This window comes from Leuconostoc gelidum subsp. gelidum KCTC 3527 (assembly GCF_000166715.1).
GTDB classification, from domain to species: domain Bacteria; phylum Bacillota; class Bacilli; order Lactobacillales; family Lactobacillaceae; genus Leuconostoc; species Leuconostoc gelidum.
This window is the reverse complement of record NZ_AEMI01000020.1, coordinates 115,343-173,013: the sequence shown is the minus strand read 5'-3', so window position 1 is coordinate 173,013 and position 57,671 is coordinate 115,343. Positions and strand designations below refer to the sequence as shown.

Here is a 57,671-nt window from a genome sequence, read left to right as displayed (position 1 = left end):
TGGAAATTGCACAGCAAGAAGCCATTACATTGGTGAGTCAAAAAAATTGGGATAAACAAGTTGATAATCAGACTTTGGTTGATTATTTATCACGCACGATGGCAAACTACCGTCATTTTGATTAAAAATTGACAGAGAATGACACAAATTAGGAGACGCTTTACAAATGGGCAAACCTGCTGACACACCAATGATGGTGCAATATCACGAAATTAAATCGCAATATCCAGACGCTTTTGTTTTTTATCGCTTAGGTGATTTTTATGAATTGTTTGAAGAAGATGCGATACAAGGTGCAAAACTACTAGAGTTAACTTTAACGGCACGCAATAAAAATTCGGAAAATCCAGTACCTATGGCTGGAATACCGCATCATGCTGCAAAAAATTATATTGATATTTTGGTGGATCAGGGACACAAAGTGGCCATTGTAGAACAAATGGAAGACCCAGCTGTTGCTCAGGGGATGGTCAAACGAGATGTTGTGCAACTCATCACGCCTGGCACTAAAATGATTGATGGGGCCGGGTCAGATAAACAAAATAATTATCTAGCCGCTGTATTACCAGGTGATGGGACTTGGGTTTTAGCCTATATTGACTTATCAACAGGTGAGTTGAAAGCGACAACGATGCATCGATTTAGTGATATCATGGATGAATTGAGTTCGTTAGAAGTCAAAGAAGTTGTGTTGAGAAAAAACGATGAACAAACGATTAGACAAGAGCTGGCAATGCAACTTGGTGAACGTGGGTTAGTGATTTCTACCCAAACAGTTACCGGAGAAAATGCGACAGTGAGTTTTTTGACGCAATCGCTTATAAAATCCGATGAAATATCAGCAACCTCAATGCTACTAAATTATATTTTTGATACGCAGCGACGTAATTTAGATCACATCGTGCCAGCGGTGAGTTATGAACGTTTAACCTACTTGAAGTTCAATCAAGATACGCGAACCAATTTAGACTTAATTGAAAATACACGAACAAAAAAACGCGCAGGCTCATTACTAGGTCTCATAGATGAAACGCATACAGCGATGGGTGGTAGATTACTTAAACAGTGGGTGTTAAAACCACTTCGTGATCAACATGACATTGAGTCACGTTTAGACTTGGTGCAGGCTTTTCAGGATGATTTTTTTACGCGTGGCGCTTTACAAGATCATTTGAAATCCGTATATGATTTGGAACGTTTATCAGCTCGAGCAGCTATGGGAACAATGAATGCGCGTGAAATTGTGCAGTTAAAACGCTCATTATTAACTATTCCAGGAATTAAAGCCGTCTTATCTGAAACAACCAGTATTTTAAATGTCACTGGTAACAAACTAGATGATATGGTTGATTTAGCTGGCTTAATTGAAGAAGCAGTGGTTAATGATCCACCAATTAGTGTGCGAGAAGGCGATATTATTAATGACGGCTTTGATGAAAAAATTGATACTTATCGTCGTGTATTACATGACAATCAACAATGGTTAGCACAGTTGGAAGCAGATGAACGTGCAGCAACCGGCATTCATTCGTTAAAAGTCGGCTATAATAAAAATTTTGGTTATTTTATCGAAGTTACCAAGGCAAATATTGTTAAACTTGGAGAAAATCGATATGAACGTTTACAGACGTTAACAAATGCTGAACGGTTTGTCACACCTGAATTAAAAGAACATGAACGTCTGATTATTGAGGCACAGGCCAAACGCACACAACGTGAATATGAATTATTTGTGACAGTGCGTGAACGTGTAAAGGCAAACATTAGTCGCGTACAAAAACTTGCGCAACAAATTGCACACTTAGATGTTTTAGCAGCGTTATCGGATGTTGCAGATAATCGTCGTTTTATACGACCAATATTTACAGACCATAATAGTATTACGATTAAGCAAGGTAGACATCCTGTTGTGGAATCGTTATTGTCGGCTGGAGAATTTGTTGCCAATGATGTTTTACTCGATGAAACAACAAATATGCAGTTGATTACTGGACCAAATATGGCTGGAAAATCAACATATATGCGTGAACTGGCTCTAATTGTCATTTTAGCGCAAATGGGTAGTTTCGTACCCGCAGAGTATGCTGAGCTACCAATTTTTGATCAAATATTTACACGAATTGGGGCCAATGATGATATGGCGATGGGACAATCTACCTTTATGGTTGAAATGGCCGAAGCAAATCATGCTTTGCAGGAAGCGACTGCGCATTCATTAGTTTTGTTTGACGAATTAGGGCGTGGTACGGCAACTTATGATGGCATGGCTTTGGCGCAAGCAATTATTGAATTTTTAGATGCCCATATTCACGCTAAAACATTGTTTTCAACACACTATCATGAACTAACTGTTTTAGCGGATCAACATGCTAGTATTGAAAATGTTCATGTGGGTGCTGTTGAAGATGATGCTGGACATCTTCACTTTTTACATCAAATTCAAAAAGGACCAGCTGATAAATCTTATGGTATTCATGTTGCGGCACTTGCTGGTTTGCCAGATGAAGTGATTACTAATGCTACAAAAATATTAACCGCGTTAGAAAATAAAGAGACAGTGATGACAACACAAGACCAAACAGCGGCTAAGCTGCAACCTGAACGTTCCGGTTTATCCGAGCAAGTTGCTTTGTTCAATGTCGATGTTGTTGATAAAGAGACGAAGTTAATTCTGGATGCGTTAGATGGTTTTGATATTTTGAAAATGACACCAGTTGATGCCATGAATGCCTTGAATGCATTAAAACAACTGAGAAATTAGGAGGCATGCGCTTACGGGCGTGGACAAAATGGGTAAAATACATGAACTCTCAAATTTATTAGCCAACCAAATTGCCGCTGGGGAAGTTATTGAGCGACCGGCGAGCGTGGTAAAAGAATTAGTTGAAAATGCTATTGATTCAGGCGCAACGCAAATTGAAGTCATTGTTGAAGATGCCGGTGAAACGCTTATTCGTGTGGTCGATAATGGGTCAGGTATTGAACCAGAGGATGTACCACTGGCATTTACACGGCACGCAACAAGTAAAATAATGAATCGCCATGATTTGTTTAATATTGTCTCACTTGGTTTTCGTGGTGAGGCTTTGCCATCGATTGCTGCTATTGCTGATGTGACTTTAAATACGACGACTGAATTAGCAACTCAAGGCTTGATGTACCACATTAAAGGTGGTAAACAAGTGAGTGCTACACCAGCTAATGGCCGTCGCGGCACTGTTATTTCAGTGCGGGATTTGTTTTATAATACGCCAGCACGTTTGAAGTATTTGAAACGACCGCAAACAGAATTATCGCGTGTGGTTGATATTATGAATCGGTTGGCTTTGTCATATACGAATATTGCATTTACCGTAATTTCTGATGGTCGAGACTTGCTCAAAACGACAGGAAACGGGAATCAACAGCAAGTAATTGCTGCAATTTATGGCCGTGATACGGCGCAAAAAATGTTATCGATTGCTGGAGAAGATGATGATTTTAATGTGACGGGTTATGTTTCTTTACCTGAGTTGACACGTGGATCACGTGAATATTTGACAATACTAGTCAATGGTCGTTTTATTAAAAATTTTACGGTTTCTAATGCAATTATTCATGGTTATGGATCCAAGTTAATGATTGGTCGCTTTCCGATGGGAGTCATTAATATTAATACAGATCCGCTTTTAATAGATGTTAATGTGCATCCCCAAAAATCAGAAATTCGATTGTCAAAGGAAACCGAATTATCGGAACTATTAGTACAAACAATCAAAGCCCGTCTAGCAGATGAAAATTTGATTCCAGATGCTTATGAAAACTTATATGGTAAAACAAAAAAAACTGAATATAAAGTCGTACAGCCAACTCAGATAGCACCATGGCTGAATACAGACTTAGCAACTGTGAGGCAACCTGACAGTAAAGCTAACACTAACACAGGATCAGATATTACAGGTATCAGTATTACCAAGCGATCACAGTTATTAGCACGTGATGTGAGCACGTTTGTCACTAAATATGAAAATGAAGCGACATTGTCGGTATTTGATACATTAGAAACAGAGCAGGTAACAGAATCAGTTGCGACATACCAGTCACCATTTACTGATATAGCAGTTAAAAGTCAAGAAACACTTGATGTGACACCACAAAGAACCAGTGGCTTTCCAGATCTGTCGTATATTGGACAAATGCATGGGACATTTTTATTTGCGCAAACTGAAGATGGTTTATTTTTGATAGATCAACACGCAGCACAAGAGCGAATTAATTATGAGTATTATCGTCAAAAAATTGGTGAAGTGAGTGATGATAAACAACGGCTTTTAGTGCCAATAACAATTAACTATACGGCTTCAGATATGCTTAAAATTGCTGATCATGAACAGGATCTTTTGCACGTCGGGTTGACCGTGGTGCCATTTGGGCCAACAAGTGTGATTATTCGTGAACATCCGACATGGTTTGAAAACGGGCAAGAAGAAGCTACAATTCGTGAAATGATTGATTGGATATTACGTGATGGCGCGCTAACTGTGGCGGAATTTAGAGAAAAAGCAGCAATTATGATGAGCTGTAAACGTGCTATTCGTGCCAATATGCACCTTTCTGATGCGCAAGCACGAACACTACTTCAAACATTAGCGAATTCCGAAAACCCATATAATTGCCCGCACGGTCGACCAGTCGTAACACAGTTTACGTTAACAGAAATGGAAAAAATGTTTAAACGTATTCAAGATTCTCATGAAAAATGGGAAACATACGATAATCATCCTTACTAAAAGAGTGCCAATCGGCATCGTACATAACAGGAGAAAATAGATGAACAACAACGATATTATTATCCGTCTGCGTTATGCCCTAAACATTCAAAATGCAGACATGATTAAAATTTTTGAATTTGGTGGTGTGACTATTGATGAGACACAACTACATACACTGCTTACTAAGCAAGATGAAGGCAGTAAACGTGATGAAAAAATTGATGTAAAAGATCTTGAATCATTCATGAATGGTTTGATTATTTCACAAAGAGGACAAAAATTTGGGCCTGATTTAAAACCTGTTGCCCCAACTTTTGATATAAACAAAGAAGAAAATATTAATAATGTTGTGATGAAAAAGCTTAAAATCGCCATGTCTTATACGAGTGATGATTACATGAGCTTTTTGAACACAGCAGGCGTAACAATTTCAACTAATGAATTAAGCGCTGTGTTACGTCGACCAGACCATCGTAATTATAAGCCAGCTGGTGATAGATATTTGCGGAATATTCTAAAAGGCATGGCAATGGAATATCGACCAGCTGATGTTAAAAAAACTGCTCGTAAATAATCATTGTAAGCGTTTTCTTAATCGGTTACAATATAGTTGATATAATTTTATTGGAGGATAATATGACTGAACGTACTTTAATGTTGATCAAACCGGATGGTGTCAAGCGTGGCAAGATTGGTGAAATTATACGACGCATTGAAAATAAAGGCTATCAAATTATTGCTATGAAAATGGTAGTACCGACAGAAAAATTGCTTAATTTGCATTATGCTGAGCATGTTGGCAAGTCGTATTATCCCTCTCTGGTTAGCTATATGATGTCCGGACCAGTTGTGGTTATGATTGGTGAAGGAACTAATATTATTTCAGGTTGGCGAACATTAATGGGAGAAACTAATCCAACCAAGGCAGCGCCTGGGACTATTCGTGGTGATTTAGGACGTGAGTGGGAAGAGAAAGCCATGATGAATATCGTGCATGGTTCAGACAGTGTCTTGTCAGCAGAGCGCGAAATCAACCTATGGTTTACTTGAAATGAAAACTTGACTGAGATTAATTTGATCTTAAGTCAAGTTTTTTGTTCATTTTGAGTGGTCTAGCTAAAAGTTTGGTAAAATAGAAGATATAGACTCGGAGCCTAAAAATGAAATTAAATGATATAACAATACTTGAAAATCAATCGCTAGCCCCATATGCACATACGCAAGTTGGGGGTAAGGTTGATTACTTAGCCATACCAAAGACCTATTTAGAGTTACAACAATTATTGAATTGGGCAAAATCCCAAGAACAACCAGTGCATATATTTGGGCGATTGTCTAACCTAGTTGTTCGAAATGGTGGTTTACGTGGTTTGTCAATTTTATTACACGATTTACGTGATATTAAAGTTGATCAACATACAATTACAGCAGATGCAGGCGCAGACCTGATTTTAGTGACGGAACTTGCAATGACACATGGCCTGGCTGGTTTAGAATGGGCTGCTGGTATTCCTGGTTCTGTTGGTGGTGCAGTTTTTATGAATGCAGGTGCTTACGGTGGCCAAACAGAAATGGTGGTTACTACGGTCACGGCAATCATGCCAGATTTTAAAGTACAGACTTTTAACTTAAATGAATTAGAATTTGGCTATCGTCACTCCATTTTTCAAGAAAATGGCGGTGTGATTGTTAGTGTCACATTTACTTTGACACCAGATGTGAAATCAGCTATTCAATTACGAATGGACGTTAATAATTATCGACGAGCCGATAAACAGCCGTTAAATTATCCATCGAATGGTTCGGTTTTTAAACGACCAGAGGGGTATTTTGCCGGCAAGTTGATTATGGATTCAGATCTTCAAGGTGCGCGTATTGGGGGCGTTGAAGTGTCAAAAAAACATGCTGGGTTTATGGTCAATATCGATAATGGCACGGGAAACGATTATGAAGATTTGATTCATCACGTACAGGTAACTGTTAAAAAGAAGTTTAACGTTACATTAGAAACTGAAGTGCGTATCATAGGGGAGAGATGAATTTATGGTGATATTAGAATTAGTGGTTATTTTGATAGTGTCGGTGACAGTATCAAATGTTGTGTCACATTTTATACCTGATGTACCCATTAGCTTGTTTCAAATTGCTATTGGATTAGTACTTTCATTAGCTTTTGGTATATTTATTAAAATAGATTCACATTGGTTTATGCTGCTATTTGTGGCACCATTATTATATAATGATGCTTGGCGATTTCCAAAACACGAATTATGGGAATTGCGTGGTCCTATTTTAGGCAATGCTATTATATTAGTGTTGTTGACAACATTAGTTGGTGGGTTCTTCATACACTTATTAATGCCACAATTAGAAACTTCTGTAGCCTTAGCGTTAGCCGCAGTTGTATCACCAACAGATCCTGTGGCTGTACAGGCAATTGCCAAACGTGTGAAATTACCAAAAACTGTTTTACACATTGTCTCGGGTGAAAGTTTAATTAATGATGCAAGCGGGTTGGTCAGCTTTAATACTGCTATCAAGGCGACAGTTGCCGGTACATTTTTACTAAGTCATGCCATTGGCAATTTTTTTTGGATGACAATCGTTGGCTTAATCATTGGTTTATTACTTGGTAGTCTTTTAAATTGGTTCGGTGATGTTTTTGATCGTGTTGGCTTGAATGATGTAGTGTTTCATACGGTTGTCACGATACTGGCACCATTTTTAATTTATTGGGTAGCAGAAGATATATTTCATGCATCGGGTGTCATTGCGGTCGTTGCTGGTGCAATTATAACAAAAATATTAAGTGATCAACATGTTGACGCGCGCAATCCAGAAATTTCAATTACTGGTATTAGAACATGGGAAATATTTGTCTATTTATTAAACGGTATTATTTTCGTATTATTGGGAATTGAATTGCCACCAGCACTTGCTGCTGTTGTCCAAAGCTCACAAATGAACACAGGACATGCTATTTTTTATGGTATTGTTGTTTGGTTTATCATATTTGCTATTCGAACATTTTGGGCTTATGGTAATCAAGTTGCATTATATCTTAAAACAAAAGAAACGAAACCCTCATTCAATATGGCAGTAACATCAGGGTTAACAGGTGTGCGTGGCGCGGTTACAATGGCTGCTGTTATGACAGTACCAACTATTATTAATGACGGGACTGCTTTTCCACAGCGAGATTTATTAGTGTTTGTAGCGGCTGTTGTTGTTATCGTGAGTTTACTTGTAGCAACTATCATGTTACCAATTATGACCAAAGAACGTTCAGCACATGATTTCACACAACCGGAAATGTTAGATTCAGAAGCTGTGGCAACTGAGACGATCAAACCTGAAATGACGGAATCTCAAGCACGTATTTTTGCTATTCAAGTAGGAATTCAAACATTAAGAGAACAGCAACGTGAAGATAATCGTGCGATTGTATATGAGTTGATTACAAGAAAACAAGGGACGATTGCCCAAATTAGACGTCAGTTAATAGGTAATACGTCAGGTTACACAAGTTCGGATGATTCGGAATTACGTCTTATCGGTCTGCAAGCACAACGAGATCGTTTACAACAATTGTTAGTTCATGAGGATATTTCGCCATTAACATTTTCATCACAATCCAGACGGTTGGAACGACTTGAAAATCTGATAGCCGCTGACGCACATTATCATTTTTCATCACAGTGGGCATTGGTGCTCATGCGTCGCGGATTGCGTAGCATTCGTATCTGGTTTTCAGATGAAACAAGCGCGAAAATTAAAAAAGAAACATCCCTTGCTGTCCGTGAAACTTCTAAAGAAGCTATTAAAGCCCTGTCAGCCTATATGGAAAAATATAGTGGTGATACAGTAACGCATCGGATGGAACGTCAAAATGCTTATAATTTAATTGTGACATATCGTTATCGTATCGAAAATGAGAAACATGTTGATACACCGGAGCAACGTCAACTGGATGATAAAATAAGGATGGAGTTAGAATTGAAAGCATTAAACGCTCAGCGAGAAACTATTCAAAATTTATATGAACAACGACGTATCACACGTCAAGCTGGTATTAATATCAGACAATTTATTAATTTTTCCGAAACAGCAGCGTTAGCTGGAAAAGATGAAGAGTAGTTGTGTAACATACTAATACATTGACGTATGTCAAGCGTATTATTGAAATGACGTAAAGGAGAAAAAATGTTATCGTACCTAACAATTAACAATCTTATGCATGCGGTCGATATTATAATTATTTGGTTTTTAATGTATAAAATTATTCAATTTGTAGAAGGCACACGAGCACTGCAGATTTTATTTGGTGTTGGCACTGTCATTTTAGTCAAGGTAGTTAGTTGGTATCTTGGATTAATGACACTTTCTTGGGTGATGGATCAGTTAATCACGTGGGCGCCAATTGCTTTAGTTGTCATTTTCCAACAAGAAATTAGACGAGGATTAGAAACTTTAGGACGTCGCTTAACTGTGCGACGCGCACGTATTGATAATACTGTTGAACACCAGTTAATTAAGAGTTTAGATGATGCTTTGCAGTACATGTCTAAACGGCGCATTGGCGCATTAATTACAATTCAACGTGAAGACCATTTGGATGAATACATTAAGACAGGAATTAAACTTGATGCCAATGTCACTGGACAATTGTTGATTAATACTTTTATTCCAAATACGCCATTACATGATGGTGCAGTCATTATTAGTAAAGGCCGTATTGCAGTAGCGGCAGCCTATTTGCCACTTTCAGAAAGTACGCGCATACCTAAAGAATTAGGAACGCGGCATCGTGCAGCGGTGGGTATTTCTGAAGCTAGCGATGCGATTACTGTGGTTGTGTCAGAAGAAACTGGCGAAATTTCTATTACGCAAAAAGGTGATTTGCTCAGACATATGGATCAAAAAAGTTACTTAAATTTCTTCGAACATCAGTTTTTACCAGCAGTAGATGATGCCGTTACCAAGATGCATTGGTGGCGAAAAGGAGGACAATTACGATGAAAAAAATAGGTCAGTCAAAAATTGTTAATCTTGCCATCGCATTTGTTATTGCTATTTTATTGTCTTCGTATGTTTTAAGCACACGGTCAACCAAATCATCAAGTAACGGGTCTAATAATTTTTCAACAATCATACCAGAAAAAAAGGCGACTTTAAAAGTGGCTTTGAATGTACAATTTGATAATGATAAATATGTTGTTATAGGGGCACCAACGACAGTACAAGTTGATATTGAAGGTTCAGGTGCTCTAGTTTCTGCGGCCCAAAGTCGTAATGATATTCAAACAAGTATAGATTTAAGAGGTTTAAAATCTGGTAAACATACTGCTACGGTAGCACTCCGTGGTGTAAATGCCTCTTTAACGTCAACAGTTAATCCGCAAAAAGTAACGGTTACTATCGCACGAAAAACATCAGCAACATTGCCAATTAATGTGAGTTACAATAAAAATAATATTGCTAAAGGTTATACGGCAGGTGAACCAACAACAGATCCAAAACATGTGACAATTAGTGGGCCAAAGTCAAACGTTGATGCGGTTACTAGTATTGTTGCACGTCTGAGTTTGCCAAGTGGCGTAAAGGAGTCATTAACACGCACAGCACAGCTTGTAGCCTTAGATAAAAATGGCAATACAGTAGAGGTTAATTTGAGCCGTCAAACTGTTGATGCGACGTTAGTAATTGCTCCGGAGGACTCAAAGCGACTCACCTTAAACGCCAGCGTTAAGAATGGTGAATCTAATAGCTATCAAATCACGTTTGATCCGAAAACAGTGACGGCATATGGGTCATCTGATATACTTAATACTATGGATAATATTAGTGTATCGGTTGATGTTGGTAATATCCGAAACGGAGGGACTGTTAATGTTAGCTTACCTAGCATTGATGGGATTGTACGTTATGATAGGACTAATGTGACGGCCACAGTCTCACAGATAAAAGTCAATAGCAATAATAATAGCGAAAGTAGTATGAGCAACAGTTCAAGTGCGAGCTCATCTGCGTCATCAAGCGCTTCAGCATCTAGTGGTACTGATACAAGTGATGCTAAGACTTCAAGTAGTAACTAGAGAAGGCGAGATAAAAATATGTCAGATATTAAATTAAAATACTTTGGAACAGATGGTGTACGTGGTATTGCTAATGAATCATTAACACCAGAATTAGCATTTCGTTTGGGACGTACAGGTGGCGCAATTTTAACACAGCATGCGGAAAGCCATAAAAAGCCAGTTGTTATTGTTGGTAGAGATACAAGAATTTCTGGTGAAATGTTACAACAAGCGATTGTTGCTGGCTTTTTGTCTGTCGGCATTGATGTTTTGAGTTTAGGCGTTATTACGACACCGGCAGTTGCATTTTTAGTACAGAATTTAGAAGCAGATGCGGGTGTACAAATTACAGCCTCACATAATCCTGCCGCAGATAATGGGATTAAATTTTTTGGTAATGATGGTTTTAAGTTATCAGATGAGCTTGAATATGAGATTGAACAATTATTGGATGCACCTACGGATATATTGCCAAGGCCCAGCGCTGAAGGCATTGGTGTCGTCAATAATTATCCTGAAGGTGCCTTACGGTACATGAGTTTCTTACAAAAAACAATTCCAACAGACCTTGTGGGCATGCGTGTGGCGCTTGATGGTGCTAATGGTGCAACAAGTGGGTTATTGGCACGTTTATTTGCAGATTTAAACGTTGAATTTGTCACTATGGGCACAGAACCAAATGGCTTAAATATTAATGACGGCGTTGGATCAACGCATCCTGAAGCGTTAGCAGAACTTGTTAAAGCAAATGATGTACAAGCTGGTTTATCATTTGATGGCGATGGTGATCGATTGATTGCAGTCGATGAAAACGGTGAAATTGTTGATGGTGATAAAATTATGTTTATCATTGGTAAGTTCATGAATGAGCAGGGAAGACTTAAACATCATACAGTTGTTTCGACAATTATGAGTAACATTGGTTTTTATAAAGCGTTGACTGACAATGACATGATGAGCGTACAAACTGCCGTTGGTGATCGTTATGTTATGGAAGAGATGTCTAAATCGGACTATAATCTTGGTGGTGAACAATCAGGGCATATCATTTTCCGTGACTGGGCCACAACTGGTGACGGGCTATTGACAGCCCTACAATTATTGTATGTTATGAAAGAAACTGGCACTAAATTGTCTGAATTAGCGGAAGCAGTTCAAGTGTATCCTCAAAAATTAGTTAACATTAAAGTTGGCGATAAAGTCGCTATTCAACAAAATCCAGCTGTTGTTAGTAAAATTGCAGAGGTAGAGGCTCAAATGGCCGGGGATGGTCGTGTACTCGTACGCCCCTCAGGTACAGAGTCACTGATTCGAGTAATGGCTGAAGCACCTACAACAGAGCTTGTTGAGCGTTATGTTGAAATGATTGCTGCTGTTGTTCGTGAGCAGGCAATGCAATAAAAATGATTGGAGCGCCAAGTTTATTAAAACTCCGGTGCTTTTTTTGATATAATAGAGTATAAAACTATAATTTAAAAGGGAAAAAAACCGTGTCACAAGACAGCTTTAAAAAATATCTATTAACAGAGTTCAATATTCAATTTAACGATGATGCACTGCTGCAAGAGGCCTTGACGCAACGTAATTATTTGAATGAACACCAGGACGAGTCAGGTCGTGATTATCAGCGACTAGAATTTTTAGGTGATTCTGTTATGCAAGTTTCAGTAGCTGAATACTTGTTCAAACGCTATCCGAATTGGCATGAAGGTCAGCTAACAGAAATGCGTATTGCAATGGTGCAAACTCGTTCTTTTGCGCATTTCTCACGTGTCGTGCACTTAAATGAAGGCATTCGTCTTGGAAAAGGTGAAGAGATGTCAGGTGCACGTGACCGCGATTCATTGTTGGAGGATATATGGGAGGCTTTTATTGGCGCCTTATATTTAGATCAAGGCCTTGAGGCTGTTAGTGTTTTTTTGGATCAAACGTTATTTGCAGCAATCGATACAGATTTTTTTGATCGCTTCATTGATTTTAAAAGTCGCTTGCAAGAAAAACTTCAAAAAAATGGTGCGGTTGATATTTATTATCGTACCGAAAATGAACAACCATTAGCAGGAAATACGCAATTATTTGAGGCTAGTATTTCAGTTGATGATCACGAATTGGCACGTGGTACGGGTAAGTCTATTAAAGATGCTGAAAAGGCTGCTGCGCGTACTGCACTAAAACTATTGGAAGATAAGTAAACTATGAAACTTAAATCCCTTGAAATCAGTGGCTTTAAGTCCTTTGCTGATAAGACGATTATTGAATTTATGCCAGGTATGACAGGCATTGTTGGTCCAAATGGTTCAGGTAAATCTAATATTATTGAGGCAATCCGCTGGGTTATGGGTGAGCAAAGTGCCAAAGATTTGCGTGGCACAAAAATGTCAGATGTTATTTTTGGTGGCACAAATAAACGTAACGCATTAAATCGGTCAGAAGTGTCGATGACATTTGATAATTCGGATCGTTATGTTAAGTCAGAATTTAATGAAATTCGTATTACAAGAAAATTATATCGTTCCGGTGAGAGTACGTATCAAATTAATGGTGTTGATAGTCGATTACGCGATATTCATGAATTATTTATGGATACTGGTCTCGGTCGAGAGAGTTTTTCGATTATATCACAAGGCCGCGTTGAAGGTATTTTTAATGCGAAACCAGAAGAGCGACGCGGGATTATTGAAGAAGTTGCTGGTGTCTATAAGTATAAGCAAAATAAAGAACGTGCACAAAAAGAGTTAACACAAACAAGCGATAATTTAGCGCGAGTTGCTGACATAATTTATGAAATTCAAGGACGTATAGAGCCGCTTGCTGAGCAATCAGCGCAAGCAACCGATTATATTGCACAAAAAGAGCGTTTTGAGACATTAGATACTTTAAGATTGGCGTTGACACATCGAAGTTTAGAAACGCAAATCAGGGATGTAACAACCCAAGTAGAAGTTCAAGATGGTCGCGTTAATCAGATAAAGTCAACATTAGACGTATTACATAAATCGTTATCAGAAAAACGTCAAGAACGTATCAGTATGCAGCTCATGCGAGATAAAGTGCAGCAAGATATTTTGCATGATACGCAATCGCGAGAACGATTGATTGGTGCACAAAATTTAAGTGCACAACAAATTGATACTTTAGAGCAAAGTATCGCACAAAAAAATAGTCAATTAACTGATTTGGAAAAGCGATTAGCAGAATTAGAACGTCAAATTAACCAACTAGTGGATGACAAGAAAAAATTTCATAAACAACATCATGATTTGCAGCAACAAATGGCGTCATTTGATAATGTCGTACAAGTAAAAATGCAAAAAAATTTGCAACAAAAAATTGATAATCATCGTCATGTATATATACAAACAATGCAAGAGATTGCGGCATTACGAAATGGTTTACAATCTGATCTAAAATTGCAACAACGTTTAATCAATCGCCAGCAGGTGTTATCAAAACAGCTTTTGGATGAAAAAGAGACATTATTAACTTTGAAATCAAAAGCAACCTTGGATCTACCAGAACATGGCGATATCATAAATATTGATCGTTTAAAACGTCATGTAGATGATTTGAAAAAGCAAAGTGAACAAAATACGAAACAATACCAAGATCAGGAAAAACAATGGTACAATGCTTTAAATGATTTAAATAAGTCGCGCAGTCAACGAGATGCACTATCAGCGTTAGATGAATATGCCGGATTTTATCAAGGTGTTCGTGTCGTGATGCAATCACAAGTGAGAGAGCAGTTTTTAGGCATTAAAGGTGTTGTTGCTGAACTTATGACGGTACCAACAAACTATACGCAGGCAGTTGAAACAGTTCTAGGTGGTGCATTACAGCACGTTGTTGTGAATACAACAACGACTGCTAAAGCAGTTATTCGTTACTTAACGCAAAAACGTGCCGGACGTGTCACTATTTTACCAATTGATACGATTAAGCCAAGACAGTTAACTGGCATTGAACGCATTAAAATGAGCGATGGCTTTATTGGTGTTGCAGCAGATTTAGTAGAAATGCCTGCTGAGATGCATGCTATCAAGTCAAATTTGTTAGGTAGTACAGTAATCGCTGAAGATCTTGATGCTGCAACCAAAATTGCACGTATGGGTAATTACCGTTTCCGTGTCGTAAGTTTAGGTGGCCAAGTTGTTAATGCAGGTGGCTCAATGACTGGTGGTGCAAACCAAAAATCAGGAACAACGATTTTGAGCCGTCAGACGGAGTTAAATCAATTAAATGAGCGTTTGACTCTCTTGACACAAACAGCTAAAAAACTAGAAAAATTAATACAAGATCAACGTCTTCAAGGTGATGAATTACGATCAGAATTACAGATATCACAAACACGACTTGCTAATGCTAAAAATGAAACAGCACAAATAGATTATGATTTAGCACGGCGAGAGGATGCCGTCAAGCAACAAACACGTGTTTTGCAGGCATTGCAAATGGAGAGTGATGATTTGGCAAAACAACTAGTTGACGTGGATACGCAGTTACATGTTAACCAAAAAAGTCTTGATTTAGCACAAAATGCACAAAACGATCAAGAAGTTGAAGCAGCCAAATTAGATCAACAACTAGCTGATATTTCAATTCAGTCGCAAGTCAGCAGTGAGCAAAAAGCCACAGTGCAAACGAATTATGCTACAGTGCAAGCAAAGATGGACAGCTTAGTCACTCAAATAAACTTGTTACTAGCACAAAAAGATGACATACAACGACAAAGAGATGACGTTGAAAATGCCTTAAAAGCGTCAAATGGGCAGTTAACTGCAGCAAAAAATAGTGCTAACAATATTGAAAAAGTGGATACGATAACGCAACGGCTTGAAGTCATACAAGCCAAATTTGATGACTATACCAAACAGTTAAATAGCTTAACTGACTTGGTTGTCACAATAGAAAGCCAGTTTGCGGCACAACAAGAAACACTACGTGTTAATAATAGTACACAAAATCAAGTTGTCGGACAATTAACGCGTTTAGAATCACAACTTGATAATGTGCAAGCACAGTTATTGACACAATATGATATTGTAGATATAACAGATATTGTAGCCAGTCATGATATTAATGAATTACCAAATATCGAATCACAATTAGTCTTGTTAAAGCGGAGTCTAGATGAAATTGGTTCAGTTAATATGGATGCAATTTCAGAATATGAAGAAGTGAAAACCCGTTTTGAATTTCTAACAAGACAACGTGATGATTTAAAAATGGCTCGTGAGACATTATTACAAACAATTGATGAAATGGATAAAGAGGTTCAAATTCGTTTTAAACAAACCTTTGATGCCGTGGCAGCAAGATTTTCAAATATTTATACGCAAATGTTTGGTGGTGGTCGTGCTGAAATTTGCTTGACAGATCCAAAACATCTTCTGACGACAGGGATTGATATTACGGCACAACCACCTGGCAAAAAATTTCAACAAATGAGTCTGCTATCTGGTGGTGAAAAAGCACTTACTGCTATTACGTTATTGTTTGCAATATTACATGTGCGTCCTGTACCCTTTGTTGTATTGGATGAAGCAGAGGCAGCATTAGACGAAGCAAACGTTGATCGTTTTGCTAAATATTTATATCATTTTGCAGGGGATACCCAATTTATTGTTATCACGCATCGCAAAGGGACTATGGTGAAAGCTAATTTATTGTACGGCGTAACGATGCAAGAAGCAGGGGTTTCTAAGATGATTGCAGTTGATTTGGATAAAGCCACAGAAAGTGTAGGGTAAGATGGGATTATTTGATATTTTTCGTAAAAAAAAGACTGAAGAAAATAGTGAAAAGTCTAAAGATTCGGTTGAATCACTGTCAAATCAGGACAATTCTGCAGTGCTTGAGATGCCAGAAGAGATACAAGAGCCAGAAGTAGAACAGAATCTAGATAAAACTGAAGAATCGGTTCCTGATCATGTTTCCGAAAGTGTTGCAATACAAGAACCACAGATAAGCGTTGAACCAGAGGCCATAGAGCAGCAAATTTATACTAAAGGTTTAGAAAAATCTCGGACTGGGTTTGCTGCCCGATTTAACAAATTTTTAGCAAATTTTCGCTCTGTAGATGAAGATTTTTTTGAAGATTTAGAAGAAACCTTGGTTGGTGCTGATGTTGGTTTTGATATGGCAATTAAGATTTCAGATGACTTGCGTGAAGAAGTTAAACTTGAAAATGCACATCGTCCAGAAGATGTACGTGATGTAATCATTAAAAAAATGGTTGATATGTATGAAGCTGATGGTGTTAATGAAGATGCCACCATGCACTTTAATGTCAATGGCACAACGGTAATCTTATTAGTTGGTGTTAATGGTGTTGGAAAAACGACCACAATTGGTAAGTTGTCCACAAAGTATCAACAACAAGGAAAGTCTGTTTTACTTGCAGCAGCTGACACTTTCCGCGCTGGAGCAACAAAACAACTGCAAGAATGGGGCTTACGAGCTGGTGTGCCGGTAGTATCTGGGAAAGAAAAAGCAGATCCGGCATCGGTTGTCTTTGAAGCAGTGGCTAAAGCACGTGATGAACATTATGATATTTTGTTTGTCGATACAGCAGGTCGTTTACAAAATAATGTTAATTTGATGCAAGAATTAGAAAAAATGAAGCGTATTATTAAACGTGAAATACCAGGTGCACCACATGAAGTACTGTTAGTGCTTGATGCTACAACTGGTCAAAATGCATTACAACAGGCAAAACTATTTAAAAATTCATCTGATGTGACCGGAATCGTTTTGACAAAGATGGATGGGACAGCAAAAGGTGGAATTGTATTTGCTATTAGAAATGACATGCAATTACCAGTAAAGTGGGTTGGATTTGGTGAAAAGGCAAGTGATTTACGAGAATTTAAGCCTGAAGAATTCATATACGGTATGTTTAAGGATTTAATGGCATGAATTTTAAGGAAAAAAATCACATTAATGGCTTGTTTGGATTTTATGGTGAATTATTAACGATTAAACAACAAGATTATTTACGGTATTATTTCGAAGATGACTATTCAATTGTTGAAATCGCAGAAGTCGAAACAGTTAGTCGTCAGGCAGTTTCTGACAATATTAAACGTGGCATTGATCAATTGTTGAAATATGAACATGTTTTGCATTTGCAAGAAAAATTTGAGACACGTTCAGCAATTGAGACGCAAGTTCAAGATTATATTGCAGTATATTATAATAAAGATAATGAGTTAAAAAAACTTGTGTCGCAACTTATGGCACATGAAATAGAAGATTAATTATACGCTAAAAAAGGAGAAAGGTGACTGGCACCACGATAATTTGTATATTGGAATTGTACGATGTATCTGGCCTGGTTGCTTTAATATCATAATTATGGCATTTGAAAATTTAACTGAGCGTCTTTCCAAGGCGATGAAGAATCTCACTGGTCGCGGGCGAGTGAGTGAAGAAGACTTACGTGCAACAATGCGTGAAATTCGTTTAGCATTATTAGAGGCCGATGTTAACTATGACACAGTCAAAAAATTCGTTGCTAATGTGCGTGAAAAAGCAAGTGGCGCCGATATTTTGGAAGGGTTAAACCCTGCGCAACAAGTCGTTAAAATCGTTAATGATGAATTAACGATAACCATGGGTGAAGAAGCAGTGCCACTGAATAAGTCACCTAAAATTCCGACAATCATTATGATGGCAGGACTTCAGGGTGCTGGAAAAACAACGACAGTTGCTAAGTTAGCCTATAAACTAAAAAAAGAAGAAAATGCGCGACCACTTTTGATTGCAGCCGATGTTTATCGACCAGCAGCAATTGATCAGTTAGAAATATTAGGTCGTGATTTAGAAATTCCAGTATTTCAGCTTGGAACTGCCGTTAATCCACGCGAAATTGTTCGCCAAGGATTAGCAAAAGCTGCCGAAAATAAAAATGACTATGTCTTTATTGATACGGCAGGCCGTTTACAAATTGATGATGTATTAATGCAAGAACTTAAAGATGTGGCTGAAATTGCACAGCCAGACGAAATTTTGCTGACAGTTGATGCAATGACTGGACAAAATGCTGCCGAAACCGCCAAAGGTTTCTCAGCAGCATTAGATTTAACGGGTGTTGTCTTAACAAAACTAGATGGTGATACACGAGGTGGCGCCGCACTTTCAATTCGTGATGTGACCGGGAAACCTATTAAATTTGTTGGACAAGGTGAGAAACCAACAGATTTAGATGTATTCTATCCAGATCGTATGGCTTCACGTATTTTAGGCATGGGCGATGTGCTAACATTGATCGAAAAAGCGCAACGCGATTTTGATGAAGAAGCACAAGCTAAGCAACTTGAAAAAATGCGTCAAAACACCTTTGACTTCAACGACTTCGTAGCCCAGTTGAAACAAGTGCAAAGCATGGGCCCAATGGAAGATTTGTTAAAAATGATTCCAGGTATGGCGAACAATCCTGCTTTGGCAAATGTCAATATTGATGCCAAACAGTTTTCTCATCTGGAAGCAATCGTGAATTCGATGACACCGGCTGAGCGTGAAGATCCGGACTTAATCAATCCATCCCGTCGTCGTCGATTAGCATCTGGTGCAGGACGTCCTATTGTTGAAGTGAACCGTATGATTAAGCAATTTGATCAAATGCGTAAAATGATGAATCAAGCAACGAATGGTAATTTTGGCGGCATTGACAAAATGATGGGTGGTTCTGGTATGGATATGTCTTCAATGATGGGCGGCGGTATGCCATCTGGAAACTTTGGTCAAAAAGTTCAAAATTTTGCTATTAAACAAGCAGCACGACGCTTACAAAAAGCCAAAAAGAAGCGTGGTAAAAAATAATGCAACGGTTGGAACTTGTATTACCAGTACTCATATTTGTTGTTATGTTAGGCGCAAATATACTAAATGCACCAAATCTATCGATACCAATAGTGTTACTGGCGGTCGTTTCAGCAGCAGTACCGGGCATCATTATTTTCGGATTGATTAAATTTTTAGAATGGTGGATAAAGCGTTAACTATATGCGTGACATACTATACTGTGTTGTTGTACATGAATTGGTTTGAAATCAAAGGAGAAATATGTCGATTAAATTGATTGCATCAGATTTGGATGCGACTTTTCTAAAAAATGATAAAACATTTAACGAAGTACTATTTCAAGAAGTACTTGATAAATTGCATGCACAAGGTGGTCAGTTTGTTGTTGCAACTGGTAATCATGTTCAAAAAGTACGCGATTACTTTAAAAACTTTTCTGGTCAGTATCAGTTGATTGCTAATAATGGGGCAGAAGTTATTTTAGATGGTGAACTGACCCACGTTTGGTCAGTTTCTGCAGATGTACCAGCAGTTGTTGATAATTTGGCTAATAAATATAAAGCAGAATTACAGTTAGGTGTATCTTTTGTTGCTGCAAACAAAGCCTTTATGATTGTTAAAAACCCTAATGATGAACATCTTGATTTTGCCAAAAAATATTTTGAAAATCTGACATTGATTGATTCTGTTACTGAAATTAATGAACCTATTTTAAAAGTATCATTGGTTTTGCCGCGTTTAGAATATGAATTTATGCGTGAAATTAAATTATTACTTGGCAATAAAGTACATGTGACAACTTCAGGTTATGGGGCAATTGATATTGTAAATCCAAATGTCAACAAGGCCAATGCTTTAACCTATATTGCGGAAACATTAAATGTCAAGCCATCTGAAATTATGGCTTTTGGTGATGGTTTAAATGATTTAGAAATGTTAGAATATGTCGGGCAACCTTTTGCTATGACGAATTCTGATGAAGAGCTTTTTCAACATGATTTTGCACGTAGTGTGACGGATAATGATAACGATGGTGTTTTGAAGACAATTCTTGGAAAATTATAACACGCAAATTTTGGTGTTTTTTTTTTGACTAAAAATTAAAAAGACTTGTAATTTATTGCCATTCGTTATATACTTACTATTAGTAAGAGAAAAGGAAGAATTAAAATATGACAAAATATGGTGTTTTAGTAGGTTCTATTAGAAAGAATTCGTATTCAAAAGGTGTAGCAGAAGCACTAGTTGCTGGTTTACCGGAAGATGCCGAGGTAACATACATTAATATTAGTGAGTTACCATTGTATAGTCAGGACTATGACGCGCAGTCACCTGAATCTTATGGTGTCTTTCGCTCAGAGGTTGCTAAACAAGACGCATTTATTTTCGTAACACCAGAACATAATCGTAGTATTTCAGCTGCTTTGAAAAATGCATTAGATGTTGGTTCACGTCCTTGGGGTGAAAGTGTTTGGGCTGGAAAACCGGCATTAGTGGCGTCACAATCAATATCAGGTATATCTGGCGTTCTGGCACACCATGTATTACGACAATCATTAGTATTTTTGGATATGCCAACAATGCAGCAACCTGAATTGTATATTGGAAACGTTCAGTCTCTTGCAGATGATGCAGGTCATATAACAAATTCTGATACAAAAGCATTTCTTGGTGATGCCGCCAAGAAATTTGTATCATTTGCTAGTAAGTTTGAATAAGAAACATCAGATAAACTAACCCTTTTAAATTTTGCATGGCAGTGTGATTAAAGTATAAAAGAATAGATGACAATTGCACAGTTGCTAATGCTGAATAATGGTATATAAACTTTGATAATGGAGAAATCCTATATCAAAGTTTTTTAATTTAATCATTTTTAAGTGATAAAGATGATTATTGCCGTAAGTATGTGGCAAATAACTAAATGGAAATGTAAGCGCTTTCTTGATAAAATGTAGATAATAAAAGGAGGAATAAAAGATGAGTAACAGTTTATCAAAAGAATTTCTTTGGGGCGGTGCGGTTGCCGCGCATCAATTAGAAGGCGGTTGGCAAGAGGGGGGCAAGGGCATTAGTGTTGCGGATGTTATGACTGTTGGTAGTCCAGGACAAGAACGTGCCATTACAAATGGTATTATGCCAGATGAATATTATCCTAATCATGAAGCAATTGATTTTTACCATCATTACAAAGAAGATATTGCTTTATTCAAAGAAATGGGCTTTAAATGTTTCAGAACATCAATTGCTTGGACTAGAATATATCCTACTGGAGAAGAGAGTGAACCAAATGAAGCAGGATTGAAGTTTTATGACGATTTATTTGATGAATTGCTAAAAAATGATATTGAACCAATTATCACGCTTTCACATTTTGAGCTACCTTATAATCTCGTGACTAAGTATGGTGGTTTTCGAAACCGTAAATTAATTGATTTGTTTGTTAAATTTGCTGTGACATGCTTTAAACGTTATCAAAACAAAGTCAAATATTGGATGACATTTAATGAAATAAATAATCAGGCAAATTATGATAGTGATTTCTTGGTGTTTACTAATTCTGGTTTGCGCTTTAAACCAGGCGAAAATAGAGAGGAAGGTATGTATCAGTCAGCTCATAATGAGTTAGTAGCTAGTGCTCGTGTTGTTAAATTAGGACATGAAATTAACCCCAATTTTCAAATTGGCTGCATGATTGCTATGGGACCTGTTTATCCAGCAACTATGAATCCAGATGATGTTTTGGCCGCTCAAAAAGCAATGGAAAAAAATTATTTCTTTGCTGATGTTCATGTTAATGGCTTTTATCCAGAGTTTTTGAAAAAATATTGGTCACGCAAGGGATTTGATATTAACATCACGCCGCAAGATGAAGCAGATCTGAAGGCTGGAACTGTTGATTACATTGGATTTAGTTATTATATGTCACATGCTGTCAAGAAAAATAGTGAGACCACGTTTGATGATATGACACCCCAAAATAGTCAAGTGAGAAATAACTATTTGGAGGCCAGCGATTGGGGATGGCAAATTGACCCTAAAGGTTTACGTTATGCATTAAATTGGTTTACTGATAAATATCATTTACCTTTATTCATTGTTGAAAATGGTTTTGGCGCATATGATAAAGTTGAGGCAGATGGAACGATACACGATCCATATCGTATTGATTATTTGCGCGAGCATATTCGTCAAATGATACTTGCTGTTGTAGAAGATGGTGTTGATTTGATTGGTTACACACCTTGGGGGTGCATTGACCTAGTGTCGGCCGGAACTGGAGAAATGGATAAACGTTATGGCTTTATCTATGTGGATAAAAATAATAAAGATGAAGGGACTTTAAAGCGTAGTAAGAAAGATTCATTTTATTGGTTTAAAGATGTCATTACGTCAAATGGTGAAAACCTTAAATAGAAAGGGAAATTTATTATGAAGAAAGCATTGATTATTTGCGCAGCAGGTATGTCATCATCAATGATGGCAAAAAAAACAACTGATTATTTTAAAGAGCAACATAAAGATATCGAAATGGATGCTATCACTGCTACAGAGGGAGAGGATGCTATTCGTGCAGGCGACTTTGATTTGTATCTAGTTAGCCCCCAGACAAGCATGTATCTTGATGGTTTTCAAAAAATAGGGCAAGAGGTCGGAAAACCAGTCGTTTCTATTCCGTTTAATGCTTATATTCCTATTCCAATGGGTATCGAAAAAATGGCCAAATTGGTTGAGGAAAGTATTTAAAAGAAGCAAATATCGTTGGCAATGTGAGGTGTGAAGATGAGGCAAAAAGAAAGCGATTTATTACGCTATTTATTAGATAATCAGAATCGTTTTGTGACCGGTGATGAATTAGCTGGTGTTTTGTCACTATCACCAAGAACTATTCGAAATTACATCAAAATATTGAAAATAAAATTAAACTTACATGGCGCAACATTTGAAGCTAAACCTAGTTTTGGTTATCGACTACACATCTCTCATCCAGTCACATTTGATTTATTTTTAAATAAAGATTATCAATTATCACAATGGCAGACAGATGATTCTGATGAGACTGACATTTCTGACCGTCAAAAATATATTCTTAACAAACTTGTCATTGAAAATCGAACTTTTTTAATAGATGATGTAGCTGAACGATTATTTGTGACGCGGTCAACATTGTCAAAAGATTTATCAATTATTAGGAAAAACTTAATACCATATGCACTTACAATTGAAAACAAACCTAACAAGGGTGTTTTTATTACAGGATTGGAGCGCAATAGACGACATTTTATTTTAGATTATTTTTTCACGCATAGTGATAATTCGTTTCAACATTACATGGAAAACAAATCATTTTTTAAAACAATTAGTTTTGATCAAATTACAATTATTGTACTTGATGAATGTCGCGAATCTGGCATTCATTTAACGGATTTTACCATTCAAAACATTGTTTTATATATTGCACTTAGTGTACAACGTATGGCGGGCGGATTTGAATTACAATCAATAACACTCGAAAATACACCTGAGATAGACAATGTTTACGCTGTAGCCAAAAAAATTATTAAGCGTATTGAAAAAAATTATCATTTGCAAATGCCGGAAAGTGAAATAGCATATTTAACAATTCAATTGATGGCTAAAGGCAAAAATCCTAATATAACGAGTGATGAAACTTTGCAAAAGGATCTTGACCTTGTTTTACAACAGATTGAAAGAGATACTGGGTTACCAGTATCTCAGGATTATGAATTACGAAAGAATCTTATTGAACATTTGAGGCCCATGATTATCAGGCTTGAGCAAGGGTTACAACTTAAAAATCCACTGCTACAAGAAATAAAAACAAATTATCCATCGTATTTTTTAGATGTTAAACGCTATGTTAAACTATCAACCTACTTGTCTCGATTTGACATCAATGATGATGAAATAGCCTATTTAACGTTGCATTTAATGGCAACATCAGAAAAATATAGAGATTTGAATAAACCGAGAGTTTTGATTATTTGTGCAACAGGATATGGCTCGGCGCAATTGCTCAATAATCGGTTGGAGAAGGAATTTGGGAAACATTTAAATATTGTTGGTGTTAAAGGTTATTATGAAGTTGATGATGTGGCATTAAAAGGTGTTGATCTTATCATTAGCGCAATTGATTTATCGACACAGGTATTTAAAATACCTGTCATTCAAGTTAGCGTTTTTTTGACCGAAGTTGATATTAAAAATTTGAAACATTTCTTGGATCATATACGCGTTAATCCAGAACAGCTGAGTATGACAACAGAGAAAGCAAATACAAGTCAGGTGTTAAGTTATTTTGACCAATTTACCGACAGCTCACGTTTTAAAATTTGGGATGAACCAACGTATCGCAAAGATGTTTTAGATCAATTGAGTGATATGATTACTACCGATGAACCATCAGATTTCAAACAAGAGTTGCTGGATCAAATAGCGCATCGTGAGCTTCTCAGTGCCATAACCTTTAGCGATGTCATCGCGGTACCTCATCCGGCAAGAGCAATGAGCAGAGTACCTAAAATCGCCATTGGTGTCATACCATCTGGCTTAAAATGGTCTACTGACTATCCTAGTATCAAACTTGTTTTTCTTTTATCTCCGTCCTATTTGAATAACCAAGGTTTGACAGAAACGACACAGACTATCGTTTACTTAGCAGAAAATCCGGAAAAACAGGCTGAATTAATTTTGGCTAAAGATTTTTCTGAATTTCGAAAAAAATTTATGCTTTTGATGAAAGGAGGTAAAAATACATGAATTCTGAAGAAATTCAAGTCATTGCATTTGAAATTATTTTACACAGTGGTAATTCACGTACAAACATACATGAAGCATTTGAAGCCATGCGACGTAAAGATTTTAAATTATCCGAGCAGAAGTTAAAAGATTCTAACGCAGAATTATTATTAGCACATAAGGCACAAACTAATCTACTCCAAACCTATGCTGCTGGGACTAAAATTGATATGGAAATTATTTTAGTCCATGCACAAGATCACCTCATGACAACAATGACTTTACGTGAAATGGCTATTGAGATGCAAAATCTATACAGGGAGGTAAAAAATATTGAAGACAGTAGCAAGCCAGAGAAGGCAAACACCACAATCGAAAGATAAAATATTAGCGAATGCAATTGAAAAAAATCGTCAAGATATGAGCCTCAAAAGTATGCAATTTAATCGCTTTATGATGGTCCGTTATGCCACTGCATTCTTTTTCTTTGTTAATTTATATTGGGCATTACTGATGCGCCATACTTGGGTCGTTGTCATACCATTAGTCATTATGGTGATCGCTTCACTTGCTATTGTTGAACAGATTAAATTATTTGGAACACACACGAATCAATTAGTTTATTCAAAACTATTCTTTAGAACACAAGCAATTTTAAATGTTGTTTTAATGATTAGTACTATGACACCGTTATTTGCATCATTATTTCAATTTGTAAATAATACGAGTAACAATCGATATACTGTTCTATTTTTGTTGTTACTTGGCACTGGTTTAATTCTTGTAGTTAACAGAAGGTTGAATTTAATTGCAAGTAACCATGATAAATACTATTCGCGCTTGGTAGCATACCAAGCCATTCTTAAAGATAATAAGGAGATGAAGTAGTTATGGAAAATGGACGTTTGTTTAATATCTTACAAAAAGTGTTGCTGAAGCCAATGACCAAAATAGCGCAATACAGAATTGTTCGCGCAATTATGGCGGCAGGAATGGCTTCTATTCCATTTACAATTGTTGGATCAATGATATTAGTTTTGAATATATTACCTACTGTGTTTCATCCTTTAACCGGTTTTTTCAATGCAACATTCTTTAAATTTAGTGATCTTTACATGATTGCTAACACAGCAACGATGGGTATTTTGGCGATGTACTTCAGTTTAGCCATTGGATTTGAATTAACCCGTATTATTCAAACAGAAGATAAATTAAAAGTTGCACCGCTAAACGGTGCGTTCTTGTCATTGTTTGCTTTCTTCATGTGTTTGCCTGAACTAGTAATGAAGGGCGGTAAAATTGTTTTACTGAACTCTATTACTGATAATGAAAAAGTGATCAATGGATTTAGAATGACCAGCACCATTGATAGAATTGGCACAAGTGGTATTTTCACGGCTATTATTATGGCAATTTTGGCAGTGTGGTTGTATACTTTCTGTGTCAAGCACAATTGGACGATCAAAATGCCCGATGCTGTACCTGAAGGCGTATCTCGATCTTTTACTGCTTTAATTCCAACGTTTGTGATTGCTTTTGTGGTACTAGCTATCAATGGTGGATTGGTACTCCTTGGGACTGACATTTTTAAAATGATTGCCATTCCATTTAGTTTTGTCACGAGCATGACAAACACTTGGCTAGGTATTATGGTAATTGAATTCTTGATCCATGCGCTTTGGATTGTTGGTATTCATGGTGCTAATATTATTTCTGCATTTATTACACCTATTTTCTTAGCCAATATGGTATCAAATTCGCACGGTGCAAACATACCATTTGCTGGAGAGTTTAATAATTCGTTTGCAATTTTAGGTGGCTCAGGTGCGACATTAGGGTTGTGTATCTTTATTGCTTTGCTTGCACGCTCTGAGCAACTAAAAGTATTAGGTCGCGCCTCAATTGTACCGTCGCTGTTTAACATTAATGAACCATTAATATTTGGTTTGCCTATTGTCTATAATCCTTATCTGGCTATTCCATTTTTCTTGGCACCAATGGTTACAGCATCAGTAGCTTACGCGGCAATTAATTTCCACTTTATTCGACCTATTGTTATTCAGGCACCGTGGCCATCACCAGCCGGAATAGGTGCTTTCATTAGTACTGTTGATTGGCGGGCGTCAGTATTAGCCATACTTTGTGTTATCATTGCCTTTCTAATCTACCTACCTTTCATCAAAATATATGATACAAAATTGTATCATGATGAACAAGGAATACCTACGAAAAGTTAAAATAAATTCGTTGTATGACAATAGTTTTGTTGTATTTGTTACAATGTTTTAAGGGAGTAACAACAATGATAAAAAAAGATGGTCATACACATACACAATTCTCACATCATGGATCTCATGAACCATTAGATGATTATATTGAGCGGGCAATTTCATTAGGATTCACAGAATACGTGGTAACCGAGCACGCACCATTACCCACAATGTTTTTAGAGCATTTCACAGGGCCAAGTGAGGCACGTCACGGTTCGGCAATGTTGATCACAGAATTAGCAGCGTACCAAAAAGAAGTTAAACGTGTTCAGTTAAAATATGCTGATCAAATTGCTATCAAAAGTGGTTTTGAGCTCGACTATTTAGAAAACTATGAAACAGAATTACGGCAATTTATAATCATGCAAGCAGACTGGTTAGATGAATTAGTTATATCAGTTCACTTTTTGCCAAACCATGATAAGTTAGTTGCACCAATTGATTTTGATCCAGATACGTTAGCAAAGTACTTTCCTGAGATTCATAGTTTGCCACAAACGGTATTTAAAAACTATTTTAATACAGTGCAAAAAAGTGTACGTTTTGCGGCAACTTTACCAAATGACATTGTGGTTAGAATTGGACATATGACGTTAATTCGAAAGTACCAAAAATATTTTAATCTACCGAGGTTTGATGTTGATAACCAATTACGAATTGATGATCTGTTAATGCAAATTAAAAATAATCATTTTCAACTTGATTATAATGCAGCTGGACTCAGCAAACCTTATAATGGTGAAACTTATCCAACACTTGATATTGTCAAAAAAGCAAATGATCTAGGGATTGAATTAGTTTATGGTTCTGATGCACACGAGGTGAGTGCTGTCGGCCAATTTTATAATATGACTGTATCTGATATTTTAAAAAAAGAAAAGTAAGTGTTGACATATAATATTATGGGTGTATGATTAGTTTAATCTAATAAATAATTTCTAAAGTCGGAAAAGTAATTGAAATCACGTTGTACAGAAAGTGCTTAAGCTAACGCATTGAGATGAGCGCCTACGTATTTAATGAAACACACCGATGAGAGAAATGATTAAAAGTCATTTCGGAAACTCCCGATACCGAGTACACCTGTTTTTAATGGGTGAATGAGTAGATAGGCGTAAGTTTATCTAAAATCAAGGTGGGAACACGCGTAAACGTCCTTGCAAACTATGATTATAGTTTGCAAGGACGTTTTTTTATTGGAAAAATATGATAATTAGGAGAAATTGATGGGCGATAAAATCTTAGCAGCAGGGTCACATGATGAATTTGGTGAAGCTCTGGTACAAAAACAACAAATAACGCATTTGATCAGCAAAACATTAAATAAAAAAGCGTTTGTGGCCATTAATACACCATTGATTGAACGAGAAAGTGTTTTTGAACAATATCAACATGATAATGTGTTTCATTTGCGTGATCAAATTGGTGAAAATCTTGTGTTGCGACCAGATCTAACTTTACCTGTTGCGCGGTTTTTAGCGTCTAAATCACAACAAGCACGTGTTCAAAAATTTTACTATATTGGTGATGTTTTTCGACGTACTGATTACCTATCTGGAGAATACAATCAGGAGACACAGGCCGGTATTGAATTAATTGGTGATAGCAGTTTTGAGGCTGAAATACAGGCATTGGACATTATGTTAGATTTTGCGCAACAATTTGAGATTGCAGATGTTCAAGTTGTGATTAGCGATACAAGATTAATTGATCGTGTATTAGGCACGCTAGATATATCAAGTAAACAGCAAAAATTACTTAAACAAGCGATTGAAAGTAAAAACATGACAGCTTTTGAAAAAGTTCGAATAACAATAAAAGAGTTTCCGGCACACCTAAAAAGATGGCCCTTGGCATTTGGTGAAGATGGTGAAACTGTGATGTGGCAGTTACAAGATTTACCGGAAGTAAATGATCTTGTTGATTGTTGGCTGCAATTAGCGACGTTCATTCATGAACATTACCCTGATGTGGCTGTTACTGTTGATCTTGCAGCGGCATCCCCACAGCCTTATTATACGGGCACAATTATACGTGGATTTGTACCAAGTTTGGGACGTTATCTCTTTAGTGGTGGTCGTTATGACCGCCTATTAGAAAGTTTTCAAACAGAAAGCTTACCGGCAGTAGGGATGGGCTTTAATATTGATACAATTATGGCTGAATGGCAACGCGAGGCGGCAGATCATAACCCTGATGAACCAATTGTTGTCGTGCTGGCCAAAGGGCGCGTTGAAAAGGATACGCGCCCGTTATTAAAATCAGCTGGTATTGACACAACGCCTTTAGAAAATCAAGATCGAAAGTTAGTGTTTGATAGTCCAGATGGTATTTATCGCTTTATTTTAGTAAAAGCTGATGATGTTGTTAAGTACCTTGATCGTGGCATTGGTGATGTTGGCATTGTCGGTTCAGATACAATTGCTGAACAAATTCAAAATCACTATGATGTTTTGAACCTACAAACGGGACAAGCGGCATTTGTGCTAGCAGCGCCCCCAAATTTTAAGATTGATGGGATACAACGTAAACGTATTGCAACTAAATATCCTAAAATGGCCAGCCATTATTTTTCACAACATGGAGAAGATGTTGAATTAGTTAAATTGTCAGGTTCGGTCGAGTTAGGGCCGTTAACTGGTTTGTCAGATGCGATTATCGATATTACGCAAACCGGTGACACTTTACGTGAAAATAATCTTGTTATCTATGACACAGTTGGGGAAGTAGCAACACATCTCCTTGTACGACCGGGCGCTTTATTACAATTCCAATCAGAATTAAAACAAGTGATTGAAAACTTAATCATGTTATTAAATCAGAAAAAGTGAGGAAAGAATGATGCAAATTATTAAAAATGAGTCAATCGATCAAATCAAAGCACGTATACGTCAACAAACATCAAAAACAAGTGATCCACTTGTTGAATCACGAGTGACAAACATTATTAAGACCGTACGCGAAAAAGGAGACATTGCTTTAAGAGCATATGCCGAAGAATTTGATCATGTCTCGCTGGACGAATTGAAAGTGAGTGCAGAACAAATTGATTTAGCAGTTAAAAATGTTGATCCTGCAGTGATAAGAGCATTAGAAAAAGCAGCCGTAAATATTCGCTCATTTCATCAATTAGAATTGCAACAGTCTTTTGAAGATTCACCACGTTCTGGTGTGACAAGAGGCACAAAAGTCACGCCATTGTCGGCAGTAGGAATTTATGTGCCAGGGGGAACAGCAGCATATCCATCATCTGTTTTGATGAATGCATTACCAGCTAAAATTGCTGGTGTGAAAAACATTATTATGGTAACACCACCACAAAAAAATGGCTTAAATGATGCTGTATTAGTTGCAGCGAGAATTGCTGGTATTGATAGTATTTATCAAGTTGGCGGCGCACAAGCAATTGCAGCGTTAGCTTACGGAACCGAATCAATACCACAGGTAGATAAAATTACGGGACCAGGAAATGCTTATGTTGCGACAGCTAAGCGTGCCGTTTTTGGCCAAGTGGCTATTGATATGATTGCTGGACCATCAGAAATTGGTATTTTGGCTGACGAATCAGCGCGAGCTAAAGATGTAGCTGCTGATTTGTTGTCACAGGCTGAACACGATAGTAATGCGCGCGCCATTTTAATTACTAACTCAGAAAAACTAGCCCAGGCAGTTTCTGACGAAGTGAATGTCCAGTTAAGTACTTTGCCAAGGGCAGCTATTGCTCGCGATGCGATTGATAATAATGGCTTCATTTACTTAGTTGATACAATTGATAATATGATTGATTTAATGAATGCAGTTGCGCCAGAACATTTGGAAATTCAGCTTGAAAATGCATATGATTACATCAATAAAATACAAAATGCAGGTTCAGTATTTTTAGGTAAATACGCTTCTGAGCCATTAGGTGATTATCTAGCTGGACCAAATCATATTTTGCCAACTGGTGGCACAGCGCGATTTAGTTCTGCATTGGGTGTTTGGGATTTTCAAAAACGTATTCAATATTTGTATTATTCAAAAGATGCATTATTAGATGACATTAATGATGTCACAGTGTTAGCACGTGAAGAAGGTCTGGAAGGACACGCTCGCGCAATTGAAATTCGTCAGTCATAAGTAACTTAATATTAATGTATAGAGATGGATAGAATAGAAAAGGATGAATTCACGATGTCAAGAATAGCAAACATCACTAGAAATACATTTGAGACACAAATCAAATTAACGTTAGCGATCGATGAACAAACGTCAATTTCAGTGAATACGGGCATTGGGTATATTGACCATATGCTCACACTATTTGCCAAACATGGCCGTTTTGGTTTGCAAGTAACAGTTAATGGTGACTTGAACGTTGATTCACATCATACAACTGAAGATATTGGCATTGCATTAGGTGAGGCATTTACGCAAGCTCTAGGTGACAAATCAGGTATTGAACGTTATGGTGCACAATTGATACCGATGGATGAAACTTTGTCACGTGCGGTAGTAGATTTATCTGGACGTGCCTACTTAGTTTTTCAAGCAGAACTGTCAGCACCATTGTTAGGGTCATTTGAAACAGAAGTGGTTGAAGATTTTTGGCAAGGATTTGCAGACCAAGCACGTGCCAATGTGCATATCGAAGTGCTTTATGGTCGTAATACACATCATAAAATTGAGAGCATTTTCAAAGCAATGGGGCGTGCAATGCGCCAAGCAGTGACAATTAATCCTGAAATTAAAGGTGTTAATTCAACCAAAGGGGTGATTTAATGTCAAAAGAAAATCCGGTTATTGTGGTAATTGATTATGGCGCTGGTAATATTTTCAATGTCATGAAAGCAATAAAGTATGTGGGATTGTCAGCAAAATTAACAAGAGATCCTTCCGAAATTTTAGCAGCAGATGGTCTTGTTATTCCTGGTGTTGGCGCTTATAAAACGGCCATGGACAAAATCAATGAGAACCAACTTGTAGTCCCAATTCAAAAAGCAGCAAACAATGGTACACCAATTTTAGGGGTTTGTTTAGGTATGCAGTTATTATTTGATTCATCAACAGAATTTGGTGAAACAATGGGATTTGGACTTATTCCAGGTGAAGTAGTGAAATTACCACAAAATACTGGTTTTAAAGTGCCGCAAATGGGATGGAATCAAAACAGCGTTGCGATTGAGAATACTTTAACGCAAGGCATTAAAAATGAGTTTACTTACTTTGTCCATTCATATTATGTAAAAACGGATACGAAATATATTGCGGCTAGTGTTGATTATGGTGTACAAGTGCCAAGTATTGTTATAAAAGATAATATTATTGGGGCGCAATTTCATCCAGAAAAATCTGGTGAAGTTGGATTGCGTGTTTGGCAAGCCTTTGCAAATATGGTATCAGATAAGGCGGTGAACGTGTGATATTACCTGCAATTGATTTACTAGGTGGTCAGTCCGTCCGCTTATTACAAGGCAATTACAATGCCGTCACAGTAGTCGACTCAGATCCCATTGCACAAGCAAAAAAAATTGATAAGGCCGGTCTACATGCTTTACATGTTGTTGATTTAGATGGTGCAAAATCCGGTTTAGCAGCTAACCTCAAGACGATCCTATCCATACGGCAAAACTTTACTGGTTTTCTAGAAGTTGGTGGGGGTATTCGAACGCTAGACCAAGTTGAACAATACTACAATGCCGGAATAAATCGTGTTATTCTTGGATCAGTTGCTTTAAAAAATCCCACTTTGGTACGCCAAGCAGTTGAAAAATATGGTGAATTGATTGCTGTTGGTATCGACGGCAAAGATGGAAAAATTGCAACAGAGGGATGGCTTGAACAGTCAAATATTAATTTTGAAACATTATTGTCTGCCATGATAACGATTGGCGTGAAACATTTTATTGTGACTGATGTGGCTCGTGATGGCATGCTTCAAGGACCAAACATTGACCTATTAGCTAAACTACAACAACACTTTGTGACGGCTAATATTATAGCTAGTGGCGGTATCGCGCAAATGAGTGATTTAGTTGCTTTAAATCAAGCCGGTATACAAGATATTATTGTTGGCAAGGCTTTAGCTTCAGGCAGCATATCGCTGACACAGTTGGCTGAATTGGAGGAATAGTATGGCATTAGCAAAACGTATTGTACCGGCACTTGATGTTAAAAACGGTCGTGTTGTGAAAGGCATTAATTTTCTCAACTTGCAAGATGTTGGTGACCCAGTTGATACGGCAATTGCTTATCAAAATTCTGGTGCAGATGAACTTGTCTTTTTAGATATTTCGGCAACTTTGGAAGGACGAACAACAATGATAGAGATGCTTGAGCGTGTTTCGTCTGCTGTTTTTATTCCTTTAACGGCTGGTGGTGGGGTAACTGATTTAGCAAGCATACGCGCTATAATTCAAGCAGGTGCTGACAAAGTGTTTTTGAATTCAGCAGCTGTTGCTAATCCTGATATTATTCGTCAAGGTGCAGAAACTTTTGGTTCACAGGCTATTGTTGGGGCAATTGATTCTAAATGGGATGAAAATTTAAAGATGCACCGGGTCTATGTTTCTGGGGGAACGAAAGCCACAAATCTAGAAACAATTAGTTGGGCAAAAAAAATGGTACACTACGGTGCTGGTGAGTTATTAGTAACAAGCATGAATACTGATGGTACGCAAAATGGCTACGATATCGCATTGTATCAAGCACTCACTCAAGCAGTTAATGTACCGATTGTTGCTAGTGGTGGCGCGGGGAAAAAATCTGATTTTGTTACCGTATTTAAATCTGGGCATGTAGATGCTGCGCTTGCCGCTTCTGTATTTCATTATGGCAAGATAGCACTACCAGATTTAAAGGAAAGTTTACATCGTGAAGGGTTGGTTATGAGGCTATGACAATTGAGCAAACACCTGATTTTAATAAACCTTATCAAAACAATCTCGTGCCAGCCATTATAACTGATGTCACAACTGGGGCTATTTTGATGTTGGGATATATGAATGAAGCGAGTTATGAATTGACAAAATCAACGGGTGAAACTTGGTTTTGGTCACGAGAACGTGCTGAATTATGGCACAAAGGGGAAACCAGCGGTCATACACAGCAAGTTGTCTCTATGACTTTGGATTGTGATTTGGACACAGTACTTATTCAAGTGATACCAAATAGTGTAGCATGTCACACAGGTAGGTACTCATGTTTTTTTAACCCTGTGATTGATATTGATTTTAAAACTGACAACTCAACGCTATTGTCAAATTAATGAACAACGATAGATAGCGTTGTTAAGGGAGAAATAATTATGACGCAACAATCAATTGAATCACTTTATGAGCAAGCACTGAATCGCAAAAGTAAGCCAGAAGAAAGCTCGTACACAAATTACCTTTACAATAAAGGGCTAGACAAAATTCTAAAAAAAATTGGTGAAGAATCAACAGAGGTAATTCTTGGTGCAAAAAACACGAATGATGAACTAATTTATGAAACTGCTGATTTATTGTTTCATTTAATGGTATTATTAGTTGAAAAGGATGTCTCACTTGACGACATCAAAGATGAACTGGGTTCTCGTGAAGGTCAGGAATCACGTTTGCATGAGCGCAAAGATTGGAGAGTTTGAATAATGAAAGAATCAATTAAGAATATGAAGGCTTATCAGGCTGAATTACCTGCGGAGGCTGTTAAAGCTAAATATGGTTTATCACACTTAGCACGTTTGTCAGCTAATGAATCAGTATATGGGCCATCACCAAAAGTGTACCAAGCAATTAGAGCAACAGCTGATGATATTTTGGGATACTATCCAGATGGTCAAGCTACAGTCTTGCGAGAAGCAGTTGCTAAACATGATCACGTGGCGCCTGAAAGTTTGGTATTTGGTGTCGGCGCTGATGAATTGATTCAATTATTGACACGGACAGTATTAACGCCAGGATCAAATATTATTATCCCAGATCCAACATTTGGTGAATATGCCATGCATGCACAAATAGAGCAAGCCGATACAAAAAAAATACCAGTGAAACTAGAAACGGGTCAAGTTGATTTTGATGCGATGCTAGCAGCAGTAAATGAGAAGACTTCAATGGTATGGCTAGCTAACCCGAATAATCCAACGGGTGTGTTTGAAAAGCGGTCGGACATTTTAGCTTTCTTGGAAAAGTTACCAAAGACAGTTATATTGGTCGTCGATGAAGCCTATTATGATTTTGTTGATGAGCCAGATGCAACGGTTGCGATAGATGTCAAAAATTATACTAATCTTGTTGTGTTGCGTACTTTATCAAAAGCCTACGGTTTAGCAAATTTACGAGTTGGTTATGGTATTATGCAAGAACCGTTGTATGGTGTGATGCAAGCAGTGCGGTTGCCTTATAATCTAAATACTTATCAAATTGTTGGCGCTACTGCAGCGGTTGAGGATCAAAATTATTTGAACCAAGTGGTCACAAAGACACAAGTTGAAAGAAAGCAGTTTCAAACATTTTTACGTGACAATAACTTGACTTTTTATGACTCACAAACTAATTTTATTTGGATTAAAGTTGGTGATACGAAAAAAGTTGGTGAATATCTATTATCTCAGGGTTACCAAGTCAATGATCATTTAAATTCAGAATGGATTCGAATTGCTTTGGGGACAGCAGAAGATAACGTAGGGATGCGAAAAGCCATTTTAACCATTATGAAATAGTTAATTAAAGGACAATATCGTCCTTTTTATTTTGAGTATGATGTGATATAGGGTGGTGAGGATAACAATAACATTTTGATTATTTTACGCTATCTAACTACTTTGTAATATGGTAAAATGAATAAGTAAAAGACGTTTTCAATAAAAATGTTCGTTTTTTACTAAAAAATAAAACGTATACTCACAGAGGGACACTCACGGATAGGCGCAAACAAGCCACTGTTGATTCTTTGAATCGCAGGACTTTCTCCGATAAACCTATCCCGTCTGAAAGCAGCTGAGGATGTACTAGGAGAAAAATATGTCTGGTGTAATTGTTGTTGGTTCGCAATGGGGCGATGAAGGTAAAGGAAAGATAGTTGACTTTTTTTCGGAAAATGCAGATGCAGTTGTCCGATATCAGGGTGGCAATAATGCTGGACATACAATCTGGCATGGTGATACTAAGTTTGAACTATCAGCACTGCCATCTGGTATTTTGACTAAAGGTCAGTTGGCGATTTTAGGTAATGGCGTTGTCGTTAACCCTGAAGCATTGCTTGCAGAAATCGATAAAGTTGAATCAAAAGGTATTTCGATTGAAAACTTGCGTATTTCCAATCGTGCACATGTGATTATGCCATACCATATTGCATTGGATAAAGCAGCTGAGTCAGCATCAAATAATCGTATTGGTACGACTAAAAAGGGTATCGGTCCAGCCTATACAGATAAAATTTCTCGTGTAGGTATTCGTATAGCTGATTTAATTGATCCAGAGGTTTTTTCAAAACTGCTTAAAGAATATTTACCATTTAAAAATGATCAGTTGACAAAATTGTACGGTGAAGAAGCATTAGATTATGATGATATTTACGACACTTATGTTGAATATGGTCGCTTATTAGCGCCTTATGTGACGGATACTTCCTATTTGTTAGGGCAACTAATGGCTGATAAAAAACGTGTTGTTTTTGAAGGCGCACAAGGGATTATGTTAGATGTTGATCATGGCACGTATCCCTATGTCACAAGTTCAAATCCAACAGCTGGTGGTGTGATGAACGGTGCAGGTGTGGGACCTAAACAAATACAAGATGTTGTCGGTGTGATTAAGGCCTATACATCACGTGTTGGTGAAGGACCGTTTCCAACGGAGTTGCATGATAATATTGCGGCACATATTCGCGAAGTTGGCCATGAATACGGTGTTGTGACTAAACGCCCACGACGTATTGGGTGGTTAGATGCAGTGGCATTGCGTCATGCCGTTCAAGTATCTGGTTTGACTAAATTAGCAATTAATTCGTTAGATGTGTTGTCTGGCTTGAAAGAATTGAAAATTGCGACATCATACACGTATAAGGGTGAAGAAATTCATCATTTTCCGGCATCAGACACTTGGTTTGATGGATTAGATGTTAATTGTGAAACATTGCCTGGTTGGGATGAAGACATTACCAAAGTGCAGTCTTTTGATGCTTTACCAATTAATGCTCAAAATTATTTAAAACGGATCTCGGAATTGCTTGAAGTTGAATTATTAAGTTTTGCTGTTGGTCCGAAACCAGAAGAAACGCATCTTTTGAGTGAAGTTTGGCAGTAGACTGTTAGTATAAGGGATGAGTAGAGACATGGAAATACAAACTGCCGATTTACTTTTTGTGCCAAATCAACATCATGATATGGACGAAGCAATTGCTGCATCAACTGGTAATTATGTTCATGTGGCTATTGCCATGGATAGCACGCACGTGATTCATGCAAGTCCGCGCTATGGCGTTGTGATACAAACACTGACTGTGTTCTTAGAAGAATCTAATCACGTGGATGTCTATCGACCAAAAGTTGAAAATAGCGATGGCGTTGTTGCGCGTGCCCGCCGGTTTGAAAATCGACCTTATAATTTTTCATTTTATAAAGATGATCCAGGGGTTTATTGTTCTCAGTTAGTGGCGGATGTATTCAAGGGTGTGATTGATTTTGATGAGGAAATCATGCAGTTTGGGGATGGCGAACACCAAATATCAGACTTCTGGTCTGCTTATTATTTGAAATTAGGTGTTGACGTACCACTAAATCAACTGGGAACAAATCCTAACAAAATGGCAACGTCAGAACACTTGAAATTAATCGGTAAACTATAGACACTAACAATTTTAGTTACAAAAATCGTATGATATTCAGTGAAATCCACTCAATATCATACGATTTTTTAGTGATCATATGTGCTGAAAAAATAAAAAACAATCAATCTAAATTACAAATGATTAATTGTCGTGTTGCAAAGTCAGTAGTCGTTCACGTAAAGCATCATCATAAGCTGTTATATAGAGACCATATTTACCACGTTTGATTAATACATTTAATACGTTAGCAATAAATTCTTGATATTGTTCTGATGTGAATTGTAAATCTTGACGTTTTTTGAAAATTTCTTTGTGCGAGTATTTTTCTGGGATAATCGTCATGCTGTCCGTTTTGGCATCATAACCAAAGGATGGGCCAATAATCATGCCAACATAATTCAAATCAAAACCCTGCAACGTATAAATTGTGCCAACCTGTGTGATAGAAGATTCTCTTTTAGCCCAGTGTGTGCGTTGCGGATCCCATTCATCCCAAGGTAATGAAAAAGAATCCATTTCGACATTGTGTCGACCATTAATTCGAGGAAATCCCGATGTTGCTACAACACGGCTTAAACCAAATTTTTTATTTTTAACCTTTATTTTTTCGTAAAGGGCGCCGGCAGTGGAAAAAACTTCGAATTCAAAATGACTATTGTTAGGAAACGGTGCAATTGGTTTTTGTGCGGTTAGCTTATCCATCCAATCAACTTGTGCATCGCTGGCAATCATGCGATATTGAAAATCCATATTAAACTGCTGATAGGGATGGGTACCAATTGTATCTAATAATAGCTCTTGTGACCAGTACATTTTTGATTGAAAAACTTGATTAAAATCGTACACTACTACAACAATTTTGGCTAAATGTATTAAATCAGTCAGCTGATTTTTACCACGATAGTGAGCGTAGGGCTCAGATTTTGAATATAATAAGTGTGCTTCATCAACAAAAATAACATCATATTTGTGATTATTTTTTTGTGCATCATTAATGAGTGAAGTTGGTCGCCGAATATCACGTGGGTTGAGTCCAGAAAAATCTTTTGCCATATCTTGGTAGGCTTTATAAAGTTCTGGATGATTAACAACTAATGCTGTTTTATAGTGTTTATCTGTCATGTATTGTCGAACAAGTTGCATCAAAACAACGGATTTGCCAGTACCTGCAGCGCCTTGAATGATAGCGACAGCATGTTGCACAGCATGTTGCCGTTTTGCAATACTGTCATTAATGTAGGCATTCATGTCAGCAATGACACTTTGTTGGTCATCGGATAATTTGTCAATTAAAAATTGTTCTTTTAAAACTTCGTTCATTAGTAGATCACCTCATTAATAATTATTATACTATATTGCCATGCGTTTATTGGTTAAATTAAAAAGCAGCTTACCAAGAGAGTACCGGTGAGCTGCCACATAAAAAATCGGGTTATTTTTATTTCAAAGCCACGTTTATGCCTTGATGTATTCTTTTTGAGAAATAATGATATCATCTGTATCAACATCAATATCTGCATATAGATCTGTTACTTCAGGATGTGCTAGATAATAATCAGCTAAGTGATCTGCAATTTTATCTTGTAAAACACGACGTAGTGGTCGCGCGCCAAGAGCGGGGTTATAACCAAGTGCTACCAATTTTAACTTTGCCGCGTCACTCACACTAACATGTAAATTATTATCAGCTAAATTATTGTTCATATCTGCTAACATGAGATCGACGATTGTTAAGAGATTTGTCTTTGATAATTGTTCAAATTCAATAATATCGTCAAAACGATTTAAAAATTCGGGTCGGAAATAATTTTCTAAACGTTGTAATAATTTGTTTTGTGCGTCTAGCTGATTAAATCCCATTGGAACGTTACCAGTATCAGTTGAACCAGCATTTGAAGTCATAATGATAACAGTATCTTTGAAGCTGACAACATGACCTTGTGCATCAGTCAAGCGACCGTCGTCTAAAATTTGTAAGAACATATTCGTCACATCAGGATGCGCTTTTTCAACCTCATCAATTAAAATCAGTGAATAAGGATGACGTCTTACTTGCTCAGTTAGTTGACCAGCTTCTTCGTAGCCAACATAGCCAGCTGGGGCACCGATCATTTTGGAAATAGCGTGTTTTTCCATGTATTCAGACATGTCGAAACGAATTAAGGCGTCTTTACTGCCAAACATTTCTTGTGCTAGTTGCTTAGCTAATTCAGTTTTTCCGACACCAGTAGGACCAACGAATAAGAATGAGCCAATTGGACGACCTGATTTCGTCAGACCAATGCGATTACGGCGAATGGCTTTGGCAACTGTCTGAACGGCAATGTCTTGTCCAATAACATGTTGAGCCAATTGGTTGTCTAGTTCTTGTAACTGATTGGCTTCATTATCTTTTAAATCGCCAACTGGTATATCTGTTTTATCTTCAATGATTTTAAGAATATCTTTTTCGGTCACAGATTGTGGTTTGAACATCTCTGGGTGCGCTTCAACTTGAGCTTTTTGAGATTCGAGCTGATTGGTTTGATCACGCCAGTAGCTTGCTTTTTCAAAATCTTCTTTGTCAATTGCGTCTTGCTTCAATTGATCGGCAGCATCTATTTTTGTTTGAATTGCTTTTGGATCGGCAATTGTCATGGTCAAATTTTTACGAGAGCCAGCTTCATCAATTAAATCAATTGCTTTATCTGGTAAAAATCGTTCAGGGACATAACGATCCGATAATTCAACAGCAGCAGTTATGGCATCATTGGTAAAAGTGACATGATGGTATGCCTCGTAACGTTGTTGAATACCCTTCAATATTTGAATTGTAGCCTCTTTTGATGGTTCTTCAATTTGAACAGGTTGAAAACGGCGTGCGATTGCGCCATCTTTTTCTATTTTACGATATTCATTTAAGGTCGTGGCACCAATGAGTTGGAATTCGCCACGAGCTAAGGCTGGCTTTAAGATATTGCCGGCGTCCATACCGCCTTCCGCATTACCAGCGCCCATAATCTCGTGAACTTCATCAATGAATAAAATCACATCATCATTGTCGGCTACTTCTTTCATTAATTGCCGCATACGCGCTTCAAATTGTCCGCGCATAGCAGTGCCTTGAACCATAGCAGACATGGCTAAACGAATGACGTCTTTAGAACGTAATTTCTCAGGCACTTTGTTTTCAACAATTGCTTGCGCTAAACCTTCAACTACCGCTGTTTTACCGACACCAGGTTCGCCAATGAGAACAGGGTTATTTTTTGTTCGACGGTTAAGTATTTCAATCGTACGCGCAACTTCTAAATCACGGCCAATTACTGGATCAAGCTTACCATCACGTGCTTGTTGTGTAAGGTTAATTCCATATTCTTCTAGTAAGGTAGGTCTTTTTTTAGTTTTATCTTTTTTATTCTGTTGTTGGTTAATATTAGCTTGATTGTCAGGTTGTGCAGACTGCATTTGTTCGTTCATTGCACGCATCATTTCATCAAAATTAATATTGCCAAATCCAAATGGGTCTTGTGATGCCATAATATTAAGTCGTGTGAGATATTGCACTAAGTAAACAAGTCGTTTGTCAGTGATTTCACACGTTTCCTTTCTATAATATAATCTTAGTATAACACCTTAATATTAAATTACAATTAAAATTAGCACTCTTTTGTTTTGAGTGCTAAAAGAAAATATTGTATACTATATTGTGAGGTGACTAAATGGATTATGAACAATTATTAATCGACTTACGTGATGGTAAAATTGATGAAATTGCTATCACACCAGAAACATTTCCTGCATTTCAAAAAATTTGGCGAGATTTCACATCGCAAAACCGTATTCGAGGCGTTGCGGGAAAGCAAGGTAACATTAAATATGTCCGTGCAAATTAATCGGCAGCGAAACGCTTTTTTATGCTACAATATTATAAGTTAAGCATAAAATAAGGTGTGCACATTTTTTGATAATAGAAAGCACAAAAGGGGCAGCATAGTGGCATTTTCATTTGGACAACGAAACGTCGGTATCGATCTTGGTACGGCCAACACATATGTATATATTGAAGGACGTGGTATTGTTTTGCGTGAACCGTCTGTTGTTGCGCGAAATACACAAACAAACGAAGTAGTTGCTGTGGGTTCAGAAGCAAAAGATATGCTTGGCAGAACGCCAGCAAGTATTGCAGCTATTCGGCCAATGCGAGATGGTGTCATTGCAGATTATGATACCACAGTAGCAATGATTCGTTACTATTTGCAAAAAGCACTAGGTGGTCGTATTGGTAAGCCATATGTTACTATTGGTGTGCCTTCAGGTGTAACCGCTGTAGAGCGGCGCGCTGTTATTGATGCTGCCCGTGTCGCAGGTGCTCGTGATGCGTACGTTATTGAAGAACCTTTTGCTGCAGCTGTTGGTGCAGGGTTACCCGTTATGGATCCAACAGGTTCTATGGTTGTGGATATGGGTGGTGGTACAACAGATGTTGCTACTATTTCGTTGGGTGGCATTGTTTCGAGTCGTTCAATTCGGATAGCCGGAGATAAACTGGATGAAGCAATTGCTAACTTCGTACGTAATAAATATAATGTGACCATTGGGGAACCAACAGCAGAACGTTTGAAAATTGAAATTGGTGCAGCTTCATTAGAATTAGCAAGAACATTACCTAATGCATCAGTACGAGGACGAGATTTGTTGACTGGTTTACCAAAAACAATTGATGTAACAGCTGAAGATGTGGCGACATCTATCCAAGAGCCAGTCCAAGAAATTGTTGTTGCAATTCGCGAAACTTTGGAATCTACACAACCTGAATTAGCTGCGGATGTTATTGATCATGGCATGGTATTAACTGGTGGTGGCGCAATGCTGCGTGATATGGATAAAATAATTCAAGAAGCGACAAAGGTACCAGTCTTAATTGCTAATGAACCACTTGATGCTGTGGCAATTGGCACAGGTGAGGCGTTGAAGTCTATTGACGTGATGCGACAAAGTTAAATAGTAAATGAGATAAATTGAACACCAGCGTAGCGCTTGCGCTACGCTTTTATTTTTGAAACAAGGGGATACAAAATGCGTAAAATATTTTCGTCGCGCGCTGTTGTAACAATTATTATTTCGCTCATTGTGATTGTGGGGCTGATAGCGGGATCCAATTGGTGGGCAAAACGAACAAACACGCCACCTTTTTTTCAGCGTTTTGGCAATGATTTAGCTGGTGGTGTGAGTCGTATTATTTCAGTACCAACTACAGCCATTGGCCGTTCAGCTAATAGTATTGGTAATTTATTAGATACGTTTGAAGAGAATCGTGAATTAAAATCAAAAATTGATGAATTCGCACAAGATAAGGTGAGACTTCAAACAGTCGAAGAAGAAAATAAAACACTTAAAAATCAATTGAAGCTCAAAGCAACTTTGACAGATTATAAAACAGTATCCGCGGTCACTATTAGTCGATCACCAACGACATGGCAGTCTCAGTTGGTTATTAACAAAGGACTAAAATCAGGTCTTAAAAAAGGTATGCCAGTATTGTCTGGCGCTGGCATTATTGGTCGAATTAGCGAGGTAAATACAACTAATTCGAAGGTGGCGCTAATATCTGATACAAGTGAAGATGCGAATCGATTTGCGATTACAATAAAGGGCGGTAATGGGGATGTTAATGGCATTGTGACGAACTTTAACCGTGAAAAAAATCAGTTAATAATGAGCCAAGTAACATCAGAAAATCAGATTAAAGCTGGTGATTTAGTTGAAACATCGGGATTGGGTGGTGTTATTCCTGCCGGACTTTATGTTGGAAAAGTGTCAAGTGTGACCCGAGATGACTATGGGTTGTCTAAGCGTATTAATATTGAGCCAGCGGCTGATTTGGGCAATGTTACAACAGTCGTTGTTGCCGTATCACAGATCGGAGCGCAATAATGGCATTTTGGCAGTTAACACGATTACGAGTTGTATATCCGGCGCTTTTATTTTTTTTATTATTTGTTGATGGTTCACTAATGGCTGGTATGGGTGGTATTTTGACTGCCTTTCCATGGTATATCCTACCAACGCTCACATTGGTTTGGCTCTTTTATGCTGTTCAATTTGAGGTAGATAAAGACATGCCTTTTTGGCTATATGTTATACTCATTGGCATATTATTTGACATGTATTATACAGGAATTTTCGGTACTTATACGCTGGCATTTATCGCAGCAGTTGCTGTGATGAAACAGCTGCACAAAATATTAGATGAGCGTTTGCTGAGTGGCATATCCATATTCTTGATTGGATTAATTGTTTATCTCGTTGTTACCTATGGTGCTGGATTTATCATTGGTATTGCAAATGTTAGTTTGGTCACTTTTTTTGCATTTGAAGTATTGCCAACTGCTGTTTTGAATATTATTGTAGTGACAATTTGTTACTATCCCACCTGGTCATTATTTCAGTTTTTAAAATAAATATTGACAATAATAATAAAAAGGCTATAATAAGAATTATATTAAAAAACGTTGAGCAGAAGAGTAGTTTAACATTTTCTTCAGAGAGTTTGCGGGTAATGTGAGCAAACGATTATGTTAAATGAAACACATTTGCGAGTGTGTGATTGAATGAAGTAGATCATGTCGGAATTGCCCGTTACCGCATACAGTCTTTTGACTTAGTAAGGCATAATCAGTGATGATTGTGTGATAAGAGGTGGCACCGCGTAAAAACGCCTCTGAATACAATTGTATTCAGAGGGCGTTTTTGTGTTCACTATAAAAGACTGACAGAGTAGTTTTGTGTGAACAAAATTAAAATCTGAGGTGGTATCACGCTGACGCGTCCTCTTGCAAAATATTTTGCAAGAGTTTTTTTAATTAAAGGGAACGTTATTAATAATGACGTTTAAAGAAGGAGTAACTGATGAACTATTTTCTAGAATTATTACCGAGTTTGTTGTCAGGTTTAAAAATGACATTGGGGGTATTCTTTTTCACAATTATTGGGTCTATTCCATTGGGAATCATTGTATCCCTTGGTATGAAATCTGAATATTTTACGATTCGTTGGCTAATTAATGGGTACATCTGGATTATGCGGGGGACACCATTATTGCTACAATTAATTTTTGTTTATTATGGATTAGGTATGATGGGTATTTCTTTTCCAAGATTCGAAGCAGCTATTATTGCTTTTATTATTAACTACGCGGCCTATTTGGCTGAAATATTCCGTGGTGGGTTGCAATCTGTCCCTCGTGGCCAATACGATGCGGCCAAGGTGTTGGGTTTTACAAAAATACAAACATTTTTTAAGATTGTGCTACCCCAAGTAATTAAAATTGTCGTACCGTCCTTTGGCAATGAAGTCATTAACCTGGTTAAAGATACGTCATTAGTTTACGTTATTGGGTTAGGCGATATCTTACGTGCAGGTAATATCGCAGCCAGTCGTGATGTGACATTAATTCCTTATTTACTCGTTGGATTAATTTATCTTATCATGACGGCGATTGTGACTGTATTATTGCGACGCACCGAAAAACGTTTAAACATTTGGAGATAAGCAATGTTAGAAATTAAAAAATTAACTAAAACATATAATAATAATACTATTTTTAGGGACTTAGATTTAACTGTCTCTGATGGTGAGGTACTTAGCATTGTTGGTCCCTCTGGTATCGGAAAGACGACTTTGATTAAAATATTAGCTGGTTTAGAGACCGCAGATGCCGGTAAAGTGACTCTAAATAGTGAACAGTTACCAGTTGATGGAACACGTACAGACGCTAAAGTTGGTTTGATTTTTCAGGATTTTAATCTTTTCCCAAATTATACGGTGTTAGACAATATTATTCTGGCGCCCATTAATGTTAATAAAATTGATAAAGCAGCAGCCAAAGATCAAGCTCGCAGTATTCTTGACACATTAGGCATGTTGAACAAGGCGGAATTGTATCCCTTCCAATTGTCAGGTGGACAAAAGCAGCGTGCGGCAATTGCGCGAGCGTTAGCGATGGATCCACAAATTTTAGCGTATGATGAACCAACAAGTGGTCTAGATGAAGCATCAACTAAGCAAGTTGCTGAAATTGTTAAAACCCTGAAACATCGTGGTGTGACACAACTTATTATTACACACGATCAATTTTTCGCGGAAATAGTATCAGATCGAGTCTTTGATTTTTCAAAGGAGGTAGCACGCTGATGGTGAGCATGAAGAAAAAAATAGTTGTGAATTCAATTATTGGTTTGTTGTTTGTCGGTATAGTTGTTTGGCTTGTAATTGGATTAAGTGCAGGTGCTAAGCATAATTCTCAAGCTAACCAAGAAACATCAAAAACTGATGAATGGCAACGTATTAAACAAGATAAACAGATTACAATTTGTTTGGATGATACTTTTGTACCAATGGGATTTAGAGACAAAGATGGTAAAATTGTTGGTTTTGATGTTGATTTGGCCAATGCTGTTTTTAAAACGATGGGGATCACCGTTAAGTGGCAGCCAATTGATTGGTCAATGAAGGAAACGGAACTAAACACTGGTAATATTGATGCAATTTGGAATGGTTACACTAAAACAGCTGCTCGTGAGAAGCAGGTTGCTTTTTCTAATACTTATCATAATGCCACACAAGTTTTGGTTACGTTAAAGAAAAATAATATTAATTCTTTTTCCGATATGCAAGACAAAGTTCTTGGTGATCAAACTGCTTCTAGTGGTGATGAAAGTTTTAATCAACATCCAAAGGTACTCAAGCAGTATGTTAAAGATCAAAAAGTTGTTGGTTATGATACTTTTGATAAAGCATTTAATGATTTGAATGCTGGTCGAATTGATGGGCTACTAATTGATGAAGATTATGCACGCTATTACGTTGCACATCAAACTAACCCTAAGAACTATACAGTTACAGTTGGCGGCTTCTCAGTTGATGAAACAGCAGTTGGTTTCCGTAAATCGGATAATCAATTAAGACAAGCTGTCAATCAAACGCTATCTCAGTTTAAAAAAGATGGCCGAATGAAACACATTGAAAATAAATGGTTTTCAAACTAAAATAGTTAATTTATTAGTAAAAAAATCATGAGTATGTCATAAATCATAAAGAGCACAAAGCAGGTTAGTTATATTACTAATCTGCTTTGTGCTCTTTATTCAAGTTATTTATCAATGCTATTTGTCATACAATTGTAAAAAATGGTAAACTAGTATTATAACAAACTGAAAGAGGAACGGCATGCTAAGAGATTCATTGTGGATAATTATCGTAACGCTCCTAGTTATTAACACTTTTGGTGCGATTATTACTGTTTTTAGTCAAAAAAGGGACATTGCTACTATTTGGGCGTGGTTACTTGTCTTACTGACATTGCCTGTTGTTGGATTTTTTATTTTTTTCTTGATGGGTAGTCGTATTTCAAATAAAAAAATTTTCCGTTTAAGAACACAGGATATGCGTGGATTAGAACAGATAGCATATAATCAACGGCAACAACTCGAAAAAATCGAAGAACTATTGCCAGTTCCTGATTCCGCTTCTGAATTAGTACGTTTATTTTTGACATCTGATGATGCTGTGTTGACACGTGGTAATGAAATTCAAATTTTTACGAATGGTTTTGATAAATTTAACGCACTATTTGAAGATATTGAACAAGCGACGCATCATATTCATTTGGAATATTTTACAATTTATGACGATAAAATTGGCAACCAATTAATTGATTTATTGACCAAAAAGGCACAAGAAGGAATTGAAGTCAGAATTGTTTTTGATCAATTTGGTTCACATGGGCAACACCGAGATATGTACAAACGATTACGTGATGCTGGGGGAATAGTGGTACCGTTTTTGATGCGACGTTTTCAACTTTTAACACTACGTTTTAATTTTAGAAATCACCGTAAAATAGCCATTATTGATGGCACCGTAGGCTATATTGGCGGTTTCAATGTTGGAGATCAATATCTTGGTTATTTTAAAAAATTTGGGCATTGGCGAGATACACATATTCGTATTCATGGTGATGCGGTATTATCTATGCAAAGTCGATTCTTGATGGATTGGAATGCTACGGCTGAGGCGCAAGAAGTCCTTTCCGAAACGATTGACTACTTTCCAGAGATCGTTCAATTACCAGGTCGGGCTATGGTTCAAATAGTATCAAGTGGGCCAGATAATGACATGAAACAAATTAAGCAAGGATTTATGCGGATGTTTGCTTCAGCGCGGACAGAAATAACGATTCAAACACCATATTTTATTCCGGATGCTGCCATTTTAGAAACGCTTGAAATAGCTGTTATGTCAGGAGTTCGTGTGCGTTTGATGATTCCAAATCGTCCCGATCATCCAATCGTGTACCGCGCAACGCAATACTATGCTAAAGAGCTGATTGAACTGGGTGCAGAAGTGTATCGATATGATGGTGGCTTTTTGCACAGTAAGGTTGTTAGTATTGATCATGAAATCGGAACGGTTGGTTCAGCCAATATGGATATTAGGTCGTTTGTCTTAAACTTTGAAACAAATGCTTTTGTCTATGATCCAGAGTTCGCAGCACGTTTAGAGTATCTGTTTGAACAAGACATTAAAGATGCAACACGATTAACAATTGAGGATTTTGAGCAACAGTCATTTTGGTTAACGTTCCTTCAGAAATTTAGCCGACTATTTTCGCCAATATTATAAAAACTATGAAAAAAATTAAAATTAAAAGCGGTGTGAACCTTGTAGTTCTGCCCACAACACAATTTAAAACAATGCATATTGCTGTCGATTTTGCTGCACCCCTATTAGATATTGATAAGGTTTCAGCGCGCTCGTTGTTGACTTATTTAACGGCTGTTAGTTCAAATAAGTATCCCAGCCAACAAATGGTTGCCCAAAAAGCGATTGACTTATACGGTGCACAGTATCAAACAGATGTCATGCGTTTTGGACAGACACATCATGTGCGTTACACACTTCAAATTCCGGCACCAACCTACATTGGTGCAGAAAATAGTTTATTACACGACGCATTTGATTTTTTGCGTGACATGATTTTTGATCCGTTGATCATGGACGATTATTTTGATTTGCCAATTTTTACAAAAGAAAAGCAAAGTTTAATGAATGAATTAGATAGTTTAACAGATGACAAACAACGTTATGCAATGTCTAAATTACGTGAATTAACTTATGATTTGCCTGCAATGACAATATCATCATCGGGACGTACCAGTGATGTTGAGGCACTTACTTCAAAGGGCGTCTACCAGGTTTATCAGGATATGATAAACAATGATACAATCAATATCGTTGTTTATGGAGATATTGATGAAGCACGTGTTGTGTCGGAATTAACGACTTGGCCTCTTTTAGCGCGGCAAGAACAGTCGTTGAAACCTTTCTATCGGCAAGAATTGTTCTCAGTAACAAACGAATTAACGGATGTACAGGCAGATATTAACCAAGCAATTATGACAATTAGCTATCGATTAGCAATTGCACCTGAAGATCCAAGACGATTTGTAGCCTTGGTCATGAACGCACTCTTTGGTGGTTCACCATTGTCTAAATTATTTACAATCATTCGTGAAAAAGAGTCATTAGCATATAGTATTTATTCGCGGTGGCAACATGATACAGGATTTATTACTGTTGCGGCCGGCCTGGATGCTGATAAAGTTGCACAGACGGATACCATGATTCAAGCACAAATAACAGCCATTCAAGTAGGTGATTTTTCTGACGAAACGTTGTCAGCTATTAAAGCTAGCTTGATAAACGATTATTTAAGTCAACAAGATTCACCAGCCAGTGAAATAGGGCTTGTATTTTCAAGATTATTAACAAATCGGGAAACAACAGTTACTGCTTGGATTGCTGCGGTGAATGCTGTAACATCAGCTGATGTTGCGAAAATGGCACGTGAAGTAGTCATACAAAGTCGTTTTACTTTGATGCCTGAGGGATTATCATGATTGAAAAAAAATATAAACGACTGAAAGAAAAAGTTATAACGGAAACATTGTCTAATGGTTTAAAGGTTGTGATGATTCCAAAAAAGTCATATCATAAAACATTTGCTGTAATTACGACACCATTTGGGGCTTTAGACCAACGTTTTCAAATTAACAATGATAAGCCAGTGAATATTCCAGCTGGGACAGCTCACTTTTTGGAACATAAATTATTTGAAAAAGAAAAAAGTGATGCGTTTACACGTTTTGGTGAACTTGGGGCTGATGCTAATGCTTTTACAAATGCCTATCAGACAAGCTATCTGTTTTCAACAACCCAAAATTTAAATTTGGCACTCATACATTTATTAGATTTCGTGCAAACACCTTATTTTAGTGACAAAACGATTGCTAAAGAGCAGGGCATTATCGGGCAAGAAATTCAAATGTATGATGATGATCCAAATTGGAGTGTCTACATGGGACTCATGGGACTCATGTATCCTAGTGCGCCGTTATCAGAAGATATTGCGGGGACAAAAGAATCGATTTTGAAAATCACACCGGCATTATTATATGATATTCATCGTGCCTTTTATCAATCAGACCAATTAACATTACAAATTGTTGGCAATTTTGACCCTGACGAAATTCTGCGAATTGTTAGGGATAATCAAACAACAAAAACGCTTGAAAAAGTTAACGTGAAAACTTTTCAAGCGCCAATTAATCAGCCTAAAATAATACAGGAAACTAAAAAATTTGATGTGTCGCGTCCTAAAATTGGCTTTGGCATTCGATTACCGACAAATGCTAGGACAGGAAAAGAGGCGACTAAGTTTGTGCTAGCTGTTGATATCTTATCTGATATTTTGTTTGGAGAACAGACAGATTGGTATCAAAACCTGTATAATAAAGGTATCATTGATACCGAATTTGAAACATCATTTGATTTGTTACGAAATTATCAATTTATTACTTTTTTTGCAGAAACAACTGAATACGAATCATTAACAGTTGCGATTAACAATCAATTGGCTGAATATAAAAAAAATCTTGATGGTAAAGAATTAGTCTTTGAATCTTTACGTCGCGCAACATTAGGAGAAGGTATACAACGTTTAAATTCATTAGAAAGTATTGCTTTGCGTGGTGATGATGTACTTTTTGGTACCAATTTATTTGATAAAATTATGTTACTACAAGATTTAACATATAATGATATACTAGACACCGCTGAAGAGCTATATAAAAACGCGAAACTACAACGGTTTGTTCTGCAGAAATGACATTGGAAAAACTATGAGCGAAATTTTAACAAATCAAATAGGTGAGCAGTTGAAGGCTGCTCGTCTCAAAAAAAACTTATCACTGGATGATGTGCAAACCTCAACTAAAATTCAAGAGAGATACCTTGAAGCCATTGAAAACAATAATCTCGGCATTTTACCAGGCGATTTTTATGTGCGTGCGTTTATTCGTCAATATGCACTTGCTGTTGATTTAAATCCTGAAGATTTATTAGGCGAGGCAGGCCCAGCCTCAATCTCACGAAGTAAGGACTTAAATCGCGCTCACCGTGATAATGATGGGGTTGTCCGTGCCGGAATTGATACAACGCGCTCAGCGAAGTCACAAATCTCAAGTATGTTGCCAACGATTTGGATAGGCATCATAGTCTTCTTAGTGTTGGTTGGTATTTGGTTCGTTTTAACACATTTAAACACTGGTAGCCAACAATCAAATGACGGTGGCGATGTGTCGGTTTCAACTTCTACCGTCCCTAACAGCACTAGTTCATCTGAATCAAATGCATCATCATCATCAAGAAAAAAGACGACCAAAAAAACTGGTGATACTAAAATGAAGCTTGGGACACCTGAACAAAATGTTGCGCAACAGACGACAATCTATAACTTATCAAAACAAAGTGCAAGGCAGCATACAATCAAAATTAATGCACAAAATACAGGAACGAATGTTCAAGTTACAGCCGATGGCAATGTGATATTAAACGAAGTGGTAACAGCTGATAAAACAATTACTGTTCCCGAGGGAACAAGTGTTGTGAATGTACAATTTACCAATGTAGCAAATGCAGTCATGACATTTGATAGTCAAAGAGTTAATGTCATTAGCACAGCAACACCTTTCTGGAATGTGCTGATGAACTTAAATAATTAGGAGGAAATTATGAATCTACCGAATAAATTAACAGTCTTCCGTATTATTTTAATTCCTATTTTTATTTTAATATTAACGATTCCTTATGATTGGGAAACTATTACGACTATGACTGTCGTTTTACCAGTTAATTGGTTAGTGGCTGCAATTGTTTTTGCAGTAGCCTCTGTAACAGATTTTTTGGATGGTAAAATTGCACGAAGTCGGCATTTAGTCACTAATTTTGGTAAGTTTGCTGATCCATTAGCTGATAAACTATTGGTGATTACAGCACTGATATTTTTAACAAGTTTTCATGTTGTACCTGCATGGATGACTGCAGTCATAGTTATTCGAGAATTGGCCATTACAGGGTTAAGAACACTGATAGTTGAGAATAATGGTCAAGTTTTGGCTGCTCAAATGCCGGGAAAAATAAAAACATTTTCACAGATGTTTGCTATTTTTTTCTTGTATATTAAAAATGTACCATTCATTTATTTTGGTTTCCCAGTAGGAGACATATTATTATGGATAGCAGTCATATTTACAATATATTCAGGCATTGATTATTTTTGGAAAAATCGTTATGTGTTTGCAGATGGTATGTAAAAGCGCAATGGGCGCTTTTTTCGTATCATAAATACAGAAGCGAACAGTGTCGAACAATTGTTCGTTTAATGCTTGCTTTTGGCTACAAAAGCAGGTAAACTAATGAGGAAAGATAAAAGGAGTTAACCACAGATATGGTCACAAAAAAAACGACTAAAAAAGATGATAAAGAAAATCAAGCAAAGGGTCGCAAAGCAGCACTAGATGAAGCGCTGAAGAAAATTGAAAAAAACTTCGGCAAAGGTTCAGTTATGTTTTTGGGCGAAAACACATTGACGCAGATTGAAACTTATCCATCAGGATCAGTAAAGTTAGATGTTGCGCTTGGTGTTGGTGGGTATCCAAAGGGCCGAATTATTGAAGTGTATGGTCCGGAGTCATCTGGTAAAACAACCATTGCATTACATGCGGTTGCTGAAGTACAAAAAGCAGGTGGGACGGCAGCATATATTGATGCAGAAAATGCACTGGATGTTAAATATGCTGAAGCACTAGGTGTCAAAAAAGATGAACTGTTATTGTCGCAACCTGATACAGGGGAACAAGGCTTAGAGATTGCTGATGCATTGGTACAATCAGGTGCTGTCGATATTGTCGTTATTGATTCCGTTGCAGCATTGGTACCACGTGCAGAAATTGAAGGTGAGATGGGTGATTCACACGTGGGGCTACAAGCACGTTTGATGAGTCAAGCATTACGTAAATTAGCAGGCACTTTAAATCGAACTGGGACAATTGCTATTTTCATTAATCAAATTCGAGAGAAAATTGGTGTGATGTTTGGTAATCCTGAAACAACACCAGGAGGTCGTGCATTAAAATTTTATTCGACAATTCGTTTAGAAGTACGGCGTTCAACTCAAATTAAAGACGGCACTGATGTCACTGGAAACTTAACCAAAGTGAAAGTAGTCAAGAATAAAGTAGCGCCACCATTTAAGGTCGCTGAAGTAGATATTATGTATGGTAAAGGTATTTCTCAAACAGGGGAAATTCTCGATCTTGGTGCTGAACAGGAAATTATTCGAAAAGCAGGTGCTTTTTACTATTATAATGATATTAAAATTGGACAAGGTCGTGAAAAAGCGAAAGAATTTTTGGATGCGCCGGAAAATGCGGAGATGCGTCAGGAAATTTATGTCAAAGTACGTGATGCATTTGGTATAGGAGACGGCGAAACAGGTGTTAATGAGACGAATGATGATAGTTCAACGGATAGTGAACCAGAAGCATTGAATTTGGCTACAGATGATGATTTAACGGACGAACCAATTGTATAAATAATGTAAAGAATAAATAGAAACGCTAGGGCGTTTCTATTTATTTTGTTACAATGCAAGTAAATAAACATTTGGAGAGGAATGCACTGGGCGAAAGTCAAGTGTATTAATATCATGACAAAAATTTTAGTAGTAGATGACGAACCAGCAATTTCAACATTGTTGAAATATAATTTAGAACAAAATGGGTATCAAGTGACAATAGCAACGGATGGTCAATCAGCATATGAACTTATTGGTGAACAAACCTTTGATGCCATTTTACTTGATTTAATGTTACCAGTTATGGACGGCATGACAGTGTTGAAAAATTTACGTCAAGATAAAATATCTACCCCTGTATTGTTAGTTACAGCTAAAGGTGATGAGTTTGATCGTGTGTTTGGACTGGAATTAGGTGCAGATGATTATATCACCAAACCATTTAGTCTACGAGAAGTATTGGCGCGATTAAAAGCTGTTCTGCGACGATCCCAAACTGAACGCTCAGCTTCAGATAAACCAGATGTTATTGAAATACAAGATATTGTGATTGATGATAACAAAAAAGTTGTGACTAAATCTGGCAAAAATTTAACTTTGACGCCACGAGAATACGAATTGTTATTGTATTTTTCGCAAAGAGTTGGTCGTGTGATTGATCGTGAAACAATTTTAACGGCAGTATGGGGTTATGAGTTTGTTGGTGAAAGTCGAATGGTAGATATGCATATTAGTAATTTACGAGAGAAAGTCGAAAACAATCCAAAATCACCACAAATATTAAAAACTGTGCGAGGCTTTGGCTACACAATGGTCAATTAGCAATGTAAATATCTGTTTACATTGCTTTACATAACGATGACAATTTTAGGTTGCTTTCTTTGACACAAGGTGCGTAATATATGATTTGTAAACAAGGAAAGGCTACCAAGAGCCTCTACTACAAACCGAGTTTACATTACATATGCTTCCACGCGAAGCCTAAACAAAGGGAGAAGTGTTCATGAACAAAACGATTATTGGCGTTGTCGGTGGTGTGGTTATTATTGCAGCGGGCCTAGCTATTTATGCCAACTCTAATTCACATACAGATAAAACCACTACGGATTCAACGACAAAAAAGTTAAGTGGTAAAGTGCTATCGCTTGGATCAACAGCGCTACAACCATTGGCCGAACAAGTTGGTACATCTTTTCAAGAAAAAAATCCTGGTGTGACAATCACTGTTCAAGGCGGTGGGTCTGGTGCGGGCTTGAGTCAAGTAGCTAATGGTTCTGTTCAAATTGGGAACTCTGATGTATTCGCGGAAGAAAAAGATGGTGTTGATGCTTCAAAGTTAAAGGATCATCAAGTAGCTGTTGTTGGTATTGCGCCTGTGGTCAATTCTGATGTACAAGTATCAAACATTTCTAAGACACAATTGCGTGATATCTTTACTGGCAAAATTACTAATTGGAAAGAAGTTGGTGGTAAGGATGAAAAAATTGTTATCATTAACCGTGCAACCGGATCTGGCACACGTTCGGTATTTGAAAAGAACGTGTTAGATGGTCAAAATGCCGTACAATCAACCGAACAAGATTCGAACGGTACTGTTCAAAAGATTGTATCCACAACACCCGGTGCCATTTCTTATTTAGCTTTTGCCTACTTAGATGCATCGGGAATCAAGGCGTTAGATGTTGACAAAGTAACACCGAACAAGAAAAATGTTGAAGATAATTCATGGCCAATCTGGGCATATGAACATATGTATACCAAAGGCACTGAAACAGAAGCAACAAAAGCATTTTTGAAGTATTTTGCCACAAAAGAAGTACAAAAAACTATTGTACCAAAACTGGGGTATATTGGTCTGACTGATATGAAAGTAACTCGCGATGCAACTGGTAAAGTTGAAAACAAGTAAAATAATTAGCATAGTTTTAATTCCGCGAAAGCGGTTTTTTTTTGTTATGATAGTTATATTGGAGTGACATATGACAAAAAAAATAATTAAATGCTTGTCCTTTTTAGTTCCTAACTTGATAATGAGTGTGATACTTGGAAATATGATGTCTTTTGATCGTCAGCAGTGGATGATTACGATTGTTTGTCTGTTGATTGCTACAGCGAGTGGCATATGGGTAGCGCGATTTTGGGAAGCAGGTCAGCAGACAGAATTGCAAGTCATGCAAAACCGCATGTTGGCTACAATTCAAGGACAAGAACCTAGGGGTGTGTTAACAGAGCCAAATTCTCCGTATTATGATTTGATTCATCAATTTAATACTTTACAAAACTATATTAAACAGACGCAGCAAACTGCACAACGTGATGTGACGAACTATCAATCACTACTTGCAAGTTTACCAGTAGGTGTAATTAATGTGAATCGACGACATGTAATTGATGTTTTTAACGCAACTGCTGCAGATTTATTAGGTATACAACAACCTAAAATACCGATTGCAGAAAGTTTAGTGATTAAACAATTCACACTGTCAGAATTAATTACGCAAACTTTTAATACGCAACATAACCAACAATCTATTTTGAATTTACAGATAAATGGCGAGGTGAAACAATATGAAGTTAGCACACTTTATCACCAAGGTGATCTGAAGCATGCTGAAGTGATGATTATTATATATGATTTAACTTCTGTTTTACAGGTTGAACGCATGCAATCTGATTTTTTAGCCAACGCCTCACATGAACTTAAAACACCACTAACTGCGATCACTGGTTTTGTAGAAACATTACAAGGACCCGCAGGTGAAGATCCAAATACACGGCAGCAATTTTTAAAAATTGTTGCTGACGAATCAGACCGTCTATCATCGCTTGTTATTGATATTTTGTCATTATCACGTGTGAAACAAAAAAATGATGCAGTAGATACAAAACTGACTATAAAAATTTTAGTTGATGAACAATGGCAACATATTAAAACAATGGCAGCGACGAAACATATTACGCTTAAGAATAATGTGTCACAAAATTTTGTTGTCCACGGATTAAAAACTGACTTGGAGACAATTCTACAAAATTTGATTATAAATGCTGTGAAGTATAACAAGCAAGGTGGTGATGTTAGTGTGACAGTATATAAAGATCATCAGCATTGGCAAATTAATGTTAAAGATTCCGGCATTGGTATTCCTAAAAACCAGCAATCGCGCATTTTTGAACGTTTTTATCGAGGTGATGAATCTCGACAAAGAACAATTGCTAGCGGTACAGGTCTAGGCTTAGCCATTGTTAATGAGCTTGTTAGTAA

The 57,671-nt window shown here is 37.2% G+C and carries 54 protein-coding genes and 1 other annotated feature (2 of these 55 running past the window's edge); of the genes, 52 read left to right on the top strand and 2 right to left on the bottom strand.

The window, feature by feature from the left end:
• The 36 genes from recG to EUI_RS0106615 all read left to right on the top strand — a co-directional run.
• Positions 1-125: the end of an ATP-dependent DNA helicase RecG gene (gene recG / locus EUI_RS0106790; RefSeq protein ID WP_010017001.1), read on the top strand. 1,906 nt of this gene lie to the left of the window's left edge; the window shows 125 of its 2,031 coding nt (coding positions 1,907-2,031); the start codon falls outside the window, past its left edge; its stop codon occupies positions 123-125.
• 41 nt (positions 126-166) lie between these two features.
• Positions 167-2,761 (top strand): DNA mismatch repair protein MutS, encoded by a 2,595-nt coding sequence (gene mutS / locus EUI_RS0106785; protein WP_010017000.1) that lies wholly within the window; start codon positions 167-169, stop codon positions 2,759-2,761.
• Between the two features lie 28 nt (positions 2,762-2,789).
• Positions 2,790-4,769 (top strand): DNA mismatch repair endonuclease MutL, encoded by a 1,980-nt coding sequence (gene mutL / locus EUI_RS0106780; RefSeq protein WP_029508539.1) that lies wholly within the window; start codon positions 2,790-2,792, stop codon positions 4,767-4,769.
• 40 nt (positions 4,770-4,809) lie between these two features.
• Positions 4,810-5,325: a YehS family protein gene (locus EUI_RS0106775; RefSeq protein ID WP_010016998.1), complete on the top strand. Its 516-nt coding sequence runs from the start codon at positions 4,810-4,812 to the stop codon at positions 5,323-5,325.
• 62 nt (positions 5,326-5,387) lie between these two features.
• Complete coding sequence (ndk, locus tag EUI_RS0106770; RefSeq protein WP_010016997.1) at positions 5,388-5,801, top strand: nucleoside-diphosphate kinase; 414 nt, start codon at positions 5,388-5,390, stop codon at positions 5,799-5,801.
• A 110-nt stretch (positions 5,802-5,911) separates the two neighbouring features.
• Positions 5,912-6,790: a UDP-N-acetylmuramate dehydrogenase gene (gene murB / locus EUI_RS0106765; protein ID WP_010016996.1), complete on the top strand. Its 879-nt coding sequence runs from the start codon at positions 5,912-5,914 to the stop codon at positions 6,788-6,790.
• A gap of 4 nt (positions 6,791-6,794) precedes the next feature.
• A complete protein-coding gene (locus tag EUI_RS0106760; protein ID WP_010016995.1) occupies positions 6,795-8,888 on the top strand; it encodes a Na+/H+ antiporter in 2,094 nt (697 codons plus the stop codon).
• A gap of 66 nt (positions 8,889-8,954) precedes the next feature.
• Positions 8,955-9,770 (top strand): diadenylate cyclase CdaA, encoded by an 816-nt coding sequence (gene cdaA / locus EUI_RS0106755; RefSeq protein WP_010016994.1) that lies wholly within the window; start codon positions 8,955-8,957, stop codon positions 9,768-9,770.
• Positions 9,767-10,846 (top strand): CdaR family protein, encoded by a 1,080-nt coding sequence (locus EUI_RS0106750; RefSeq protein ID WP_010016993.1) that lies wholly within the window; start codon positions 9,767-9,769, stop codon positions 10,844-10,846. Before cdaA ends, EUI_RS0106750 begins: the two co-directional genes overlap by 4 nt.
• A gap of 18 nt (positions 10,847-10,864) precedes the next feature.
• Positions 10,865-12,229: a phosphoglucosamine mutase gene (gene glmM / locus EUI_RS0106745; RefSeq protein ID WP_010016992.1), complete on the top strand. Its 1,365-nt coding sequence runs from the start codon at positions 10,865-10,867 to the stop codon at positions 12,227-12,229.
• Between the two features lie 89 nt (positions 12,230-12,318).
• Positions 12,319-13,020 (top strand): ribonuclease III, encoded by a 702-nt coding sequence (rnc, locus tag EUI_RS0106740; RefSeq protein ID WP_010016990.1) that lies wholly within the window; start codon positions 12,319-12,321, stop codon positions 13,018-13,020.
• A 3-nt stretch (positions 13,021-13,023) separates the two neighbouring features.
• On the top strand, positions 13,024-16,578 hold the full coding sequence (gene smc / locus EUI_RS0106735) for a chromosome segregation protein SMC (protein WP_010016989.1): 3,555 nt from the start codon (positions 13,024-13,026) through the stop codon (positions 16,576-16,578).
• Position 16,579: 1 nt separating this feature from the next.
• Complete coding sequence (gene ftsY, locus EUI_RS0106730) at positions 16,580-17,746, top strand: signal recognition particle-docking protein FtsY (protein ID WP_010016988.1); 1,167 nt, start codon at positions 16,580-16,582, stop codon at positions 17,744-17,746.
• Positions 17,743-18,087 carry a YlxM family DNA-binding protein gene (ylxM, locus tag EUI_RS0106725; protein WP_010016987.1) on the top strand — a complete coding sequence of 115 codons (345 nt, stop codon included), beginning with the start codon at positions 17,743-17,745 and terminating at the stop codon, positions 18,085-18,087. Before ftsY ends, ylxM begins: the two co-directional genes overlap by 4 nt.
• A 97-nt stretch (positions 18,088-18,184) precedes the next feature.
• Positions 18,185-19,651, top strand: coding sequence for a signal recognition particle protein (gene ffh, locus EUI_RS0106720; protein ID WP_010016985.1), 1,467 nt, complete (start codon positions 18,185-18,187; stop codon positions 19,649-19,651).
• Positions 19,651-19,830, top strand: a complete 180-nt coding sequence (locus EUI_RS0106715; RefSeq protein ID WP_010016984.1) for a hypothetical protein — start codon at positions 19,651-19,653, stop codon at positions 19,828-19,830. The genes ffh and EUI_RS0106715 overlap by 1 nt, the downstream gene beginning before the upstream one ends.
• Positions 19,831-19,894: 64 nt before the next feature.
• Positions 19,895-20,698 (top strand): Cof-type HAD-IIB family hydrolase, encoded by an 804-nt coding sequence (locus EUI_RS0106710; RefSeq protein WP_010016983.1) that lies wholly within the window; start codon positions 19,895-19,897, stop codon positions 20,696-20,698.
• Between the two features lie 107 nt (positions 20,699-20,805).
• Positions 20,806-21,351, top strand: a complete 546-nt coding sequence (locus EUI_RS0106705; protein WP_010016982.1) for an NADPH-dependent FMN reductase — start codon at positions 20,806-20,808, stop codon at positions 21,349-21,351.
• 262 nt (positions 21,352-21,613) lie between these two features.
• Positions 21,614-23,050: a 6-phospho-beta-glucosidase gene (locus EUI_RS0106700; RefSeq protein WP_010016981.1), complete on the top strand. Its 1,437-nt coding sequence runs from the start codon at positions 21,614-21,616 to the stop codon at positions 23,048-23,050.
• 15 nt (positions 23,051-23,065) lie between these two features.
• Entirely contained in the window at positions 23,066-23,380 is a 315-nt protein-coding gene (locus tag EUI_RS0106695; RefSeq protein ID WP_010016977.1) for a PTS cellobiose transporter subunit IIB, read from the top strand.
• A gap of 36 nt (positions 23,381-23,416) precedes the next feature.
• Positions 23,417-25,414, top strand: a complete 1,998-nt coding sequence (locus EUI_RS0106690; RefSeq protein WP_010016975.1) for a BglG family transcription antiterminator — start codon at positions 23,417-23,419, stop codon at positions 25,412-25,414.
• Complete coding sequence (locus EUI_RS0106685) at positions 25,411-25,776, top strand: PTS cellobiose transporter subunit IIA (RefSeq protein ID WP_010016974.1); 366 nt, start codon at positions 25,411-25,413, stop codon at positions 25,774-25,776. The genes EUI_RS0106690 and EUI_RS0106685 overlap by 4 nt, the downstream gene beginning before the upstream one ends.
• Complete coding sequence (locus EUI_RS0106680; RefSeq protein ID WP_029508538.1) at positions 25,727-26,281, top strand: hypothetical protein; 555 nt, start codon at positions 25,727-25,729, stop codon at positions 26,279-26,281. The genes EUI_RS0106685 and EUI_RS0106680 overlap by 50 nt, the downstream gene beginning before the upstream one ends.
• A 17-nt stretch (positions 26,282-26,298) precedes the next feature.
• Positions 26,299-27,630, top strand: coding sequence for a PTS cellobiose transporter subunit IIC (gene celB / locus EUI_RS0106675; RefSeq protein WP_029508537.1), 1,332 nt, complete (start codon positions 26,299-26,301; stop codon positions 27,628-27,630).
• A gap of 65 nt (positions 27,631-27,695) precedes the next feature.
• Positions 27,696-28,547, top strand: coding sequence for a histidinol-phosphatase HisJ (gene hisJ, locus EUI_RS0106670; RefSeq protein ID WP_010016970.1), 852 nt, complete (start codon positions 27,696-27,698; stop codon positions 28,545-28,547).
• Between the two features lie 342 nt (positions 28,548-28,889).
• Positions 28,890-30,494, top strand: a complete 1,605-nt coding sequence (gene hisG / locus EUI_RS10405; protein WP_010016969.1) for an ATP phosphoribosyltransferase — start codon at positions 28,890-28,892, stop codon at positions 30,492-30,494.
• A 10-nt stretch (positions 30,495-30,504) separates the two neighbouring features.
• Complete coding sequence (gene hisD, locus EUI_RS0106660) at positions 30,505-31,782, top strand: histidinol dehydrogenase (RefSeq protein ID WP_010016967.1); 1,278 nt, start codon at positions 30,505-30,507, stop codon at positions 31,780-31,782.
• A 54-nt stretch (positions 31,783-31,836) separates the two neighbouring features.
• On the top strand, positions 31,837-32,424 hold the full coding sequence (hisB, locus tag EUI_RS0106655) for an imidazoleglycerol-phosphate dehydratase HisB (RefSeq protein WP_010016965.1): 588 nt from the start codon (positions 31,837-31,839) through the stop codon (positions 32,422-32,424).
• Positions 32,424-33,065, top strand: a complete 642-nt coding sequence (gene hisH, locus EUI_RS0106650; protein ID WP_010016964.1) for an imidazole glycerol phosphate synthase subunit HisH — start codon at positions 32,424-32,426, stop codon at positions 33,063-33,065. Before hisB ends, hisH begins: the two co-directional genes overlap by 1 nt.
• Positions 33,062-33,775 (top strand): 1-(5-phosphoribosyl)-5-[(5-phosphoribosylamino)methylideneamino]imidazole-4-carboxamide isomerase, encoded by a 714-nt coding sequence (hisA, locus tag EUI_RS0106645; protein WP_010016963.1) that lies wholly within the window; start codon positions 33,062-33,064, stop codon positions 33,773-33,775. The genes hisH and hisA overlap by 4 nt, the downstream gene beginning before the upstream one ends.
• Before the next feature lies 1 nt (position 33,776).
• Complete coding sequence (gene hisF, locus EUI_RS0106640) at positions 33,777-34,541, top strand: imidazole glycerol phosphate synthase subunit HisF (protein WP_010016961.1); 765 nt, start codon at positions 33,777-33,779, stop codon at positions 34,539-34,541.
• Complete coding sequence (hisI, locus tag EUI_RS0106635; RefSeq protein ID WP_010016959.1) at positions 34,538-34,909, top strand: phosphoribosyl-AMP cyclohydrolase; 372 nt, start codon at positions 34,538-34,540, stop codon at positions 34,907-34,909. The genes hisF and hisI overlap by 4 nt, the downstream gene beginning before the upstream one ends.
• Before the next feature lie 39 nt (positions 34,910-34,948).
• A complete protein-coding gene (gene hisE / locus EUI_RS0106630) occupies positions 34,949-35,269 on the top strand; it encodes a phosphoribosyl-ATP diphosphatase (protein WP_010016958.1) in 321 nt (106 codons plus the stop codon).
• Between the two features lie 3 nt (positions 35,270-35,272).
• Complete coding sequence (hisC, locus tag EUI_RS0106625) at positions 35,273-36,343, top strand: histidinol-phosphate transaminase (protein ID WP_010016957.1); 1,071 nt, start codon at positions 35,273-35,275, stop codon at positions 36,341-36,343.
• 301 nt (positions 36,344-36,644) lie between these two features.
• The gene (locus EUI_RS0106620) at positions 36,645-37,928 is read left to right on the top strand and encodes an adenylosuccinate synthase (protein ID WP_010016955.1); all 1,284 of its coding nucleotides are present in this window, start codon (positions 36,645-36,647) and stop codon (positions 37,926-37,928) included.
• A 28-nt stretch (positions 37,929-37,956) separates the two neighbouring features.
• Positions 37,957-38,469 carry a YiiX/YebB-like N1pC/P60 family cysteine hydrolase gene (locus EUI_RS0106615; RefSeq protein ID WP_010016952.1) on the top strand — a complete coding sequence of 171 codons (513 nt, stop codon included), beginning with the start codon at positions 37,957-37,959 and terminating at the stop codon, positions 38,467-38,469.
• A gap of 123 nt (positions 38,470-38,592) precedes the next feature.
• Here the strand turns inward: EUI_RS0106615 and EUI_RS0106610 are convergent, their stop codons facing one another.
• Together EUI_RS0106610 and EUI_RS0106605 are read right to left on the bottom strand one after the other, a co-directional pair.
• Positions 38,593-39,771, bottom strand: coding sequence for a DUF2075 domain-containing protein (locus tag EUI_RS0106610; RefSeq protein ID WP_010016951.1), 1,179 nt, complete (start codon positions 39,769-39,771; stop codon positions 38,593-38,595).
• Between the two features lie 135 nt (positions 39,772-39,906).
• The gene (locus EUI_RS0106605) at positions 39,907-41,970 is read right to left on the bottom strand and encodes an ATP-dependent Clp protease ATP-binding subunit (protein ID WP_010016950.1); all 2,064 of its coding nucleotides are present in this window, start codon (positions 41,968-41,970) and stop codon (positions 39,907-39,909) included.
• Between the two features lie 182 nt (positions 41,971-42,152).
• On the opposite strand from EUI_RS0106605, the gene EUI_RS10645 reads away from it, so the two are divergent.
• The 16 genes from EUI_RS10645 to EUI_RS0106525 all read left to right on the top strand — a co-directional run.
• Entirely contained in the window at positions 42,153-42,326 is a 174-nt protein-coding gene (locus EUI_RS10645) for a hypothetical protein (protein ID WP_010016949.1), read from the top strand.
• Positions 42,327-42,426: 100 nt separating this feature from the next.
• Positions 42,427-43,434 carry a rod shape-determining protein gene (locus EUI_RS0106595; RefSeq protein ID WP_010016948.1) on the top strand — a complete coding sequence of 336 codons (1,008 nt, stop codon included), beginning with the start codon at positions 42,427-42,429 and terminating at the stop codon, positions 43,432-43,434.
• Between the two features lie 75 nt (positions 43,435-43,509).
• The gene (gene mreC, locus EUI_RS0106590; RefSeq protein WP_010016945.1) at positions 43,510-44,367 is read left to right on the top strand and encodes a rod shape-determining protein MreC; all 858 of its coding nucleotides are present in this window, start codon (positions 43,510-43,512) and stop codon (positions 44,365-44,367) included.
• Positions 44,367-44,894, top strand: coding sequence for a rod shape-determining protein MreD (gene mreD, locus EUI_RS0106585; RefSeq protein ID WP_010016944.1), 528 nt, complete (start codon positions 44,367-44,369; stop codon positions 44,892-44,894). Before mreC ends, mreD begins: the two co-directional genes overlap by 1 nt.
• 42 nt (positions 44,895-44,936) lie before the next feature.
• Positions 44,937-45,269, top strand: a binding site (T-box leader).
• 73 nt (positions 45,270-45,342) lie between these two features.
• Positions 45,343-45,984 (top strand): amino acid ABC transporter permease, encoded by a 642-nt coding sequence (locus tag EUI_RS0106580; protein WP_010016943.1) that lies wholly within the window; start codon positions 45,343-45,345, stop codon positions 45,982-45,984.
• 3 nt (positions 45,985-45,987) lie between these two features.
• Positions 45,988-46,626, top strand: coding sequence for an amino acid ABC transporter ATP-binding protein (locus EUI_RS0106575; RefSeq protein WP_010016942.1), 639 nt, complete (start codon positions 45,988-45,990; stop codon positions 46,624-46,626).
• Complete coding sequence (locus tag EUI_RS0106570; protein ID WP_010016940.1) at positions 46,626-47,480, top strand: amino acid ABC transporter substrate-binding protein; 855 nt, start codon at positions 46,626-46,628, stop codon at positions 47,478-47,480. The genes EUI_RS0106575 and EUI_RS0106570 overlap by 1 nt, the downstream gene beginning before the upstream one ends.
• A 181-nt stretch (positions 47,481-47,661) precedes the next feature.
• Positions 47,662-49,116, top strand: a complete 1,455-nt coding sequence (gene cls, locus EUI_RS0106565; RefSeq protein WP_010016938.1) for a cardiolipin synthase — start codon at positions 47,662-47,664, stop codon at positions 49,114-49,116.
• Positions 49,117-49,121: 5 nt separating this feature from the next.
• Complete coding sequence (yfmF, locus tag EUI_RS0106560) at positions 49,122-50,393, top strand: EF-P 5-aminopentanol modification-associated protein YfmF (RefSeq protein ID WP_010016937.1); 1,272 nt, start codon at positions 49,122-49,124, stop codon at positions 50,391-50,393.
• Positions 50,390-51,661 carry an EF-P 5-aminopentanol modification-associated protein YfmH gene (gene yfmH / locus EUI_RS0106555; protein WP_010016936.1) on the top strand — a complete coding sequence of 424 codons (1,272 nt, stop codon included), beginning with the start codon at positions 50,390-50,392 and terminating at the stop codon, positions 51,659-51,661. Before yfmF ends, yfmH begins: the two co-directional genes overlap by 4 nt.
• A 13-nt stretch (positions 51,662-51,674) precedes the next feature.
• On the top strand, positions 51,675-52,556 hold the full coding sequence (locus tag EUI_RS0106550; RefSeq protein WP_010016935.1) for a helix-turn-helix domain-containing protein: 882 nt from the start codon (positions 51,675-51,677) through the stop codon (positions 52,554-52,556).
• Positions 52,557-52,565: 9 nt separating this feature from the next.
• Complete coding sequence (gene pgsA, locus EUI_RS0106545; RefSeq protein ID WP_010016934.1) at positions 52,566-53,147, top strand: CDP-diacylglycerol--glycerol-3-phosphate 3-phosphatidyltransferase; 582 nt, start codon at positions 52,566-52,568, stop codon at positions 53,145-53,147.
• Positions 53,148-53,281: 134 nt separating this feature from the next.
• Positions 53,282-54,427: a recombinase RecA gene (gene recA / locus EUI_RS0106540; RefSeq protein WP_010016933.1), complete on the top strand. Its 1,146-nt coding sequence runs from the start codon at positions 53,282-53,284 to the stop codon at positions 54,425-54,427.
• Between the two features lie 114 nt (positions 54,428-54,541).
• Complete coding sequence (locus EUI_RS0106535; RefSeq protein WP_014947480.1) at positions 54,542-55,231, top strand: response regulator transcription factor; 690 nt, start codon at positions 54,542-54,544, stop codon at positions 55,229-55,231.
• A 181-nt stretch (positions 55,232-55,412) separates the two neighbouring features.
• A complete protein-coding gene (locus EUI_RS0106530) occupies positions 55,413-56,318 on the top strand; it encodes a phosphate ABC transporter substrate-binding protein (RefSeq protein WP_010016930.1) in 906 nt (301 codons plus the stop codon).
• A gap of 70 nt (positions 56,319-56,388) precedes the next feature.
• On the top strand, positions 56,389-57,671 hold the 5' portion of the coding sequence (locus EUI_RS0106525; RefSeq protein ID WP_010016929.1) for a sensor histidine kinase. 73 nt of this gene lie beyond the right edge of the window; the window shows 1,283 of its 1,356 coding nt (coding positions 1-1,283); its start codon is at positions 56,389-56,391; the stop codon falls past the right edge of the window.

Coding starts and splice junctions, on each gene's coding strand:
- mutS (WP_010017000.1), top strand. CDS start 167: ATGGGCAAACCTGCTGACACACCAATGATGGTGCAATATCACGAAATT.
- mutL (WP_029508539.1), top strand. CDS start 2,790: ATGGGTAAAATACATGAACTCTCAAATTTATTAGCCAACCAAATTGCC.
- EUI_RS0106775 (WP_010016998.1), top strand. CDS start 4,810: ATGAACAACAACGATATTATTATCCGTCTGCGTTATGCCCTAAACATT.
- ndk (WP_010016997.1), top strand. CDS start 5,388: ATGACTGAACGTACTTTAATGTTGATCAAACCGGATGGTGTCAAGCGT.
- murB (WP_010016996.1), top strand. CDS start 5,912: ATGAAATTAAATGATATAACAATACTTGAAAATCAATCGCTAGCCCCA.
- EUI_RS0106760 (WP_010016995.1), top strand. CDS start 6,795: ATGGTGATATTAGAATTAGTGGTTATTTTGATAGTGTCGGTGACAGTA.
- cdaA (WP_010016994.1), top strand. CDS start 8,955: ATGTTATCGTACCTAACAATTAACAATCTTATGCATGCGGTCGATATT.
- EUI_RS0106750 (WP_010016993.1), top strand. CDS start 9,767: ATGAAAAAAATAGGTCAGTCAAAAATTGTTAATCTTGCCATCGCATTT.
- glmM (WP_010016992.1), top strand. CDS start 10,865: ATGTCAGATATTAAATTAAAATACTTTGGAACAGATGGTGTACGTGGT.
- smc (WP_010016989.1), top strand. CDS start 13,024: ATGAAACTTAAATCCCTTGAAATCAGTGGCTTTAAGTCCTTTGCTGAT.
- ftsY (WP_010016988.1), top strand. CDS start 16,580: ATGGGATTATTTGATATTTTTCGTAAAAAAAAGACTGAAGAAAATAGT.
- ylxM (WP_010016987.1), top strand. CDS start 17,743: ATGAATTTTAAGGAAAAAAATCACATTAATGGCTTGTTTGGATTTTAT.
- ffh (WP_010016985.1), top strand. CDS start 18,185: ATGGCATTTGAAAATTTAACTGAGCGTCTTTCCAAGGCGATGAAGAAT.
- EUI_RS0106715 (WP_010016984.1), top strand. CDS start 19,651: ATGCAACGGTTGGAACTTGTATTACCAGTACTCATATTTGTTGTTATG.
- EUI_RS0106710 (WP_010016983.1), top strand. CDS start 19,895: ATGTCGATTAAATTGATTGCATCAGATTTGGATGCGACTTTTCTAAAA.
- EUI_RS0106705 (WP_010016982.1), top strand. CDS start 20,806: ATGACAAAATATGGTGTTTTAGTAGGTTCTATTAGAAAGAATTCGTAT.
- EUI_RS0106700 (WP_010016981.1), top strand. CDS start 21,614: ATGAGTAACAGTTTATCAAAAGAATTTCTTTGGGGCGGTGCGGTTGCC.
- EUI_RS0106695 (WP_010016977.1), top strand. CDS start 23,066: ATGAAGAAAGCATTGATTATTTGCGCAGCAGGTATGTCATCATCAATG.
- EUI_RS0106690 (WP_010016975.1), top strand. CDS start 23,417: ATGAGGCAAAAAGAAAGCGATTTATTACGCTATTTATTAGATAATCAG.
- EUI_RS0106685 (WP_010016974.1), top strand. CDS start 25,411: ATGAATTCTGAAGAAATTCAAGTCATTGCATTTGAAATTATTTTACAC.
- hisJ (WP_010016970.1), top strand. CDS start 27,696: ATGATAAAAAAAGATGGTCATACACATACACAATTCTCACATCATGGA.
- hisG (WP_010016969.1), top strand. CDS start 28,890: ATGGGCGATAAAATCTTAGCAGCAGGGTCACATGATGAATTTGGTGAA.
- hisD (WP_010016967.1), top strand. CDS start 30,505: ATGCAAATTATTAAAAATGAGTCAATCGATCAAATCAAAGCACGTATA.
- hisB (WP_010016965.1), top strand. CDS start 31,837: ATGTCAAGAATAGCAAACATCACTAGAAATACATTTGAGACACAAATC.
- hisH (WP_010016964.1), top strand. CDS start 32,424: ATGTCAAAAGAAAATCCGGTTATTGTGGTAATTGATTATGGCGCTGGT.
- hisF (WP_010016961.1), top strand. CDS start 33,777: ATGGCATTAGCAAAACGTATTGTACCGGCACTTGATGTTAAAAACGGT.
- hisI (WP_010016959.1), top strand. CDS start 34,538: ATGACAATTGAGCAAACACCTGATTTTAATAAACCTTATCAAAACAAT.
- hisE (WP_010016958.1), top strand. CDS start 34,949: ATGACGCAACAATCAATTGAATCACTTTATGAGCAAGCACTGAATCGC.
- hisC (WP_010016957.1), top strand. CDS start 35,273: ATGAAAGAATCAATTAAGAATATGAAGGCTTATCAGGCTGAATTACCT.
- EUI_RS0106620 (WP_010016955.1), top strand. CDS start 36,645: ATGTCTGGTGTAATTGTTGTTGGTTCGCAATGGGGCGATGAAGGTAAA.
- EUI_RS0106615 (WP_010016952.1), top strand. CDS start 37,957: ATGGAAATACAAACTGCCGATTTACTTTTTGTGCCAAATCAACATCAT.
- EUI_RS0106610 (WP_010016951.1), bottom strand. CDS start 39,771: ATGAACGAAGTTTTAAAAGAACAATTTTTAATTGACAAATTATCCGAT.
- EUI_RS0106605 (WP_010016950.1), bottom strand. CDS start 41,970: ATGGCATCACAAGACCCATTTGGATTTGGCAATATTAATTTTGATGAA.
- EUI_RS10645 (WP_010016949.1), top strand. CDS start 42,153: ATGGATTATGAACAATTATTAATCGACTTACGTGATGGTAAAATTGAT.
- mreC (WP_010016945.1), top strand. CDS start 43,510: ATGCGTAAAATATTTTCGTCGCGCGCTGTTGTAACAATTATTATTTCG.
- mreD (WP_010016944.1), top strand. CDS start 44,367: ATGGCATTTTGGCAGTTAACACGATTACGAGTTGTATATCCGGCGCTT.
- EUI_RS0106580 (WP_010016943.1), top strand. CDS start 45,343: ATGAACTATTTTCTAGAATTATTACCGAGTTTGTTGTCAGGTTTAAAA.
- EUI_RS0106575 (WP_010016942.1), top strand. CDS start 45,988: ATGTTAGAAATTAAAAAATTAACTAAAACATATAATAATAATACTATT.
- EUI_RS0106570 (WP_010016940.1), top strand. CDS start 46,626: ATGGTGAGCATGAAGAAAAAAATAGTTGTGAATTCAATTATTGGTTTG.
- cls (WP_010016938.1), top strand. CDS start 47,662: ATGCTAAGAGATTCATTGTGGATAATTATCGTAACGCTCCTAGTTATT.
- yfmF (WP_010016937.1), top strand. CDS start 49,122: ATGAAAAAAATTAAAATTAAAAGCGGTGTGAACCTTGTAGTTCTGCCC.
- yfmH (WP_010016936.1), top strand. CDS start 50,390: ATGATTGAAAAAAAATATAAACGACTGAAAGAAAAAGTTATAACGGAA.
- EUI_RS0106550 (WP_010016935.1), top strand. CDS start 51,675: ATGAGCGAAATTTTAACAAATCAAATAGGTGAGCAGTTGAAGGCTGCT.
- pgsA (WP_010016934.1), top strand. CDS start 52,566: ATGAATCTACCGAATAAATTAACAGTCTTCCGTATTATTTTAATTCCT.
- recA (WP_010016933.1), top strand. CDS start 53,282: ATGGTCACAAAAAAAACGACTAAAAAAGATGATAAAGAAAATCAAGCA.
- EUI_RS0106535 (WP_014947480.1), top strand. CDS start 54,542: ATGACAAAAATTTTAGTAGTAGATGACGAACCAGCAATTTCAACATTG.
- EUI_RS0106530 (WP_010016930.1), top strand. CDS start 55,413: ATGAACAAAACGATTATTGGCGTTGTCGGTGGTGTGGTTATTATTGCA.